Below are 56,734 nucleotides of genomic sequence, written 5' to 3'. Positions count from 1 at the left end.
CTCGTAATTTTAAAAAATATCAATTCTCTACTATGCAAAGCGAAGAAGAAGCTAAACAGATTCATGAATTATTTAAAAAGGAATTTATAAATAAAACAGTAGAACCTTTTGGAGAGTTTGAACTATTAAAAATGAATGAATTAACTCCTCTTCAAAGGAGGGTTTTGGTCGAAAAGCATTTAATTAGTCCCAACCTTGCAGGAACAGAATATGGAGCATGTCTATTGTCAGAAAGTGAACATATTAGTGTTATGCTTAATGAAGAAGATCATATTAGGATTCAGTGCCTATTTTCAGGATTGCAGTTATCAGAGGCGCTTCAAAGTGCCAATCAAATAGATAATTGGATTGAGGAAGAGGTTGAATATGCTTTTGATGAATCCCTTGGATATATTACGAGTTGTCCTACTAACGTTGGTACAGGATTAAGAGCTTCTGTAATGATCCATTTACCGGGACTGGTTTTAACGAAAAGAATTAGCCGTATTATACAAGTAATTCAAAAATTAGGGTTAGTAGTAAGAGGAATATACGGTGAAGGTAGCGAAGCGTTAGGTAATATATTTCAAGTGTCAAATCAAATGACGTTAGGGAAATCTGAAGAAGATATTATTGTAGATTTACAGAGTGTCATTCAACAAATCATACAACAGGAAAAAATGGCTAGAGAATTAATTGTACAAAATTCAAGTATTGAACTTGAAGATAAGGTTTTTCGCTCTTATGGCACACTAGCAAACAGTCGTTTAATTCAATCTGCGGAGGCGGCTACTTGCTTATCAGATTTACGACTTGGTATTGATCTAGGTTATATAAAAGGTATATCGAGAAATATTTTGACTGAGCTAATGGTTCTTACGCAGCCGGGTATTTTACAACAATATGCAGGAGGACCTTTAGGGCCAGAAGAAAGAGATTATCGAAGAGCAACCTTGATCCGTGAGCGATTACGTATTGAAAAAAACTAAGCGCAAGTAGGAGGCGATTTCTATGATGTTTGGAAGATTTACAGAAAGAGCACAGAAAGTATTAGCTTTATCTCAAGAGGAAGCAATTCGCATTGGGCATAATAATATTGGAACAGAACATATTTTACTTGGGCTTGTACGCGAAGGTGAAGGAATTGCAGCAAAAGCGTTAATTGCCCTTGGATTAAGTCCAGAGAAAGTTCAAAAAGAGGTAGAAGCGTTAATCGGGCGTGGGACAGAAGCCTCACAAACAGTACATTACACACCTCGTGCTAAAAAGGTTATTGAGTTGTCTATGGATGAAGCACGTAAACTGGGTCATTCCTACGTTGGAACAGAACATGTTTTACTTGGATTAATCCGTGAAGGTGAAGGGGTAGCGGCACGTGTTTTAAATAATTTAGGTGTAAGTCTAAATAAGGCAAGACAACAAGTGTTACAACTTCTTGGAAGTAACGAAGCTAGTTCTGGCCACCAAGGCGGTTCATCAACAAATGCAAATACACCGACGCTTGATAGTTTAGCACGTGATTTAACAGTCGTTGCACGTGAAAATCGTTTGGATCCTGTTATTGGACGTAGTAAAGAAATTCAACGTGTAATTGAAGTGTTAAGCCGTAGAACAAAAAACAATCCAGTATTAATTGGAGAACCTGGTGTAGGTAAGACGGCAATTGCGGAAGGATTAGCACAGCAAATTGTAAATAATGAAGTTCCTGAAACTTTAAGAGATAAGCGTGTTATGACATTAGATATGGGTACAGTTGTAGCTGGAACAAAATATCGCGGTGAATTTGAAGATCGTTTAAAGAAGGTGATGGATGAAATCCGTCAAGCTGGAAACATTATTCTATTTATCGATGAGCTTCATACATTAATTGGTGCAGGTGGAGCAGAAGGTGCAATCGATGCATCAAATATTTTAAAACCATCTTTAGCTCGTGGTGAATTACAATGTATTGGTGCAACAACTTTAGATGAGTATCGTAAATATATTGAAAAAGATGCGGCATTAGAAAGACGTTTCCAACCAATTCATGTTGATGAACCAAACTTAGACGAATCAATTCAAATTTTAAAAGGTTTACGTGACCGTTACGAGGCGCATCACCGTGTATCTATTACAGACGATGCAATCGATGCGGCTGTAAAACTTTCAGATCGTTACATTACAGACCGTTTCTTACCTGATAAAGCAATCGATTTAATTGATGAGGCTGCATCAAAAGTGCGCTTACGTTCTTATACAACACCGCCAAACTTAAAAGAGCTTGAAGTGAAGCTTGAGGAAATTAGAAAAGAAAAAGATGCAGCTGTACAAAGCCAAGAATTTGAAAAGGCTGCTTCCTTACGTGATATGGAACAACGTTTACGTGAAAAGTTAGAAGATACAAAGCGTCAGTGGAAAGAACAGCAAGGAAAAGAAAACTCAGAAGTAACAGTAGAAGATATTGCAAATGTCGTTTCCACATGGACACGTATTCCGGTTTCTAAACTTGCACAAACAGAGACAGATAAATTATTAAACTTAGAATCAATTTTACACGATCGTTTAATTGGGCAGGATGAAGCAGTCGTAGCTGTGGCAAAAGCTGTTCGCCGTGCGAGAGCGGGATTAAAAGATCCGAAACGTCCAATTGGCTCATTTATTTTCTTAGGACCGACTGGTGTAGGGAAAACGGAACTAGCAAGGGCGTTAGCAGAATCTATGTTCGGTGATGAGGATGCAATGATCCGCATCGATATGTCTGAGTACATGGAAAAGCACTCTACTTCTCGTTTAGTTGGATCACCTCCAGGATATGTTGGATATGAAGAAGGAGGACAATTAACAGAGAAGGTTCGTCGTAAGCCGTATTCAGTTGTCCTATTAGATGAAGTAGAGAAAGCTCATCCTGATGTGTTTAATATCTTACTACAAGTATTAGAAGATGGTCGTTTAACAGATTCTAAAGGACGTACAGTTGATTTCCGTAATACAATTGTTATTATGACATCTAACGTTGGTGCAGAGGCGTTAAAACGTAATAAACATCTTGGATTTAACGTACAAGATGAGAGCCGCGATTATTCAGATATGAAAGGTAAAGTAATGGATGAACTGAAAAAGGCATTTCGTCCAGAATTCTTAAACCGTATTGATGAAATTATCGTATTCCATATGCTTGAGAAAAAACATATTCAAGAGATTGTAACACTTATGGTTAATCAATTAGTCAATCGCTTGAAAGAACAAGAAATTGAATTACACTTAACAGAAGGGGCGATTTCAGCAATTGCTGATAAAGGATTTGATCGTGAGTACGGTGCTCGTCCGCTTCGTAGGGCAATTCAAAAACATGTGGAAGATAGACTATCAGAAGAACTGTTAAAAGGCGCTATTGAGAAAGGACAAAAAGTTATCTTTGATGTAGAAGGAGAATCATTTGTCATTCATAGTGCGGAAAAGGTAAAATAAGTATAGACAAACAAAGAGGGCTACGCGATAGCCCTCTTTCTTGTACGAGAAGGATAAACGTTTATAGATGAAAGTGAAGTGAACTATAAAAAGATATGGCTAAAAAGAAAACAAAATTTACATGTCAAGAGTGTGGTTATCAGTCACCAAAATATATGGGAAAATGCCCTGGATGTGGTCAATGGAATACACTTGTTGAAGAGATGGAACCGGTTGTATCATCAAGGCGCCTTAATTATGCAAATGCGATTCAATCAGAAGTAACAAAACCAAGACGCTTAACAGAAGTAGAAACAAAATCTGAGGCGCGTATTGAAACAAAATTTCAAGAGTTTAACCGTGTACTTGGTGGCGGGATTGTAGATGGATCCTTAGTACTTATTGGTGGAGATCCTGGGATTGGAAAATCAACATTGCTATTACAGATTTCATCGCAATTAGCAGATTCTTCATATGATGTACTATACATATCAGGAGAGGAGTCAGCAAAGCAGATTAAACTTCGTGCAGATCGTTTGCATGTAAAGGGTAGTAATCTATTTGTTGTAGCAGAGACTGACTTACAGCGAATTGCAGCACATATTGAAGAGATGAATCCAGCTTTTGTTGTTATTGACTCTATTCAAACGATACATTTACCTGAAGTGACGTCAGCTCCTGGAAGTGTGGCACAAGTACGTGAATGTACAGCAGAATTAATGAAACTCGCAAAAACGAAAGGGATCCCTATTTTTATCGTCGGGCATGTGACAAAAGAAGGGGCAATTGCAGGACCCCGTATGTTAGAACATATGGTCGATGCAGTTCTTTACTTTGAAGGAGACCGTCATCATACATATCGTATTTTGCGAGCTGTGAAGAATCGTTTTGGTTCTACGAATGAAATGGGTATTTTTGAAATGAAAGAGCTTGGTCTTGCAGAAGTCTTAAATCCTTCGGAAATTTTCCTTGAGGAAAGGCCAGTCGGGGTCGCAGGATCAACAGTGGTTGCCTCAATGGAAGGAACAAGACCGGTTTTAGTAGAAATACAAGCATTAATCTCCCCTACTAGTTTTGGAAATCCTCGAAGAATGGCGACGGGAATAGACCATAACCGTGTATCGCTTATTATGGCAGTATTAGAAAAAAGAACAGGTTTATTATTGCAAAATCAAGATGCATATTTAAAAGTAGCAGGTGGTTTGAAATTAGATGAACCAGCAATTGATTTGGCTGTGGCTTTAAGTATAGCTTCAAGTTTCAGAGATAAACCCACTGCACCAACCGATGCGGTAATAGGAGAAGTAGGACTAACTGGAGAAATAAGAAGAGTATCAAGAATTGAACAACGTGTACAAGAAGCAGCCAAATTAGGATTTCAACGCGCTATTATCCCTAGAAAAAATTTAGGAGGATGGACAATTCCGGATGGGATTGAGGTAGTAGGTGTATCTAATTTAGGGGAAGCGCTTCGTTTGACATTAGGAGGCTAGGCTATGGAAGAAAACAAGCAACGTGTTAAAAGTATGATTAATATTTTACAGCTCGTTGCTCCAGGAACACCACTGCGCGAAGGGATAGATAATGTACTTCGCGCACAAACAGGGGGATTAATTGTTCTTGGATATAATGAGCAGATTAAAAGTATTGTTGATGGAGGTTTTCATATTAATTGTGCATTCTCTCCTGCCAGTTTATATGAATTAGCAAAAATGGATGGGGCACTTATTTTAAATGAAACTGGAAGTAAAATTTTAATTGCGAACGCACAGCTAGTTCCAGAGTCATCTATTGATTCTATTGAAACGGGTATGCGTCACCGAACGGCAGAGCGTGTAGCAAAGCAAACAGGTAGCCTTGTTGTGGCTATTTCACAAAGACGTAACGTAATTACCCTATATCAAGGGAATTTGCGTTATACACTAAAAGATATAGGGGTTATTTTAACAAAGGCAAATCAAGCTATTCAAACGTTAGAAAAATATAAGGCTGTATGGAATGATGGTATTACGAATTTGGGAATTCTAGAATTTGAAGAGGTCGTTACAATGTCCGAGGTGGTTCATGTTTTACATAGCGTTGAAATGGTACTGCGTATTAAAAATGAAATATTGAGCTATATTCATGAGTTAGGAACAGAAGGTAGGTTAATTCGTCTGCAACTGACAGAATTACTAGCTGATTTAGAGGCAGAGGCAGCGTTATTAATTAAAGATTATTATCAAGAAAAAACACAAGACCATCATCAAATTTTGAAAAAGTTACAAGATCTTGCAAATACACAGCTTTTAGAGGATAGCGATTTAGTTAAATTGCTTGGCTATCCAGGGCAAATGAGTTTGGAAGAAAGTGTGACGCCTAGAGGATACCGAATCACAAGCAAAATTTCTCGTGTTCCGCCACTTATCATTGAAAATTTAATTAATCGATTTAAAACATTGCAAGGTGTTTGTCGTGCGACTATTAATGAATTGGATGATGTGGAAGGAATTGGGGAAGTTAGAGCGAAGAAAATACGAGAGGGTCTAAAAAGAATTCAAGAGCATCTCTATATGAGTAGACACAATTAAGAATATTACATTGATTCCATAATATAACGACACTAGAACATTTTTGGTATATGATATGGTATATTGGTAAATAAAACTATTTACAAAAAAAACACGTCCGCTTTTGCATTCGGCGTTTTGATTAGCAAAACAATGGTTAATAATGAGTAGGAGGTGGTTGGATGTTAAAACGGATAGTACAGCTCTTCTTTTTAGTGATTGGAGGAGCGTTAGGGATTTTCTTAATCCCAAAAGTTATTAATGTAATGGACATCGGTGCTGTTCCATGGCTAGAGGGATCGTATGTTCGCGCGATTATTGGTGCAATTATTTTATTTTTAACCACATTTTGGCTTGTGGATTATATTGTTCAACTTATTAAGCATATTGAGGAGGCACTTGTAAAGGCGCCTGTAGCGGATGTTTTATTCGGTACTCTAGGGTTAATTTCTGGTCTTATTGTTGCATATTTAATTTTGATACCAATTCGTGAATTTACAATCCCAGTCATTAGTACAGTATTACAAGTGTTCTTTACCCTTTTACTTGGGTATTTAGGATTCCAAGTAGGGTTTAAAAAGAGAAATGAATTACTGGGTTTATTTACATTACCACAACGTGGCGGTAAGAAAAAGAACAACAGTGAGAACGAAGAGGTCGAGGGAGAAGTAGAAAAATCTACAGCTCATTGGAAGATTCTCGATACGAGTGTAATTATTGACGGACGTATTGCAGATATTTGCCAAACGAAGTTTTTAGAAGGAACCATTGTGATTCCTCAATTCGTATTAGAAGAGCTACAGCATATTGCTGATTCTTCCGATGCTTTAAAACGTAATCGTGGCCGCAGAGGATTAGACATTTTAAATCGTATTCAAAAAGAGATGCCGATTCCGGTAGAAATTTATGAAGGTGATTTCGAGGATATCCAAGAAGTGGATAGCAAGCTTGTAAAGTTAGCGAAAATCACTGGTGGAACTGTTGTAACAAATGATTTCAACTTAAACAAAGTTTCTGAATTACAAGGAGTAACAGTGTTAAACATTAACGATTTAGCAAATGCAATTAAACCAGTTGTACTCCCTGGTGAAGAATTAAGTGTTTATGTTGTAAAAGATGGTAAAGAGCAAAATCAAGGTGTTGCATATTTAGATGATGGTACGATGATTGTAGTAGAAGATGGTCGAGAATTTGTCGGTTCACAACTCAATGTGCTTGTTACAAGTGTGTTGCAAACATCGGCTGGTCGTATGATTTTCGCAAAACGTAAATTATTAGAAAAAGCATTATAAGTAGAGGATTATTAATATGTATACATTAATTATTCCAGCAGCGGGTCAAGGAAAACGGATGGGTGCTGGCAAAAATAAGTTGTTCTTACTTATAAATGAAGTACCGATCATTGTGCATACATTACGTGCTTTTGAAAAAGATAAAGCATGTAAAAGTATTATTATGGCAATTAATGAAGAGGAACGTCCTTATTTTGAGGAGTTAATGCAGAAGTACCCAGTTGGAAAACCGGTACAATTTATTCAGGGCGGAGCTGAAAGACAAGATAGCGTGTATAATGCGCTACATCATGTGGTCGGAGTTGAATATGTTCTCGTGCACGATGGTGCTCGCCCGTTCGTAACGAATAAAATGATTCAAGATGTATTAACTGCAGCGGAAAAACATGGCGCTTCCATTTGTGCAGTGCCAGTGAAGGATACAGTTAAGAAAGTAGAACAGGGTGTTGTTGTTGAAACGATAGAACGTTCTCAGCTTAAAGCTGTCCAAACGCCGCAAGGATTCTCTGTTCCTCTTTTATTAGAAGCTCATAGAGGTGCAAAGCAGGGCTGTTTTCTTGGTACAGATGATGCAAGTCTCGTAGAACGTATTGGGAAGCAAGTAGGCGTAGTGGATGGGAGTTATTATAATATTAAAGTGACGACTCCAGAGGATTTACTAATTGCTGAAAGTTTCCTTCATGTTCATAAGAAATAGTAGTGATGACATTATAGTAAAGAAAAGCTCGGCAACGGCCGGGCTTTTCTTTATAGGGATAGCGATATAATATAGAATCATAAAGCTCAGTAGTTTAGCTTGAGGAGGATGTAAAGAATGTTTCGAATTGGACAAGGTTTTGATGTACATGAATTTGCGGAAGGTAGACCATTAATTATCGGCGGAATTACAATTCCTCATGAGAAAGGGTTAATTGGTCACTCGGATGCGGATGTATTGTTACATACGATTGCTGACGCATGTTTAGGAGCAATTGCAGCAGGAGATATTGGGAAGCATTTTCCTGATACAGATCCTGCCTTTAAAGATGCAGATTCAGCTATATTGTTACAAAAAGTTTGGGAATTTGTGCGTGAACAAGGTTATGAGTTAGGAAATCTAGATTGTACAATTATTGCTCAAAAGCCAAAAATGGCACCGCATATCGAAAGTATGCGTAAACGTATTAGTGAACTATTAGAAACGTCTATTGACAATATTAATGTAAAGGCAACAACAACAGAAAAATTAGGATTTACAGGTAGAGAAGAAGGGATTGCTTCTCAAGCAGTTGTATTATTACAGAAAAAATAATGGTTTTTAATTCGTAAGATGGATAATCACATTTTTTTGGTGTACAATTATAGAATGTGTTGACATTAAGAATGGAAGGTGTACCAATTATGGAAAAGCAAGTGAGAGTGCGCTATGCGCCAAGTCCAACAGGACACTTACATATCGGAAATGCGCGTACGGCATTATTTAATTATTTATTTGCTCGTCATCAAGATGGTAAGTTTATTATTCGTATTGAAGATACTGATGTAAAACGTAATGTTGCTGGTGGAGAGGAAAGCCAATTAAAATACTTGAAGTGGCTCGGTATGGACTGGGATGAAGGTGTTGATGTTGGTGGTGAATTTGGGCCGTATCGTCAAACAGAGCGTTTAGATATTTATAAAAAATTATATGTAGATTTATTAGAGCGTGGTTTAGCTTACAAATGTTATATGACAGAAGAAGAGCTAGAAGCAGAGCGTGAAGGGCAAATTGCTCGTGGTGAAACACCTCGTTACGCTGGTAACCACCGTGATTTAACTGAAGAACAAGTTAAAGAATTTGAAGCTGAGGGACGTATTCCAAGTATTCGTTTCCGTGTACCAGCTGATCGTGATTACACATTTAAAGATATCGTAAAAGATGAGGTTGCATTCCATTCAAATGATTTCGGTGATTTTGTTATCGTGAAAAAAGATGGAATTCCAACTTATAACTTTGCGGTAGCAGTAGATGATCACTTAATGGAGATTACACATGTACTTCGTGGTGATGATCATATTTCAAACACGCCAAAACAAATGATGATTTATGAAGCTTTCGGTTGGGATATCCCGCAATTTGGTCATATGACTTTGATTGTAAATGAAAGCCGTAAAAAGTTAAGTAAGCGTGATGAATCTATTATTCAATTTATTGAGCAATATAAAGAGCTTGGATATCTTCCAGAAGCAATCTTTAACTTTATTGCATTACTAGGTTGGTCACCAGTAGGGGAAGAAGAAATCTTCTCTCAAGATGAGTTTATCAAAATGTTTGATGCAGCTCGTTTATCAAAATCACCTGCATTATTTGATTCTCAAAAACTAAAATGGATGAACAACCAATATATGAAAAAACAAGATTTAGATACGGTTGTTGAACTAAGCTTACCGCACTTAGTGAAAGCAGGTCGCGTGGGTGAAAACTTAAGCGAACAAGAACAAGCTTGGGTTCGTGATGTTATTGCTTTATATCATGACCAAATGAGCTTTGGAGCTGAAATTGTAGAGCTTTCTGAAATGTTCTTTAAAGATCACGTTGATCACGAAGAAGAAGGACAAGAAGTATTAAAAGGTGAACAAGTACCTGAAGTGCTTCGTGCATTTGCTGGTCAAGTAGAAGCTCTAGAAGCAATGGATCCAGCAGCAGTTAAGGCAGCTATTAAAGCTGTTCAAAAGGAAACAGGACATAAAGGTAAAAACTTATTTATGCCAATCCGTGTTGCGACTACTGGGCAAACACACGGTCCAGAACTTCCTAATGCGATTGCTCTTCTTGGAAAAGAAAAAGTTTTAAATCGTATTCAAAAAGTAATTGGTTAACATTTTCTAGGTTTAGAAATATAATAAGTATACTTAAAACCTAATAAGGAAAAGCGACGAGAAGGAGAAGTAGAAAATCAGGCTTTTTACAGAGAGAACCACCTTTAGGCTGGAAGTGGTTTATAAGCGGATTTTTGAAATGCCCCTTCGAGTCTTCTGTTGAACAGCGAAGTATTTCGCGGAACGTCTTAGGGCGCCAAAGTAAACAGAAGCGGTGCAAACCGTTATCATGGATGAGTTTGAGGCTTTCTTTAGCCTAAACAGAGTGGAACCGCGCTTAAAAGGCGTCTCTGTCAATATGACAGAGGCGTCTTTTTTTTATACCATATAAATAGGTATGAGTATAAGTTTTATCTCCTTGTATAAAGATTTAGAGTATAAATGGGGAGTTAAGGTAGTTAGTTCACTCGAAAAAGCAGCCCATAAAGGGGAGGGGACATCGATGTTTAAGAGGCTTCGAGAAGATATTGAAGTCGTTTTTGAACAGGATCCAGCGGCACGAAGTTATTTCGAAGTCATTTTGACCTACTCTGGATTACATGCAGTTTGGTCTCATCGAATTGCACATGCTTTTTATAAAAAGAATTTCTTCTTTATTGCACGTTGGATCTCACAAGTTAGTCGTTTCTTTACTGGCATCGAGATTCATCCAGGAGCAACTATTGGTCGTCGTTTTTTCATTGACCATGGAATGGGTGTTGTAATTGGAGAAACGTGTGAAATTGGTGATAATGTAACGATTTATCAAGGTGTTACATTAGGTGGTACGGGTAAAGAGAAGGGGAAGAGGCACCCTACAATTCAAGATAATGTATTAATTGCAACAGGTGCTAAAGTACTAGGTTCTATTACAGTTGGAGAGAATTCTAAAATTGGAGCAGGATCTGTTGTATTAAAAGAAGTCCCTGCGCATTCTACAGTTGTAGGTATACCTGGTCGAGTCGTTATTCGAAATGGAGTAAAGATTGGTCAAGAATTAAATCATTCTGATCTTCCGGATCCGATTTTTGATAAATTAAAGGTTATGGAAGTAGAACTTGATAAATTGAAAAAGCAACTTGAAGTAAAGGTAGAAAGGAAGGATAAAAATGACTATTCACATTTATAATACGTTAACACGTCAAAAGGAAGAGTTTCTTCCATTAGAAGAAAATAAGGTAAAGATGTATGTGTGCGGACCTACAGTTTATAACTACATTCACATTGGGAATGCAAGACCACCTATGGTATTTGATACAGTACGCCGTTATTTAGAATATAAAGGATATGATGTGCAGTATGTATCTAACTTTACTGATGTGGATGATAAATTAATTAAGGCGGCAAATGAATTAGGCGAAGATGTGCCAACAATTGCAGATCGTTTTGTTGAAGCTTACTTTGAAGATGTAACAGCGTTAGGTTGCAAACATGCAACGGTTCATCCACGCGTAACGGAAAATATGGATATCATTATTGAGTTTATTCAAGAACTTGTGAATAAAGGGTTTGCGTATGAATCAGAAGGTGATGTGTACTTTAGAACGAAAGAATTCGAAGGTTACGGTAAATTATCGCATCAACCAATTGCAGATTTACGTCACGGTGCGCGTATTGAAGTAGGAGAAAAGAAACAAGATCCTCTTGATTTTGCTTTATGGAAAGCTGCGAAAGAAGGAGAAATCTTCTGGGAAAGCCCTTGGGGTAAAGGACGTCCAGGGTGGCATATTGAATGCTCAGCGATGGCACGTAAGTACTTAGGGGACACAATTGATATTCATGCTGGTGGTCAAGATTTAGCATTTCCTCATCATGAAAATGAAATTGCACAGTCAGAGGCGTTAACAGGAAAAACATTTGCACGTTACTGGATGCATAATGGATATATTAATATTAATAATGAGAAGATGTCTAAGTCGCTTGGAAACTTCATTTTAGTTCACGATATCATTAAGCAATATGATCCGCAGTTAATTAGATTCTTTATGCTATCAGTACATTACCGTCATCCGATTAACTTTAGTGAAGAGTTATTACAAAGCACGAATAACGGACTAGAAAGAATTAAAACGGCTTACGGTAACTTAAAGCATCGTATGGAGAGTAGCGCAAATTTAACAGATCATAATGAGAAATGGTTAGCTGAAATGGAAAAATTCCAGGGTGCATTTGAAGAAGCAATGGATGATGATTTCAATACGGCTAATGCGATTACTGAATTATATAATGTAGCAAATCACGCAAATCAATACTTGTTAGAAGAACATACTTCTAAAGTGGTAATTGAAGCGTATGTAAAACAACTTGAAACATTATTTGATATTTTAGGTTTAGAATTAGCACAAGAAGAATTGCTTGATGAAGAAATTGAGGCACTTATCCAAAAGCGTATTGAAGCTCGTAAAAATCGTGATTTCGCATTATCCGATCAAATTCGCGATGATTTAAAAGAACGTAATATTATTTTAGAAGATACCGCTCAAGGTACAAGATGGAAAAGAGGATAAGAATGATTGATGCAAAGCAATTAAACAGCTTAGCGTTAGCATATATGGGTGATGCGGTATATGAACAATATATCCGCTATCACCTCCTTCAAAAAGGAACAGTTCGCCCTAATCAATTACATCGCTTAGGGACGAGCTTTGTTTCGGCAAAAGCACAGGCGAAAGTTGTTTATCATTTATTAGAGACGGCATTTTTGACAGAGGAAGAAGAGGCGGTATTAAGAAGAGGACGCAATGCGAATTCAGGTACCGTTCCAAAAAATACGGATGTACAAACATATCGACATAGTACAGCTTTTGAAGCATTAATCGGTTATCATCACTTATTAAATAATCGTGAAAGATTAGATGAAATTGTATATAAAGCAATTGCTGTTTTAGAAGAAAAGGAAGGGGGCACATCATCATGAGTAGTGAATATATTATCGGACGTAACCCTGTAATTGAAGCGTTACGATCAGGAAGAGATATTAATAAGATTTGGATCGCAGAAGGTGCTGCCAAAGGGCAAGTGCAGATTGTACTAGCATTAGCGAAAGAGAATAAGATTATTTTACAACATGCACCAAAGAAGAAGTTAGATCAATTAGTTGAGGGTAACCATCAAGGTGTAATTGCTCAAGTGGCTGCATATCAGTATGCTGAGTTAGAAGATTTATTTAAGGTGGCAGAGAAACGTAACGAAGATCCATTCTTCTTAATTTTAGATGAAATTGAAGATCCGCATAACCTAGGTTCTATTATGCGTACTGCTGATGCAACAGGAGCTCATGGGATTATTATTCCGAAAAGAAGGGCTGTAGGACTTACCGCGTCAGTTGCGAAGGCATCGACTGGGGCAATTGAATACATTCCTGTTGCACGCGTGACAAATTTATCTCGTACAATTGATGAATTAAAAGAACGTGGACTTTGGATTGCTGGTACAGATGCCAAAGGGAAAACGGATTATCGTCATTTAGATGGAAATATGCCAATCGGCTTAGTAATTGGAAGTGAAGGAAAAGGTATGAGTCGTATTATTGGTGAAAAGTGTGATTTCCTAATCACTTTACCGATGGTTGGTAAAGTTACATCCTTAAATGCTTCAGTAGCCGCAAGTTTGTTAATGTATGAGGTATATCGTAAACGTAACGAAATTGGTAAATAAGAAATGAACGACATTTTAATCGTTGATGGCTACAACATTATCGGAGCTTGGGGAGACTTGAAGAAACTGCGGGATGTAGATTTGCAATCATCAAGAGACGCACTGATTGATAAGATGGCGGATTATCAAGGTTATACAGGAACAAAGGTAATGATAGTTTTTGATGCCTATACAGTTCATGGTATTGAAAAAAAGGTGAAACAATCGCGTGTGGAAGTAATATTCACGAGAAAGAATCAAACTGCGGATGAAAAGATAGAGCAACTTGCGATTGAGCTTAGAAATATAAATACACAAATATACGTTGCGACTTCTGATTATACAGAACAATGGATTATATTTGCGCAAGGTGCCCTTCGGAAATCTGCACGTGAATTAGAGTTGGAAGTGCAGGCGATGGAGCAACAAGTAAGAAGACGTACAACAGACACGAAAGAAAAGCAACCCGTCATGCGAAAGATATTTAGTAAAGATATTACAGAAAAATTAGAAAAATTAAGAAGAGGAGAGCGTTGAAGCATTGACGCTCTTTATCTTTTTACTGTATAATATTGCTAAATAAATAGCGGTCGGAGGGATCAAAGTGGAAGCAGGCTTCGTAAGTGTAGGCGACGTTACATTTCGTGATTTAGAGGATGAGGCAATCGTTGAGTTAGTTCGAAAAGGTAATACTGACGCTCTAGAATATTTGATTCACAAATATAAGAACTTTGTTCGCGCGAAATCAAGATCTTATTTCTTAGTGGGTGCCGATCGAGAAGATATTGTTCAAGAAGGTATGATTGGATTGTTTAAAGCAATTCGTGATTATAAAGAGGACAAGCTGTCTTCATTCAAAGCATTTGCTGAACTATGTATCACTCGACAAATTATTACCGCTATTAAAACAGCAACAAGGCAAAAACATATTCCATTAAATTCATATATATCTTTAGATAAGCCAATCTATGATGAGGAATCGGATCGAACGCTATTAGATGTTATTTCGGAAGCGAAAGTAACTGACCCTGAAGAAATGATTATAAGTCAGGAAGAATATACAGACATAGAATCGAAAATATCTGAATTATTAAGCGATTTAGAAAGAAAGGTACTGTCTTTATACTTAGATGGACGTTCCTATCAAGAGATTTCAGAACAGTTAAACAGACATGTGAAATCTATTGATAACGCATTGCAGCGTGTAAAAAGGAAATTGGAAAGATATATGGAGATGAGAGAGAGTACAACTTTAAATTCATAGCAAGTAGCGCAGGTGTAAAGTAATTCACCTGTTTTCTTTTTGTGAAGAGAGTAAGAGTCATGACATTGACATTGTCTTTTGTTGTATGATACATTTTTAGGGACATAATGTTACAAGGCTGGTGTAACTGATGAGGAAAAAAGTTGTACTCTCATGTGAAGAGTGTAAAAATCGAAACTACTCTACGATGAAAGATACGAGCTCAGTAGAGCGACTTGAGATAAAGAAGTTTTGTAAAACATGTAATAAGCATACAGTTCACAAGGAAACAAAATAAATAATTGAAATAATAAATTGGAGGTCCCGTAGATGCGTTTAACGAACTTTTTCGGCGATGTAGGTCGCGAAATGAAAAAAGTAAGTTGGCCTAAAAAAGATGAATTACTTCGCTCAACAGCGACAGTTATTGCTACAGTTGTCTTCTTTGCGATTTTCTTCGCAGTAGTTGATATGGGCATTTCTTCTTTAATTCGGTTAATTCTTGGTTAATTCTTGAATAAGAAGCACTTATCCATGATATAATGTTATTTATAAGAACTGTGTAAAAGCCCGGTGAACGGGTTTTTTCATTTGCGCAAAAAAATGCACGTCAGGGAGGGAAGGACGCTCGTCCTAAATGAATGGAAAAAAGTTGGTATGTTGTCCATACTTATTCTGGATATGAAAATAAAGTAAAAGCAAACCTAGAGAAACGTGTAGAATCAATGGGTATGCAAGATAAAATTTTCCGTGTTGTTGTCCCGGAAGAAGTAGAAGTAGAAATGAAAAACGGTAAAGAAAAATTAATGAAAAGAAAAGTGTTCCCAGGTTACGTGTTAGTAGAACTAATCATGACTGATGATTCTTGGTATGTTGTTCGTAATACACCGGGTGTAACAGGTTTTGTTGGTTCTTCAGGCTCTGGATCTAAACCATCGCCTCTATTAGAAGAGGAAGTCGTTACCATTATGAAGCATATGGGAATGGACAATGAAGTGGTTGATTTCGACTTTGAACTCCATGAGACAGTACGTGTAAATGAAGGTCCATTCGCCGATTATACAGGTGCAATTGAAGAAATTGATGTGGAGAAGAAAAAAGTTAGTGTGCTTGTAGACATGTTTGGCCGCGAGACTCCGGTTGAACTTGACTTCCATCAAATTGAAAAATTATAAAATGAAACTTGAAATGAATTGTAAAAAGTGATAATATCTTTTAAGTCAGTACGTCTTCGTTATCGGAGACGTTTTTTGAAAGATTTTATCGCTACGATAAAATATGACGTGGGAGGGCAAATCACTGTCCAATTGACCACATCACGGACTTAAGGAGGTGTGTCTCGTGGCTAAAAAGGTAATTAAAATGGTAAAGCTTCAAATTCCTGCAGGTAAAGCTAACCCAGCTCCACCAGTTGGTCCAGCATTAGGACAAGCAGGTGTTAACATCATGGGCTTCTGTAAAGAGTTTAACGCTCGTACAGCAGATCAAGCTGGTCTTATCATCCCTGTTGAAATTACGGTATTTGAGGACCGTTCATTCACTTTCATTACTAAAACTCCTCCTGCTGCTGTTCTTCTTAAGAAAGTAGCTGGTATTGAGTCTGGTTCTGGTGAACCAAACCGTAATAAAGTGGCAACTGTTAAGCGTGATAAAGTACGCGAAATCGCTGAAACTAAAATGCCTGACCTAAACGCTGCTAGCGTAGAAGCTGCAATGCGTATGGTTGAAGGTACTGCACGCAGTATGGGCATCGTTATCGAAGACTAATTCGATTTGTTTTTTTTAAAAAGGTTGCGGGTCTGGAATTCCAATTCGCAACCTTTATTATCGTAAATGATTATTGTTTTTAAATAAATGGATGGCGCGCATCCTCAGGTTATACCTGAAAATAAGCGTAAACGTGGGAGGTTATTCCGCTAAAACCACATTCGAGGAGGAAATAAAAATGGCTAAAAGAGGTAAAAAGTACGTAGAAGCTGCAAAGCTTGTTGATCGTGCAGCTGCTTACTCTGCAACAGAAGCAGTAGAATTAGTAAAGAAAACAAACACAGCTAAATTTGATGCAACTGTAGAAGCTGCATTCCGTTTAGGTGTTGACCCTAAGAAAGCTGACCAACAAATCCGTGGTGCAGTTGTTCTTCCACACGGTACTGGTAAAGTACAACGTGTATTAGTATTCGCTAAAGGCGAAAAAGCTAAAGAAGCTGAAGCTGCTGGAGCTGACTTCGTAGGCGATGCTGATTACATCGGTAAAATCCAACAAGGTTGGTTCGATTTCGATGTAGTAGTAGCAACTCCTGACATGATGGGTGAAGTTGGTAAACTTGGTCGCGTATTAGGACCTAAAGGTTTAATGCCAAACCCTAAAACTGGAACAGTTACTTTCGATGTAACTAAAGCTGTTAACGAAATCAAAGCTGGTAAAGTTGAATACCGCGTTGATAAAGCTGGTAACATCCACGTTCCAATCGGTAAAGTATCTTTCGAAGATGCTAAACTAGTAGAAAACTTCAAAACAATTGCTGACACTTTACAAAAAGTTAAGCCAGCTGCTGCAAAAGGTACTTACATGAAGAACGTAACAGTTGCTTCTACAATGGGACCTGGCGTACGTGTAGACGTTTCTACATTAGCGTAAAAATTGGAAGTTGACTTCATAAAGAAGTTTTTATATAATCATTTATGTTGTGAATTTAAATAGTGTACCGTAGACAGTAGGTGTCAATAGACTTAATTTCCTACCTAGGTGTTAATATACGAAGCGGAATTTTTTTCTGTGACTATATGCCTCCATGTCTACAAGTTGGGCATGGAGGTTTTTAGTGCACTTTCGGTACATCTTCTATATAATCTACAGGAGGTGTAATAACATGAGCAAAGTAATCGAAACTAAACAACAAGTTGTAACTGAAATCGCGGACAAACTTCGCGCTAGTAAATCTACAATCGTTGTTGACTACCGTGGTTTAACAGTTTCTGAAGCAACAGAATTACGTAAGCAATTACGTGAAGCTGGCGTTGAGTTCAAAGTTTACAAAAACTCTTTAACTCGTCGTGCTGCAGAGTCTGCTGAAATGGCTGAGTTAAATGAATTCTTAACAGGACCAAACGCAATCGCGTTCAGTAACGAGGATGTAGTTGCTCCTGCGAAAGTATTAAACGACTTCGCTACAAAACACGAAGCTTTAGAAATTAAAGCGGGCGTAATCGAAGGTAAACTTGTAACACTTGATGAGGTTAAAGCTATCGCTACTCTTCCATCACGTGAAGGCTTACTTTCTATGCTTCTTAGCGTTCTTCAAGCTCCAATCCGTAACCTTGCACTTGCTACTAAAGCAGTTGCAGAACAAAAGGAAGAGCAAGGCGCTTAATTTTTTAAAAGATAATTACTTGTTATCTATAAAACAATACAAACCTATTTAAGGGAGGATATTTACAATGACTAAAGAACAAATCATTGAAGCAGTTAAATCTATGACTGTATTAGAACTTAACGACTTAGTAAAAGCTATCGAGGAAGAATTCGGCGTAACTGCTGCTGCTCCTGTAGCTGTAGCTGGTGGCGCTGGTGAAGCTGCTGCTGAGAAAACTGAGTTTGACGTAGTACTTGCAAGTGCTGGCGCTCAAAAAATCAAAGTTATCAAAGCTGTACGTGAAATCACTGGTCTTGGCTTAAAAGAAGCTAAAGAATTAGTTGACAACACTCCAAAAGCAATCAAAGAAGGCGTTTCTAAAGAGGAAGCTGAAGAAATGAAAGCTAAACTTGAAGAAGTTGGCGCTGCTGTAGAAGTTAAGTAATTAACTTTTGATGCTTTAAAAAAGCTCGCTCTCATGCGAGCTTTTTTTTTAACTGTAAAGAAAAGAGGTGGCCATATGGCAGACCATTATTTTTCTAACGACCCTTCTAGTAAAAGTGATCGTAAACGATGGGAATTTGCACTTCGTGGATCTCAATTTACTTTTTTATCTGACCATGGGGTGTTTTCGAAAAACGAGGTGGACTTTGGTTCCCGTCTTTTAATTGAAGCGTTTCAAATGCCGGATATTAAAGGTGATATATTAGACGTAGGTTGCGGATACGGTCCTATTGGTTTGTCGTTAGCGAAAGAGTTTCAAGGTCGTGAAGTTCACATGGTGGATGTGAATGAAAGGGCGCTTGGGCTTGCGAAAGAAAATGCCGCTAATAACAGAATCGAGAATATACGTATTTTTCAAAGTAGCGTCTATGAAAATGTAGATGGCAAGTATGCTGCTATTTTATCTAATCCTCCAATTCGTGCTGGTAAAGATATCGTGCATGAGATTTTAGAAAAGGCTGAGGAGTATTTAGTTCCAGGTGGAGAACTGTGGATTGTTATTCAAAAGAAGCAGGGTGCACCATCTGCGCTGAAAAAACTAGAAGAAGTATTTTCTGAAGTTGAAGTTGTAGAAAAGAAAAAAGGATATTATATCATAAAATCAAAAAAACGTTGACGGTTATTTTTGGCTATGTTAACATTATACAATGCCAATATATGATTTTCTGCGTTGAGAAAGATGTATATTTTTGTTTCTCTTGGAAAAGATAGTAAAATCAGCAGATTATGAAACAGAATGATGGTTTTCTTATAGAAGCCATTTTTCTTTTTTGAGCAGGTAGAAAGACTCAACGTATTTATCTTTAAGAGAAAAAAACTACGCTAATAGCAGTAGTTGTATTTATTTGTGATTTTGCACAAATTTTTTTGTGCATTTATAATACTCATGATTTGAGGGGTGAAGCAGTTGACAGGTCAACTAGTTCAATACGGACGCCACCGCCAACGAAGAAGTTATGCCCGTATTAGTGAAGTATTAGAGTTACCAAATCTTATCGAAATTCAAACCTCTTCTTATCAGTGGTTTCTTGATGAGGGTTTGCGAGAAATGTTCCAAGACATTTCTCCGATTGAAGACTTTACGGGAAATCTATCGCTTGAATTTATCGACTACAGCTTAGGTGAACCTAAATACTCTGTAGAAGAATGCAAAGAGCGTGATGTGACGTATGCAGCACCACTTCGTGTAAAAGTGCGTCTAATCAACAAGGAAACTGGTGAAGTAAAAGAACAAGATGTGTTCATGGGAGATTTCCCACTCATGACAGAGACTGGAACATTCGTAATTAACGGTGCAGAACGTGTTATCGTTTCCCAGTTAGTTCGCTCTCCAAGCGTATACTATAGTGGCAAAGTGGATAAAAACGGAAAACGTGGTTTTACTGCTACTGTAATTCCAAACCGCGGAGCTTGGTTAGAGTATGAAACAGATGCTAAGGATGTTGTATATGTGCGTATTGACCGTACGCGTAAACTTCCTGTAACTGTTTTGTTACGCGCATTAGGGTTTGGCTCTGATCAAGAAATCACCGAGCTTTTAGGTGATAACGAATACTTAAGCAACACGTTAGAAAAAGACAACACAGATAGCACAGAAAAAGCATTGCTTGAAATTTATGAGCGCCTACGTCCTGGTGAACCACCAACAGTAGAAAATGCAAAGAGCTTACTTGTGTCTCGTTTCTTTGATCCAAAGCGCTACGATTTAGCAAATGTAGGTCGCTATAAGATCAACAAAAAGCTACACATTAAAAACAGATTGTTTAACCAACGTTTAGCTGAAACATTAGTGGATCCAGAAACTGGTGAAATTTTAGCGGCAGAAGGAACAATCTTAGATCGTCGTACACTGGATCGCATTTTACCTTACTTAGAGAAAAACATTGGATTCAAAACAGCGAAACCAATGGGTGGAGTGGTAGAAGGCGATGTTGAGCTGCAATCTATTAAGATTTATGCTCCTGAATCAGAGGGCGAACGTTCTATCAACGTAATTGGGAATGCAAATATTACTCGCGATGTAAAACACATCACACCAGGTGATATTCTTGCTTCTATTAGTTACTTCTTTAACTTACTATACAAAGTAGGGGACACAGATGATATTGACCACTTAGGAAATCGTCGTCTGCGTTCTGTAGGAGAACTATTACAAAACCAATTCCGTATCGGTCTTTCTCGTATGGAACGTGTTGTTCGTGAGAGAATGTCGATTCAAGATACAAATGCAATTACGCCACAGGCATTAATTAATATCCGTCCTGTTATTGCATCTATTAAAGAGTTCTTCGGAAGTTCTCAGTTATCTCAGTTCATGGACCAAACAAACCCATTAGCAGAGTTAACTCACAAACGAAGACTATCTGCATTAGGACCTGGTGGTTTAACGCGTGAGCGCGCAGGCTTTGAAGTACGTGACGTTCATTATTCTCACTACGGTCGTATGTGTCCAATTGAAACACCAGAGGGACCAAACATCGGTTTGATTAACTCATTATCTTCGTTCGCGAAAGTAAATGAGTTTGGTTTCATCGAAACACCATACCGTCGTGTCGACCCAGAAACTGGTCTTGTAACAGGGCAGGTTGATTATTTAACAGCAGATGAAGAAGATAATTATGTTGTAGCCCAAGCGAATATGAAATTATCTGAACAAGGGGAATTCCTTGATGAAGATATCGTAGCTCGTTTCCGTGGTGAAAACATTGTCACAAATAAAGAACGTATCGACTACATGGATGTATCTCCAAAACAAGTAGTGTCGGCAGCGACAGCTTGTATTCCGTTCTTAGAAAACGATGACTCTAACCGCGCACTTATGGGAGCGAACATGCAACGTCAGGCGGTTCCGTTAATGAATCCGGAATCTCCGATTGTAGGTACAGGTATGGAGTACGTATCAGCAAAAGACTCAGGAGCTGCAGTAATCTGTAAACATCCTGGTATTGTTGAACGCGTAGAAGCACGTGAAGTTTGGGTACGTCGCTATGTAGAAGTTGACGGTCAAACAGTAAAAGGCGATTTAGATCGCTATAAAATGCAGAAATTCATTCGTTCTAACCAAGGAACTTGTTACAATCAACGTCCAATCGTAAGTGTTGGAAATGAAGTTGTAAAAGGTGAAATCCTTGCGGATGGTCCTTCTATGGAATTAGGTGAACTAGCACTTGGACGTAACGTGCTTGTTGGCTTTATGACATGGGACGGTTATAACTATGAGGATGCGATCATTATGAGTGAGCGCCTTGTAAAAGATGATGTGTACACTTCTATTCATATTGAAGAATATGAATCAGAAGCTCGTGATACGAAGCTTGGACCAGAAGAAATTACACGTGATATTCCGAATGTTGGAGAAGATGCACTTCGTAATCTTGACGAGCGCGGTATTATTCGCGTCGGTGCTGAAGTAAAAGATGGAGACCTACTTGTTGGTAAAGTAACACCTAAAGGTGTAACAGAATTAACAGCAGAAGAACGTCTATTACATGCAATCTTCGGTGAAAAAGCACGTGAAGTACGTGATACATCACTACGTGTACCACACGGTGGTGGCGGTATTATCTTAGACGTAAAAGTATTCAACCGTGAAGATGGCGATGAATTGCCACCAGGCGTGAATCAACTTGTACGTGCATATATCGTTCAAAAACGTAAAATTTCTGAAGGTGACAAGATGGCCGGACGTCACGGTAACAAAGGTGTTATCTCTCGTATTTTACCAGAAGAAGATATGCCTTACTTACCAGACGGTACGCCAATCGATATCATGTTAAACCCATTAGGGGTACCATCTCGTATGAATATCGGTCAGGTATTAGAGCTTCATCTTGGTATGGCAGCAAGATACCTTGGTATTCACATTGCAACACCAGTATTCGATGGTGCTCGTGAGGAAGATGTATGGGGCACAATTGAAGAAGCTGGTATGGCAAATGACGCGAAAACAATCCTGTATGACGGACGTACTGGTGAGCCATTCGATAACCGCGTATCTGTTGGTGTCATGTATATGATCAAACTTGCGCACATGGTTGACGATAAACTTCATGCTCGTTCTACTGGACCATACTCACTTGTAACGCAGCAACCTCTTGGAGGTAAAGCTCAGTTCGGTGGACAGCGTTTCGGTGAGATGGAGGTTTGGGCACTTGAAGCTTACGGTGCTGCTTATACTCTTCAAGAAATCTTAACAGTGAAGTCGGATGACGTTGTTGGACGTGTTAAGACGTATGAAGCTATTGTTAAAGGTGAAAATGTTCCAGAACCAGGCGTTCCTGAATCATTCAAAGTATTGATTAAAGAACTGCAAAGTTTAGGTATGGACGTTAAAATGATGTCAATCGACGATACAGAAATTGAAATGCGTGATACGGAAGATGATGATGATCATCAATCAGCAGATAAATTGAATGTTGAAGTTGAGACAACTAAGGAATAATTGGGATAACCTGTAGACTAAAAGGGAGGTAGGCCCCTTGATAGATGTAAATAACTTTGAATATATGAAGATTGGACTTGCTTCACCTGACAAGATTCGTTCTTGGTCATACGGTGAAGTTAAGAAACCAGAAACAATTAACTATCGTACGTTAAAGCCTGAAAAAGATGGCTTGTTCTGTGAGCGTATTTTCGGACCACAAAAGGACTGGGAATGTCATTGCGGAAAATACAAACGTGTACGTTATAAAGGTGTAGTTTGTGATCGATGTGGCGTTGAAGTAACGCGTGCAAAAGTTCGTCGTGAACGTATGGGTCATATCGAATTAGCTGCTCCTGTATCTCATATTTGGTATTTCAAAGGTATCCCGAGCCGCATGGGACTTGTCTTAGACATGTCCCCTCGCGCGCTTGAAGAAGTAATTTACTTCGCTTCTTATGTTGTAACAGAAAGTGGAGATACACCACTTGATAAGAAGCAATTACTTTCTGAAAAAGAATACCGTGCATATCGTGATCGATATGGTAGCACATTCCAAGCTGCTATGGGTGCAGAAGCAATTAAAAAACTACTACAAGACATCGATTTAGATAAAGAAGTAGACTTCTTAAAAGAAGAATTAAAAACAGCGCAAGGACAACGTCGTACTCGTGCTATTAAACGTCTAGAAGTATTAGAAGCATTCCGTAACTCTGGAAATGAGCCATCTTGGATGATCCTAGATGTTCTACCAGTTATCCCACCAGAACTACGCCCAATGGTACAGTTAGATGGTGGACGTTTTGCTACTTCTGATTTAAACGACTTATATCGTCGTGTAATTAACCGTAACAACCGTTTAAAACGTCTATTGGACTTAGGTGCGCCAAGCATCATCGTTCAAAACGAAAAACGTATGTTACAAGAAGCTGTAGACGCATTAATCGATAATGGTCGTCGTGGCCGTCCAGTTACTGGACCAGGTAACCGTCCATTAAAATCACTATCTCACATGCTTAAAGGTAAACAAGGACGTTTCCGTCAAAACTTATTAGGTAAACGTGTTGACTACTCTGGCCGTTCTGTAATCGTTGTAGGACCGAACTTAAAGATGTACCAATGTGGATTACCGAAAGAAATGGCGCTTGAATTGTTTAAGCCTTTCGTTATGAAAGAGTTAGTTGGAAAAGGATTAGCACACAACATTAAGAGTGCTAAACGTAAAATCGAGCGTGTACAACCTGAAGTTTGGGACGTTTTAGAATCTGTGATTAAAGAGCATCCAGTACTTCTAAACCGCGCACCAACACTTCACCGTCTTGGTATCCAGGCGTTTGAACCTACATTAGTAGAAGGTCGCGCAATCCGTCTTCATCCACTTGTATGTACTGCATACAACGCTGACTTTGACGGTGACCAAATGGCGGTTCACGTACCTTTATCATCAGAAGCACAAGCAGAAGCTCGTATTCTTATGTTAGCGGCACAAAACATCTTGAATCCGAAAGACGGTAAGCCAGTTGTTACTCCATCTCAGGATATGGTATTAGGTAACTATTACTTAACACTTGAGCGTGAAGGTGCAATCGGTGAAGGTATGGTCTTCAAGGATGCAAACGAAGCAATACTTGCATATCAAAACGGATATGTACATCTGCACACACGTGTTGCAGTTGCTGCAAGTTCAGTAAATAACGTAACATTTACTGAAGAGCAAAAAGGTAAGCTTCTATTAACAACAGTTGGTAAATTAATATTTAACGAAATTTTACCAGAGTCGTTCCCTTATATTAATGAACCAACAAACTCAAACCTTGAAAAAGAAACTCCAGCGGAGTATTTCGTTGAAAAAGGTGCGAACATTAAAGAGATTATTGCGAGTCGCGAAGAAGTGGCGCCATTTAGCAAGAAAATCCTTGGTAACATTATTGCGGAAGTATTTAAACGTTTCAAAATTACAGAGACGTCTCGTATGCTTGACCGTATGAAAAACTTAGGATTTAGATACTCTACAAAAGCTGGTATTACAGTTGGGGTATCTGACATTCTTGTATTAGGTGAAAAAGATGAAATTCTCCACGAAGCACAAGCAAAAGTTGATAATGTAATCAAACAATTCCGTCGCGGTTTAATCACGGAAGAAGAACGTTACGATCGCGTTATCTCTATTTGGAGTAATGCAAAAGATGTTATCCAAGGAAAACTGATGAAATCCTTGAATAAACGCAATCCAATCTTCATGATGAGTGATTCCGGTGCCCGTGGTAACGCATCGAACTTTACTCAGCTTGCTGGTATGCGTGGTCTGATGGCCAATCCATCTGGTCGTATCATTGAACTTCCAATCAAATCAAGTTTCCGTGAAGGTTTAACAGTACTTGAGTACTTCATCTCTACGCATGGTGCACGTAAAGGTCTTGCCGATACAGCACTTAAAACTGCCGATTCTGGTTACTTAACACGTCGTCTTGTTGACGTGGCACAAGATGTAATCGTTCGTGAAGATGATTGTGGAACAGATCGCGGTTTATTAATCGGTGCGATTAAAGAGGGTAATGAAGTTATTGAGTCGTTATATGATCGTCTTGTTGGACGTTTTGCAAGAAAAACTGTAAAACATCCTGAAACAGGTGAAGTATTAGTTGCTGAAAATCAATTAATTACTGAAGATATTGCTCATATCGTTGAAAATTCGGGTGTTGAAACTGTAAACATTCGTTCAGCGTTTACGTGTAACACTCGCCACGGTGTATGTAAGAAGTGTTACGGTCGTAACTTAGCAACTGGTACAGACGTAGAAGTAGGAGAAGCGGTAGGTATTATCGCAGCCCAATCTATCGGTGAGCCAGGTACACAGTTAACGATGCGTACGTTCCATACAGGTGGGGTTGCCGGAGATGATATCACTCAAGGTTTACCTCGTATCCAAGAGATCTTCGAGGCTCGTAATCCGAAAGGTCAGGCGGTTATCAGTGAAATCGACGGTGTTATCGCAGCGATCAACGATGTTAAAGATCGCCAAGAAGTAGTTGTACAGGGTGAAGTTGAAGCTCGTACGTATGCTATTCCTTACGGTGCTCGTCTGAAAGTAACTCCAGGACAGCCAATTAGCCACGGTAAAGAGTTAACAGAAGGTTCTATTGATCCGAAAGAATTACTAAAAGTAACGGACATTACAGCAGTTCAAGAATACTTATTACGTGAAGTTCAAAAAGTATACCGTATGCAAGGGGTAGAAATTGGTGACAAACACGTAGAAGTAATGGTACGTCAAATGCTGCGTAAAGTTCGTGTAAGTGATGCAGGTGAAACAGATGTATTACCAGGAACATTACTAGATATCCATCAGTTTACTGATGCGAATGCAAAGGTGTTACTGCAAGGTAAACAACCAGCAACAGCTAGACCAGTTCTACTTGGTATTACAAAAGCTTCACTTGAAACAGATTCGTTCTTATCTGCAGCTTCGTTCCAAGAAACAACTCGTGTTCTAACGGATGCAGCAATTAAAGGTAAACGCGATGAGCTTCTAGGATTGAAAGAGAATGTTATTATCGGTAAGCTTGTTCCTGCTGGAACAGGTATGAATCGTTATCGCAAAGTGGATCTTGTAAAAACAACACAAGATAACATGAATGTAGAAAACGATGAAGTTTATGTGGAACAGTAAAATTTTCCGTCGTAAATTTTGTATAAAAACAGCTAATCCTAGTTGACATTGTATGAGTCAAAATGTTACTATAATCAAGGTTGCTCCTGAACGATGCTTTGGAGGATATTTATATGTCTTATCAAAAAGTGTCAAATGCTGAAAATGTAGTCGTTGGTCATAAACGCACATTGGAAGCAATTAAAAATGGTATAGTTAAAGAAGTTGTCATTGCGGAAGATGCTGACGTGCGGTTAACCCATGTTATCATTCGTACTGCATTACAACATAACATACCCATAACAAAAGTTGAATCAGTTCGTAAACTTGGAAAAGTTTCGGGGATTCAAGTGGGAGCTTCAGCAATAGGAATAATAAGTTAAAACTGTTTTTGTGAGGAGAGAGCATTTGCTCTCCCTTGCAAAAACTTTGTTTTCAACTAATAATGAACCACCTGGATATGTGGTCATACAAACATGCGAAGGGAGGATAATCAAATGCCTACTATTAACCAATTAGTGAGAAATGGTCGTACTGATAAAGTATGGAAATCTAAATCACCTGCGTTAAACAAAGGGTTCAACTCTTTAAAGAAAAAATCAACTGATATCTCTGCACCTCAAAAACGTGGTGTATGTACTCGTGTTGGTACAATGACTCCAAAGAAACCTAACTCAGCGTTACGTAAATACGCTCGTGTACGTTTAACAAACGGTATTGAAGTTACAGCTTACATCCCAGGTATCGGTCATAACCTACAAGAGCATAGCGTAGTATTAATTCGCGGTGGTCGTGTAAAGGATTTACCGGGGGTACGTTACCACATCGTTCGTGGTGCGCTTGATACAGCTGGTGTTGACAAACGTATGCAAGGACGTTCTAAATATGGTACTAAGCGACCAAAACCTGCTAAAAAATAATAAATTTAAAATGAAAGGAGGAACTCAATATGCCTCGTAAAGGACCTGTTGCAAAACGTGACGTGTTACCAGATCCAATGTACAATTCGAAACTTGTAACACGCCTAATCAACAAAATGATGGTTGACGGTAAAAAAGGTAAATCTCAAACAATTCTTTATAACGCTTTCGATATCGTTCGTGAACGTTCAGATAAAGAACCAATGGAAGTATTCGAGCAAGCTCTTAAGAACATCATGCCTGTTCTTGAAGTACGCGCTCGTCGTGTTGGTGGTGCTAACTACCAAGTTCCAGTTGAGGTTCGTCCAGAACGCCGTACAACTTTAGGTCTTCGCTGGTTAGTAAACTATGCTCGTCTTCGTGGTGAAAAAACTATGGAAGAGCGTCTAGCTTACGAAATCTTAGATGCAGCTAACAACGCTGGTGCATCTGTTAAGAAACGTGAAGATACTCATAAAATGGCAGAAGCTAACAAAGCATTTGCTCATTACCGTTGGTAGGATTCAACGTAAAATAAATGTAAGCATAAACCGCTTTATTTGTCGCTTATGAAAGTGTGGAGAGGGAGAATGCCTCTCCCTTTCGTTGGGCGCTCGTTTTACATAATGAGGGTACTGGACATACTGACATATGTAACAATATAAAGTGGCTTTTTTGCTACTTAAAATAAAAAATCCAATCCATATATGGAAGGAGCAAGACACCAAATGGCAAGAGAGTTCTCTTTAGAAAACACTCGTAATATTGGTATCATGGCTCACATCGATGCTGGTAAAACAACAGCTACTGAGCGTATTCTGTATTATACAGGACGTATTCACAAAATCGGTGAAACTCACGAAGGTGCATCTCAGATGGACTGGATGGAGCAAGAGCAAGAGCGTGGTATCACAATTACTTCTGCTGCAACTACAGCACAATGGAAAGGTCATCGTGTAAACATCATTGATACTCCTGGACACGTAGATTTCACAGTAGAAGTAGAACGTTCTTTACGCGTACTTGATGGCGCGGTAGCAGTACTTGATGCACAATCTGGTGTAGAACCACAAACAGAAACTGTTTGGCGTCAGGCTACTACTTACGGCGTACCTCGTATCGTATTCGTTAACAAAATGGATAAGATTGGTGCAGACTTCTTATACTCTGTAGGAACAATCCACGATCGTTTACAAGCAAACGCACATCCAATTCAGTTACCAATCGGTGCTGAAGATGAGTTCAATGGTATCATTGACCTTGTTGAAGAGTGTGCTTACATGTACGGTAACGATTTAGGAACAGACATCGAGCGTGTCGAAATTCCTGAAGAGCATAAAGAATTAGCTGCAGAATACCGTGGAAAACTTATTGAAGCGGTAGCTGAGCTTGATGAAGAAATGATGATGAAGTACCTAGAAGGTGAAGAAATCACTATAGAAGAGCTTAAAGCTGGTATCCGTAAGGCTACAACTTCTGTAGAATTCTTCCCAGTAATCTGTGGTTCTGCATTCAAAAACAAAGGTGTTCAAATTCTGTTAGACGCAGTTATCGACTACCTACCATCTCCATTAGATGTACCTGCTATTAAAGGTACTCTTCCGGATACAGATGAAGAAGTAGAACGTAAGTCTAGCGATGAAGAACCATTCGCAGCTCTAGCATTCAAAATCATGACTGACCCTTACGTTGGTAAGTTAACGTTCTTCCGTGTGTACTCTGGTGTGTTAAACTCTGGATCATACGTGAAAAACTCAACTAAAGGTAAGCGTGAGCGTGTAGGTCGTATCCTACAAATGCACGCTAACAGCCGTGAAGAGATCTCAACAGTTTACGCTGGTGACATCGCTGCTGCTGTTGGTTTAAAAGATACTACTACTGGTGATACTCTTTGTGACGAGAAGAGCCTTGTTATCCTTGAGTCTATGGAATTCCCAGAGCCAGTTATCTCTGTAGCTATCGAACCAAAATCTAAAGCTGACCAAGATAAAATGGGTACAGCATTATCTAAGCTTTCTGAAGAAGATCCAACATTCCGTGCTCACACTGACCAAGAAACTGGCCAAACTATCATCGCTGGTATGGGTGAACTTCACCTTGATATCATCGTTGACCGTATGCGTCGTGAATTCAAAGTTGAAGCAAACGTTGGTGCTCCTCAGGTAGCATACCGTGAGACTTTCCGCGCTGCTGCGAAAGTTGAAGGTAAGTTCGCTCGTCAATCTGGTGGTCGTGGACAATTCGGTCACGTTTGGATTGAGTTTGAACCTAACGAAGAAGGTAAAGGATTCGAATTCGAAAACAAGATCGTCGGTGGTGTAGTTCCACGTGAATACATCCCAGCTGTTGGAGCAGGTCTTGAAGATGCACTTAAAAATGGTGTACTAGCTGGTTATCCACTAGTTGACATTAAAGCTGCATTAGTTGACGGATCTTACCATGATGTCGATTCATCTGAGATGGCGTTCAAAATCGCTGCATCTATGGCACTTAAAGCTGCGGTTTCTAAATGTAGCCCAGTAATTCTTGAGCCAATGATGAAAGTTGAAGTTGTAATTCCTGAAGAGTACATGGGAGATATCATGGGTGACGTAACATCTCGTCGTGGACGTGTAGAAGGTATGGAAGCTCGCGGTAACGCACAAGTTGTTCGCGCTATGGTTCCACTTTCTGAAATGTTCGGTTATGCGACAGCATTACGTTCTAACACTCAAGGACGCGGAACATTCTCAATGACATTTGATCATTATGAAGAAGTACCAAAGTCTGTTTCTGAAGAAATTATTAAAAAAAATAAAGGTGAATAATTGATTTTTATCGATTGTTCAAGTATAACTACTTATGTAAGCTTAGAAAGTGAGACTTAAGTTTCACTTTCTAGTCTAAATATAAAATAACCTATATAAACTAAGGAGGAATTTAGAATGGCTAAAGCTAAATTCGAACGTTCTAAACCCCATGTTAACATCGGTACAATCGGCCACGTTGACCATGGTAAAACTACATTAACTGCTGCGATCACTACAGTTCTTGCAAAAGCTGGTGGTGCTGAAGCACGCGGATACGATCAAATCGACGCTGCTCCAGAAGAAAGAGAGCGCGGAATCACAATCTCAACTGCACACGTTGAGTACGAAACTGAAACTCGTCACTATGCACACGTTGACTGCCCAGGTCACGCTGACTATGTTAAAAACATGATCACTGGTGCTGCTCAAATGGACGGCGGTATCTTAGTAGTATCTGCTGCTGATGGCCCAATGCCTCAAACACGTGAGCACATCCTTCTTTCTCGTCAAGTAGGTGTTCCTTACATCGTTGTATTCTTAAACAAATGCGACATGGTAGACGACGAAGAATTATTAGAATTAGTAGAAATGGAAGTTCGCGACCTATTATCTGAATACGGATTCCCAGGCGACGACATTCCTGTAATTAAAGGTTCTGCTCTTAAAGCTCTTCAAGGAGAAGCTGATTGGGAAGCAAAAATCATCGAATTAATGACTGAAGTTGATGCTTACATCCCAACTCCAGAACGTGAAACTGACAAACCATTCTTAATGCCTATCGAGGACGTATTCTCTATCACAGGTCGTGGTACAGTTGCTACTGGTCGTGTTGAGCGCGGTATCGTTAAAGTTGGTGACGTAGTAGAAATCATCGGTCTTGCTGAAGAGAATGCTTCTACAACTGTAACTGGTGTAGAAATGTTCCGTAAACTTCTTGACCAAGCTCAAGCTGGAGACAACATCGGTGCTCTACTTCGTGGGGTTGCTCGTGAAGACATCCAACGTGGACAAGTTCTTGCTAAAACTGGCTCTGTAAAAGCTCACGCTAAATTCAAAGCTGAAGTTTTCGTATTATCTAAAGAAGAAGGTGGACGTCACACTCCATTCTTCGCTAACTACCGTCCTCAGTTCTACTTCCGTACAACTGACGTAACTGGTATCATCCAATTACCAGAAGGTACTGAAATGGTAATGCCTGGTGACAACATCGAAATGACTATCGAACTTATCGCTCCAATCGCTATCGAAGAGGGAACTAAATTCTCTATTCGTGAAGGTGGACGTACAGTAGGTTACGGTGTAGTTGCTACAATCGTTGAGTAATCTTAACTGATATAAAAACCCAAGGGATTTTCCCTTGGGTTTTTTGTTTGTGTTTATATAATGAATGAGATCATTTTTATGTTTTGACGAGTTTCTTCTATAGTAATATAAAATCAATAAAACAAAACCCAAAAACTGTAAAATGAATTCTGTTAGATGAAAACTTGAAATTCTTTAAAGTGCCATGTATAATAGCAAAAGTAGAGAAAAGCAGATGCAAACAAAAAGATGCTTGCATCTAGACGAATAACATTGTATAATAGACAATGTTGGTCTTTGACTGCGATGAAGTGGAAGGTTGCTGACACACCCGGCCGCTTTGCCATGGCATGGTGTGGGGAAATTTCCATGGAGAAGGTCTATTTTAGAAATAGGCGAACGAAGGAGGGAAAATAATGGCAAAAGAAAAAATTCGTATCCGTTTAAAAGCTTATGATCACCGTATTCTTGATCAATCAGCTGAGAAAATTGTAGAAACAGCTAAGCGTTCTGGGGCAACAGTTTCTGGTCCGATCCCATTACCAACTGAGAAGACTATTTACACAATTCTTCGTGCTGTTCATAAGTACAAAGATTCTCGTGAGCAATTCGAAATGCGCACACACAAACGTTTAATCGATATCGTGAGTCCTACTCCACAAACAGTAGATTCATTAATGCGTTTAGACTTACCGTCTGGTGTAGATATCGAAATCAAACTATAATTTATATAACTTAAAAAATGTAGGAGGTGTAACTCATGACCAAAGGAATCTTAGGAAGAAAGATCGGTATGACTCAAGTATTTGCTGAGAACGGTGAGTTAATCCCAGTAACGGTAATCGCTGCTAATCCAAACGTTGTTCTTCAAAAGAAAACAACTGAAACTGATGGCTACAACGCAATCCAGTTAGGATTCGAAGATAAACGTGAAAAGTTAACTAACAAACCTGAACAAGGCCACACTGCTAAAGCATCTACAACTCCTAAGCGCTTCATTCGCGAAATCCGCGATGCAGACGTGGACGGATTAGAGGTTGGTCAAGAGGTAAAAGTTGAAGTTTTCGCTGCAGGTGAAATCGTTGACGTAACAGGAATTTCTAAAGGTAAAGGTTTCCAAGGTGTTATCAAACGCCACGGACAATCTCGCGGACCTATGTCTCATGGTTCTCGCTATCACCGTCGTCCAGGTTCAATGGGGCCAGTTGCTCCGAACCGTGTATTCAAAGGTAAAAAACTTGCTGGACGTATGGGTGGAGACCAAGTTACTATCCAAAACTTAGAAATCGTTCAAGTTGACACTGAGCGCAACTTATTACTAGTAAAAGGTAACGTTCCAGGTGCTAAGAAATCTCTTGTAGTTGTTCAAGGCGCTGTGAAGGTTAGCAAATAATTCACAATAGGAAGGAGGAATTCCAATGCCAAAAGTTACTGTATATAACCAAACTGGTTCACAGGTTGGTGAAATCGAATTAGCTGAAGCTATTTTCGGTATCGAACCAAATGAAGCTGTACTTTTCGAAGCTGTAATGATGCAACGTGCATCTTTACGTCAAGGTACACACAAAGTAAAAACTCGCTCTGAAGTTCGCGGTGGTGGTCGTAAACCATGGCGTCAAAAAGGAACTGGACGTGCTCGTCAAGGTTCTATCCGCTCTCCTCAATGGCGTGGTGGTGGTACGGTATTCGGACCTACACCAAGAAGCTATGCGTACAAACTTCCTAAGAAAGTTCGTCGTTTAGCAATCAAATCTGCATTAGCTACTAAAGTAGTTGAGAACAACATTGTAGTTCTTGAAGACCTAGTGTTAAATGCACCAAAAACAAAAGACATGGTAACAGTACTTAAAGGATTAACTGTTGAGAAGAAAGCTCTTATCGTAACTGCTGATGCAAACGAATCTGTAGAGTTATCTGCTCGCAATATCCCTGGAGTAACAGTAATCACTGCTGATGGCGTAAACGTGCTAGATGTGCTTCATCATGATAAGTTAATCATGACAAAAGCGGCAGTGGCAAAAGTAGAGGAGGTGCTTGCATAATGAGAGATCCTCGTGATATCATTAAGCGCCCAGTTATCACTGAACGTTCTATGGAAATGATGGCTGAAAAAAAATATACGTTCGACGTGGACGTTAAATCTAATAAAACAGAAGTTAAAGACGCTATTGAAGCGATCTTTGGTGTTAATGTAGACAAAGTAAACATCATGAACTACAAGCCGAAAGCAAAACGTGTTGGTCGTCACGCTGGTTTTACTAGCCGTCGTCGTAAAGCAATCGTTAAGCTAACTGCTGACAGCAAAGAAATCGAAATCTTCCAAGGCGTTTAATTCTTACTAAAGAAGGAGGGAAATTGAGATGGGAATTAAAAAGTATAATCCAACTACTAACGGTCGTCGTAACATGACTACGAATGATTTCGCTGAAATCACGACTGACAGACCAGAAAAGTCTTTACTTGCTCCTTTAAGCAAAAAGGCTGGTCGTAATAACCAAGGTAAAATTACTGTACGTCATCAAGGTGGCGGACATAAACGTCAATACCGTATCATCGACTTTAAGCGTAACAAAGATGGAATTCCAGGACGCGTTGCTACGATCGAATACGATCCAAACCGCTCTGCGAATATCGCATTAATTAACTACGTTGACGGTGAAAAACGTTACATTCTTGCTCCTAAATCTTTAGAAGTAGGTATGGAAGTTATGTCTGGCCCAGAAGCTGACATCAAAATCGGTAACGCATTACCATTAATCAACATTCCAGTAGGTACTGTTGTTCATAACATCGAGCTTAAGCCTGGTCGTGGCGGACAATTAGTTCGTTCTGCTGGTACATCTGCTCAAGTACTTGGTAAAGAAGGTAAATACGTACTTGTACGTTTAACTTCTGGTGAAGTACGTCTTGTATTATCTGCTTGTCGCGCTTCAATCGGTCAAGTTGGTAACGAACAACACGAACTTATCAAAATCGGTAAAGCAGGTCGCTCTCGCTGGTTAGGTAAGCGCCCAACAGTTCGTGGTTCTGTAATGAACCCGGTTGATCACCCACACGGTGGTGGTGAAGGACGCTCTCCAATCGGACGTAAGTCTCCAATGTCTCCATGGGGTAAACCAACTCTTGGATTCAAGACTCGTAAGAAAAACAAAGCGTCTGATAAATTTATCGTTCGTCGTCGTAAAAAATAATGGGATTGTAGTACGGTTCATTTCAAGAACCGTACGCCAATCACGAAGGGAGGCACCAAAATGGCTCGTAGCTTAAAAAAAGGACCATTTGTCGATGATCACTTAATGAGCAAAATGGAAAAATTAGTTGCATCTGAGCAAAAACAAGTTGTTAAAACTTGGTCTCGCCGTTCAACTATCTTCCCTCAGTTCATCGGACACACAATCGCTGTATATGATGGTCGTAAACACGTACCTGTGTACATCACTGAGGATATGGTTGGCCATAAGTTAGGTGAATTCGCACCAACTCGTACGTATAAAGGTCACCTTGCTGACGATAAGAAAACTAGAAGATAATGAGAGGAGGCACTTCAATGCAAGCTAAAGCAGTAGCGAGAACAGTTCGTATTGCTCCTCGTAAAGTTCGTTTAGTAGTAGACTTAATCCGAGGTAAGCAAGTGGGTGAAGCGATTGCTATCCTTAACCACACACCAAAAACTGCTTCTCCAGTTGTAGAAAAAGTTTTAAAATCTGCAATCGCAAATGCAGAGCACAATTATGAGATGGATATTAACAACCTAGTTGTTGAAAAAGTCTTCGTTGACGAAGGTCCAACGTTGAAACGTTTCCGTCCACGTGCAATGGGTCGTGCAAGCCAAATTAACAAACGCACAAGCCACATCACAGTTGTGGTATCAGAAAAGAAGGAGGGATAATCGATGGGTCAAAAGGTTAATCCAATTGGTCTTCGTGTCGGTGTTATCCGTGACTGGGAATCTCGTTGGTTCGCTGAGAAAGATTACGCTACATTATTACATGAAGACATCAAAATCCGTGAGTACATTACTGTACGCTTAAAAGATTCTGCTGTTGCTAAAGTAGAAATCGAACGTGCAGCAAATCGTGTAAATGTTACAATTCACACTGCAAAACCTGGTATGGTAATTGGTAAAGGTGGTACTGAAGTTGAAGCACTTCGTAAAGCTCTTAACCAATTAACAGGCAAGCGTGTACACATCAATATTTTAGAAGTTAAGAGAGCTGATCTTAACGCTAAATTAGTAGGCGAAAACATCGCTCGTCAATTAGAAAACCGTGTATCATTCCGTCGTGCACAAAAGCAAGTTATTCAACGTGCTATGCGTGCAGGTGCTAAAGGTATTAAAACACAGGTTTCTGGTCGTCTTGGCGGAGCTGATATCGCTCGTGCAGAATCTTACAGTGAAGGAACTGTTCCACTTCATACACTTCGCGCTGATATTGACTATGCAGCAGTTGAAGCTGATACAACATACGGTAAATTAGGCGTAAAAGTATGGATCTACCGTGGAGAAGTCCTTCCTACAAAAAAGAAAGCTTCTGAGGAAGGAGGAAAATAATATGTTAATGCCAAAACGCGTAAAATATCGTAGAGAGCATCGTGGTAAAATGCGTGGTCGTGCAAAAGGTGGAACTGAAATTGCTTTCGGTGAATTCGGTTTACAAGCACAAGCTGCTTCATGGATTACAAACCGTCAAATCGAAGCTGCTCGTCGTGCAATGACTCGTTACATGAAACGTGGCGGTAAAGTATGGATTAAAATTTTCCCTTCTAAGCCTTACACTGCAAAACCTCTAGAAGTACGTATGGGTTCCGGTAAAGGGGCACCAGAAGGCTGGGTAGCAGTAGTAAAACCTGGGAAAATTATGTTCGAAATCGCGGGTGTATCTGAAGAGGTAGCACGCGAAGCATTACGTCTTGCAGCTCACAAGTTACCTGTGAAATGTAAATTCGTAAAACGTGAAGAAAATGGTGGTGAATCTAATGAAAACTAATGATATTCGTGAATTAACCACTGCCGAAATCGAAACAAAAGTTAAAGCTTTAAAGGAAGAGTTGTTTAATCTTCGCTTCCAACTTGCTACAGGACAATTAGAGAATCCAACTCGCATTCGTGAAGTGCGTAAAGCGATTGCTCGTATGAAAACTGTAGTTCGTGAAAGAGAGATCGGAATTAATCGATAAATTGAGGGGAGGTTTGCATAGTGAGCGAACGTAACCAACGCAAAGTTTATACTGGTCGTGTAGTGTCTGACAAAATGGACAAAACGATTACAGTTTTAGTTGAAACTTACAAAACTCATTCCTTGTACGGAAAACGTGTTAAGTATTCTAAGAAGTACAAAGCCCATGATGAGCAAAACCAAGCGAAACTTGGCGATATCGTTAAAATCATGGAAACTCGCCCGCTTTCTGCTACTAAGCGTTTCCGTTTAGTTGAAATCGTTGAAGAAGCGGTTATTATCTAAATAGACGAATCGGAATTTTTAGTCCGAAGGGAGGTTTCATAACATGATCCAACAAGAATCTCGTTTGAAAGTTGCTGACAACTCTGGTGCACGTGAACTTTTAACAATTAAAGTATTAGGCGGCTCTGGTCGTAAATATGCTAACATTGGTGATATTATCGTTGCTACGGTAAAACAAGCAACACCAGGTGGCGTTGTTAAAAAAGGTGACGTTGTTAAAGCAGTAGTAGTACGTACGAAGAGCGGAGCTCGTCGTCCGGACGGTTCTTATATCAAATTTGATGAAAACGCAGCGGTTATCATCAAAGACGATAAGAGCCCACGTGGTACTCGTATCTTCGGACCAGTAGCTCGTGAATTACGTGATAGCAACTTCATGAAGATCGTTTCTTTAGCTCCAGAAGTTCTATAATTTAAGGTATTGCCTTGCTAAGGAGGTGCAGAATTAAGATGCATGTAAAAAAAGGTGATAAAGTACAGGTAATCACTGGTAAAGACAAAGGAAAACAAGGCGTTATCCTTGTGGCTTTCCCAAAGCAAAACCGTGTTATCGTTGAGGGTGTTAACATCGTTAAAAAACACTCTAAGCCATCTCAATTAAATCCACAAGGTGGAATTATTACTAAAGAAGCACCTATTCACGTTTCTAACGTTATGATTTTAGATCCGAAAACAGGTGAACCTACTCGTGTAGGCTTCAAAGTAGAAGATGGTAAAAAAGTTCGTATTGCAAAAAAATCTGGTGAATTATTAGATAAATAATTTTCTTAAGAAAGGAGGTCACTTCATTGAATCGCCTTAAAGAGAAGTTCCAAAAGGAAATTACTCCTGCTCTAGTGAGCAAGTTTAACTATAAATCTGTGATGGAAGTACCGAAAATCGAAAAGATCGTAATCAACACTGGTGTTGGTGACGCGGTATCTAACTCAAAAGCTTTAGACAATGCAGTAGAAGAATTAACACAAATCGCAGGTCAAAAACCTGTTGTAACTCGTGCTAAGAAATCAATCGCTGGTTTCCGTCTTCGTGAAGGTATGCCAATCGGTGCGAAAGTAACTTTACGTGGCGAGCAAATGTATGAGTTCTTCGACAAATTAGTATCGGTTTCTTTACCACGTGTACGTGATTTCCGTGGTGTTTCTAAGAAATCATTCGATGGTCGTGGGAACTACACATTAGGTGTTAAAGAGCAACTTATTTTCCCTGAGATTGATTATGATAAAGTAAGCAAAGTCCGCGGTATGGACATCGTAATCGTTACTACAGCGAAAACTGATGAAGAAGCTCGTGAACTTTTAACACAATTCGGTATGCCATTCCAAAAATAATGGAAACCAACGCTAAGTAGAGGAGGCGAAAACGTGGCTAAAAAATCTATGATAGCGAAACAAAAGCGTACTCCTAAGTTTAAAGTACAAGAGTATACACGTTGCGAACGCTGCGGTCGTCCGCATTCTGTATACCGTAAATTTAAGCTTTGCCGTATTTGTTTCCGTGAACTTGCATATAAAGGTCAAATTCCTGGTGTTAAAAAAGCTAGTTGGTAAAACCCACAAATGGGAAGGAGGTAAAACACATGGTGATGACAGATCCAATTGCAGACATGCTTACTCGCATCCGTAATGCGAACATGGTACGTCATGAGAAATTAGAGGTTCCTGCTTCTAAAATCAAAAAAGAGATCGCTGAACTTTTAAAACGTGAAGGTTTCATTCGTGATGTAGAATACATCGAGGATAACAAACAAGGTATCCTTCGTATTTTCCTGAAATATGGTGCAAACAATGAACGTGTAATCACTGGATTAAAACGTATCAGTAAACCTGGCTTACGCGTTTACGCTAAAGCTGATGAAGTACCACGTGTACTTAACGGATTAGGTATCGCTCTTGTTTCTACATCTAAGGGAGTAATGACAGACAAAGATGCTCGTCAATTACAAACTGGTGGAGAAGTAGTAGCATACGTTTGGTAATATATATTTAAAACGAACGGAGGTGTGACCACATGTCTCGTATTGGTAAAAAGATTCTTGAAATCCCTGCAGGTGTTACTATTACAATTGCAGAAGACAATACTGTAACAGTAAAAGGCCCTAAAGGTGAATTAACTCGTACATTCAATGCTGATATGTCTATCAAAATTGAAGAAAATACACTAACAGTTGAGCGTCCATCTGAACAGAAGGAACACCGTGCATTACACGGTACAACTCGTGCTTTAATCGGAAACATGGTTGAAGGTGTAACTACAGGTTTCGCACGCGGACTTGAATTAGTCGGTGTTGGTTACCGTGCTCAAAAACAAGGAGATAAACTTGTATTAAGCGTAGGTTATTCTCATCCAGTAGAAATGACTCCGGAAGCAGGTCTTGAAGTTGAAGTACCTGCACCAACTAAAATCGTAATTAAAGGTATCGACAAGCAACGTGTTGGCGAATTTGCTGCTAACATCCGTGCTGTACGTGCTCCTGAGCCATATAAAGGTAAAGGTATTCGTTACGAAGGCGAAGTTGTTCGTCGTAAAGAAGGTAAAACTGCTAAGTAAACCCGTTAGGTGAGAGAAAGGAGTGACAAGAATGATCACTAAAGCTGATAAAAATGCGACTCGTAAGAAAAGACATGCACGTGTACGTGCTAAACTTACTGGTACTGCAGAACGTCCACGTTTAAACGTGTTCCGTTCTAACCAACATATTTACGCTCAAGTTATTGATGATGTGAATGGTGTAACGTTAGTAAGTGCATCTACTCTTGATAAAGACCTTGCTCTTAACGGTACTAGCAATACTGAAGCTGCTACGAAAGTTGGAGAATCAGTTGCTAAGCGTGCTGTAGAGAAAGGCGTTAAAGAAGTAGTATTCGATCGCGGTGGTTACTTATACCATGGCCGTGTTAAAGCTCTAGCTGAAGCTGCTCGTGAGGCTGGATTACAATTTTAATGGTCAAAGGAGGGAAAATTGATGCATCGCATTGACCCAAGTAAATTAGAACTTGAAGAACGTGTAGTTACGATAAATCGTGTCGCGAAAGTTGTTAAGGGTGGTCGTCGTTTCCGCTTTGCTGCACTAGTTGTAGTTGGCGATAAAAACGGTCATGTTGGATTCGGTACTGGTAAAGCACAAGAGGTACCAGACGCAATTCGCAAAGCTATCGAAGACGCTAAGAAAAACTTAATCACTGTACCATTAGTTGGTACAACAATTCCACACACAATCAACGGTCATTTTGGAGCTGGTGAAGTATTCTTAAAACCTGCTGCTGAGGGTACTGGTGTTATTGCTGGTGGACCTGTTCGTGCGGTTCTTGAATTAGCTGGTGTACAAGATATTCTTTCGAAATCTCTTGGTTCTAACACACCAATCAACATGATTCGCGCTACTGTGAACGGATTAAGCGAACTTAAGCGCGCTGAAGATGTTGCAAAATTACGCGGTAAATCTGTAGAAGAGCTACTAGGTTAAGGAGGGAAAACAAATGGCGAAAAAGTTAGAAATTACCCTCACTCGTAGTGTAATTGGTCGTCCACAAGATCAACGTGCGACGGTAGAAGCTTTAGGTCTTAAAAAGTTGAATTCAACTGTAGTTAAGGAAGAAACTCCTGCTATTCTTGGTATGATCAACAAAGTTTCTCACCTTGTAACTGTAAAAGAAGCTTAAGGATAACTCATTAATATAAGGAGGTGCCTGGGAATGAAACTTCATGAATTAAAACCTGCAGAAGGTTCTCGTAAAGTACGTAACCGTGTCGGTCGTGGTATCGGTTCTGGTAACGGTAAAACTGCTGGTAAAGGTCATAAAGGACAAAACGCACGTTCTGGCGGCGGTGTTCGTCTTGGCTTCGAAGGTGGTCAAACTCCATTATTCCGTCGTTTACCAAAACGCGGCTTCACAAACATTAACCGTAAAGAGTTTACTATTGTAAACTTATCAACGTTAAATCGTTTTGAAGATGGTACAGAAGTAACACCTGAATTATTGCTGGAAACTGGCGTTATCAGCAAGTTAAACGACGGTGTTAAAATTCTTGCAAGCGGAGCAGTAGAGAAAAAATTAACTGTTAAAGCGCACAAGTTCTCTTCAAGTGCTAAAGAAGCAATTGAAGCAGCTGGCGGATCAGTTGAGGTGATCTAATGTTTCGTACAATCTCCAACTTTATGCGCGTTGCTGAGATAAGACGTAAAATATTATTCACTTTAGCGATGTTAATCGTATTCAGGATTGGCACGTTTATCCCAGTGCCATTTACAAATGGAGACGTACTGAAAGCACAAGATCAATTAAATGCCTTAGGTATTCTAAATACATTTGGCGGTGGCGCCTTGAAAAACTTCTCCATCTTTGCGATGGGAATCATGCCGTATATTACAGCATCCATCATCGTGCAATTATTGCAGATGGATGTTGTTCCTAAATTTTCGGAATGGTCGAAGCAAGGTGAAATGGGCCGCCGTAAATTAACGCAATTCACGCGTTACTTTACAATTGTTCTTGCGTTTATTCAGGGGTTTGGTATGTCGATCGGTTTTAACGGTATGGTAGGTGGACAATTAATTTTGAATCCTGGTTGGAGCACTTATTTATACATTGCTACGGTACTGACTGCTGGTACTGCATTTTTAATGTGGTTAGGCGAACAGATTACTACTAAAGGTGTAGGTAATGGTATTTCCATTCTTATCTTTGCTGGTATTGCCGCAGCGATCCCAAGTGTTATATCTCAAGTGTATCAGCAACAGTTTCAAAATATCGGAGATCAATTGTTCATGAGTATCGTTAAAGTTGTATTGATTTTACTAGCTGTGCTAGCAGTTGTTGTGGGTGTTATTTTCATTCAACAGGCTGTTAGAAAGATCCCAATTCAATATGCGAAGCGTGTAACAGGAGCGAATGGGAATCATGCTGGAGCACAAAACACACATTTACCACTTAAGGTAAATAGTGCGGGTGTTATTCCAGTCATTTTTGCTGTTTCATTCTTAATTACACCTCCAACTATTGCACAGTTCTTCCCGGATCATGATATATCGCAGTGGATTATTGCAAACTTTAACTATTCTCACCCTGTGGGAATGATCATATATGTTGCGCTCATTGTAGCCTTCACATATTTCTATGCATTTGTTCAGGTTAATCCAGAGCAAATGTCAGAGAATCTAAATAAGCAAGGTGGATATGTTCCAGGTATTCGTCCGGGTAAGAATACAGAACAATATCTAACAAAAATTTTGTATCGTTTGACCTTTGTAGGATCAATTTTCCTAGCAGCGATTGCAATCTTACCAGTTATCTTTACGAAATTGGGAAATCTTCCTCCATCTGCACAGATTGGCGGAACGAGTATGTTAATCGTTGTCGGCGTTGCTTTAGAAACAATGAAGCAGCTAGAAAGCCAATTAGTAAAACGCCATTACAAAGGGTTTATCAAGCAGTGAGTAAGTGGGAAGAATTGTCTTCCCTACATGCTCATGTACTGAGGGGGAACAAGGATGAACTTAATTTTAATGGGGCTTCCTGGTGCTGGTAAAGGTACACAAGCCGAACAGATTGTTGCCAAGTATAACATCCCTCACATTTCAACAGGAGATATGTTCCGTGCAGCTATGAAGGCTGAAACTGAAATGGGCTTACAAGCAAAATCTTTTATTGATAAAGGTGCTCTTGTACCAGATGAAGTGACAATCGGAATCGTTCGTGAACGTTTAAGTCAAGAAGACTGCGTAAGAGGCTTCTTACTAGACGGTTTCCCACGAACTGTTGCACAAGCATCAGCTCTTGAAGAGATTATGAAAGATCTTGGCAAAAAAATCGACTATGTTTTAAACATTAATGTGGATTCAGGGTTGTTATTAAAACGCCTTACAGGCCGTCGCATTTGTAAAGAGTGCGGTGCGACTTACCACTTAGAATTCAATCCGCCAGCAAAAGCTGACGTGTGCGATAAATGTGGTGGCGAATTATATCAACGCTCTGATGACAATGAAGAAACTGTAGCAAATCGTTTAGATGTAAATATTAAGCAAACAAAACCTTTGCTTGATTTCTATGAGGAGCTTGGTTACTTACAAAGCATTAATGGTGAGCAAGATATCAATAAAGTATTTGCTGATATCGATGTTCTCATCGGAGGCTTAGCGTAATGATCATCTGCAAAACTCCTCGCGAGATAGAAATCATGCGAGAAGCGGGCAGGATCGTTGCTTTAACTCATCAAGAGTTGAAACAGCATATTACTCCAGGAATTACAACGAAAGAGCTCGATCAAATAGCGGAAAAGACGATTCGAAAATATGGTGCTACGCCATCTTTTAAAGGATACAACGGATTTCCGGGGAGCATATGTGCTTCTGTAAATGAAGAGCTTGTACACGGAATTCCAGGGAAGCGAAAGCTCCAAGAGGGCGATATCATCAGTATCGATATTGGTGCGAAATACAATGGGTACCATGGAGATTCTGCATGGACGTATCCAGTTGGAAACATTTCTGAATCTGTTCAAAAGCTACTTGATGTCACAGAAAAATCGTTGTATCTTGGTCTAGAACAAGTAAAACCAGGCGAAAGATTATCAAATATCTCACATGCGGTTCAAACCCATGCTGAAGAGAATGGATTCTCGATCGTTAGGGAGTATGTTGGTCACGGAATCGGGCAAGACTTACATGAGGACCCTCAAATCCCGCACTATGGTCCACCAAATAGAGGCCCTAGATTAAAGCCGGGAATGGTCATCTGTGTTGAGCCGATGGTGAATCAAGGAAGACGATATGTAAAAACACTATCTGATGACTGGACAGTGGTAACGGTAGATGGTAAATGGTGTGCCCATTTTGAGCACACGATTGCTCTTACAGAAGCAGGATACGAAATCCTTACCACTTTATAAGTAGCTGGCTCTCCGGGATTTCAGAGCAGTGTAAAATGTTACTGATTTGAAGAAGGGAGAACTATTGAATGGCTAAAGATGATGTAATTGAAGTCGAAGGTACCGTTCTTGAAACGTTGCCAAATGCTATGTTCAAAGTAGAATTAGAGAATGGGCATGTCGTATTGGCTCACGTTTCTGGTAAAATCCGTATGAACTTCATTCGTATTTTACCAGGAGACAAAGTTACGGTAGAATTATCTCCGTACGATTTAAATCGTGGTCGTATTACGTACCGTTTTAAATAATATAGCACTCCGTAATCTTTAAGGAGGTTCGAGACATGAAAGTAAGACCGTCAGTTAAACCAATCTGCGAAAAATGTAAAGTTATTCGTAGACGTGGAAAAGTAATGGTTATTTGTGAAAACCCTAAACATAAACAAAAACAAGGTTAATCAGAAGGAGGTGCATTCAGAATGGCACGTATCGCAGGTGTAGATATTCCTCGAGACAAACGCGTTGTTATTTCTTTAACTTACGTATTCGGCATTGGTCGCACAACTGCTGAAAAAATTCTTACTGAAGCTGGTATTTCTTCAGAAACACGAGTTCGTGATTTAACGGAAGACGAACTAGGACGTATCCGTGATGTTATCGATCGTATTAAAGTTGAGGGAGACCTTCGTCGTGAAGTATCTCTTAACATTAAACGTCTAATGGAGATCGGTTCTTACCGTGGTCTTCGTCACCGTCGTGGTTTACCAGTTCGTGGTCAAAACTCTAAAAACAATGCTCGTACACGTAAAGGTCCACGTCGTACAGTAGCAAATAAAAAGAAATAATAAGTAAAGGAGGTTGAACTAACAATGGCACGTAAAACAAACACTCGTAAAAAACGTGTGAAAAAGAATATTGAAGCTGGTATAGCTCATATTCGTTCTACTTTCAACAACACAATCGTAACACTTACAGATACTCACGGTAACGCACTTTCTTGGTCTAGTGCTGGTGCACTTGGTTTCCGTGGATCTCGTAAATCTACTCCATTCGCTGCACAAATGGCTGCAGAAGCTGCTGCTAAAGTTGCAATGGAACACGGTTTAAAAACTTTAGAGGTTACTGTTAAAGGTCCTGGTGCTGGTCGTGAAGCTGCAATTCGTGCTCTTCAAGCTGCAGGTCTAGAAGTAACAGCAATTAGAGATGTTACTCCAGTTCCTCATAATGGATGTCGTCCACCAAAACGTCGTCGTGTGTAATTTTTCTGTATAGAATTTTCCCTTTTGTCTATAATGGATATGATGCATTATCGAGAAATTTCGTACAGAAACATCGCTTGTTGTGCACAATCGGGAACTGCCTAAGGGGGACTTTCGGTTAGACAGGGGTTATACCTTTGTTTAACCGGGGTTTCGACGTTTTGAAGGAGGGTTTAGTTAATGATTGAAATCGAAAAGCCGAAAATCGAAACGGTTGAACTTAACGAAGATGCTAAATATGGCAAATTCGTAATTGAACCGCTTGAGCGTGGATATGGTACTACTTTGGGTAACTCCTTACGTCGTATTCTTTTATCCTCACTCCCTGGTGCCGCTGTTACTGCTATCCAAATCGATGGCGTATTACATGAATTTTCAACAGTTGAGGGCGTAGTAGAAGACGTTACGACGATCATCTTAAACTTGAAAAAGTTAGCTCTTAAAATCTACTCTGAAGAAGAGAAGACGTTGGAAATTGATGTACAGGGCGAAGGTATTGTCACAGCTGCTGATATTACTCACGATAGTGATGTTGAAATCTTAAATCCAGATTTACACATTGCAACGTTAGCAAAGGATGCGCATTTCCGCGTGCGTTTAACTGCAAAGCGTGGCCGTGGGTATACGCCAGCTGATGCAAATAAAAGCGAAGATCAACCAATAGGAGTAATTCCTATTGATTCTATTTATACTCCAGTATCACGTGTGACTTACCAAGTGGAAAAGACACGTGTCGGACAAGTGGCTAATTATGATAAGCTTACGCTTGATGTATGGACGGATGGAAGCATCGGGCCAAAAGAAGCTATCTCTTTAGGTGCCAAAATCTTAACTGAGCATTTAAATATCTTTGTTGGTTTAACTGATGAAGCACAAAATGCTGAGATTATGGTCGAGAAGGAAGAAGATCAAAAAGAGAAAGTTCTTGAGATGACTATCGAAGAACTAGATCTTTCTGTTCGTTCTTATAATTGCTTAAAACGTGCAGGAATTAATACTGTACAAGAGCTTGCGAACAAAACAGAAGAAGATATGATGAAAGTTCGTAACTTAGGACGTAAATCCTTAGAAGAAGTTAAACATAAACTTGAGGAATTAGGTTTAGGTTTACGTAAAGACGACTGAGGATTTAAACCCATCAACAAAGGAGGGAACTACGAATGGCATACAGAAAATTAGGCCGTACAAGTGCGCAACGTAAAGCTATGTTACGTGATTTAGCTACTGATTTAATTATCAACGAGCGCATCCAAACGACAGAAACTCGTGCAAAAGAACTTCGTTCTGTAGTGGAAAAAATGATCACTTTAGGTAAACGCGGAGATCTTCATGCTCGTCGTCAAGCAGCAGCTTTCATTCGCAATGAAGTTGCAAACGCTGAGACTGGTCAAGATGCACTTCAAAAATTATTCGCTGATGTAGCTCCACGCTATGCTGAGCGCCAAGGCGGATACACTCGTATTGCAAAAATTGGTCCACGTCGCGGAGACGCAGCACCAATGGTAATTATCGAGTTAGTATAATGATAATTAAAGGGGCAGGACAGTTCTTTTCAAGTAACTGGTCATGGCCCTTTTTTTTTAAATATAAAAATTAGGCTAACTTGGCGAAGGAAAGGGTGCCTTGTATTGAAAAAAGAGAAACTTCGGACAGAAAATATATCATTTCAATATCCTGGGGCAGCCTCTTATGCATTAAAAGATGTTTCATTTTCCTTATATGAAGGAGAATGGGTATCTGTTATCGGACAAAACGGTTCAGGAAAGTCTACACTTGCAAAATTATTGAATGGTTTGTTTTTACCAGAATCAGGAACTATTACAGTGAATGACACGATGGTTTTATCAGAGGAAACGGTATGGGATGTTCGAAAACAAATTGGAATGGTATTTCAAAATCCGGATAATCAATTTGTTGGAATAACAGTGCAAGATGACGTTGTATTTGGCTTAGAGAATGTTGGAATGCCAAGAGAACAGATGATAGAAAGATTGGAACAGGCTCTGCGACTTGTCCGTATGGAAGAGTTTCTTAACGATGAACCTCATTCACTATCTGGTGGGCAAAAGCAGCGAGTCGCAATAGCAGGCGTTTTAGCGCTTCAGCCATCTATTTTAATACTAGATGAAGCAACGTCAATGCTAGACCCTCAAGGGAGACGTGAAGTAGTAGAAACGGTTAGACAACTTGTTAATCAAAAAGGTATTACCGTGTTATCAATTACGCACGATTTAGAAGAAGCGGCACAATCAGACCGTGTTATTATTTTAAACAAGGGAGAAATATTAGAGGAAGGGACCCCAGAACAAATGTTTAAGTCCTCTCATATGCTCCAAGAAATTGGGTTAGATGTACCATTTTCAGTGAAAATAGCAGAATTATTAAAAAGAAATGAAATTCTCTTGCAAAATACGCATCTTACAATGGAAAGCTTGGTGAACGAACTTTGGAGATTACATTCCAAAAAGTAGAACATCGTTATCAATATAAAACTCCATTTGAAAGGCGTGCACTTTATGATATAGACGTGTCGTTTCCAAGTGGGGGCTATTATGCCATTATCGGTCATACTGGTTCAGGTAAGTCGACGATGATTCAACATTTAAATGGTTTATTGCAGCCGACAAATGGTACAGTTCAAATTGGTGAACATTTCATTTCGGCAGGAAAGAAAGAAAAGAAGCTAAAACCACTACGTAAAAAAGTAGGGGTTGTCTTTCAGTTCCCAGAGCATCAGTTGTTTGAAGAGACTGTGGAGAAAGATATTTGTTTCGGTCCTACGAATTTTGGAGTATCTGTAGAGGAAGCGAAGCAAAAGGCAAGAGAGGCAATTGAACTTGTAGGGTTAGAGCCAGAACTATTAACACGTTCTCCGTTCGAGTTAAGTGGTGGGCAAATGAGGCGTGTTGCGATAGCGGGCGTACTGGCGATGGAACCTGAAGTGCTTGTATTAGATGAACCTACAGCAGGACTAGATCCCAAAGGACAGAATGAACTTATGGAGATGTTTTATAAGCTACATAAGGAGAAAGGTCTTACAGTTATCCTTGTAACGCATAATATGGAGGATGCTGCTAAGTATGCAGAGCAGATTGTAGTCATGCATAAAGGAACGGTCTTTTTGCAAGGAAGTGCAGAGGAAGTATTTTCACATGCTGATGAATTAGAAAAAATTGGTGTGGATCTTCCTATGTCTTTAAAGTATAAACGTGCAATTGAAGAGAAGTTTGGTATTTCAATTCCAAAGGCTACCTTATCTTTAGAGGATCTTACTCATGAAGTTGTGCAGGTGTTACGAAAAGGTGGTCATGAATCATGCAGCAGTTGATTATTGGGAGATATATCCCAGGGAATTCACTTATTCATCAACTTGATCCACGTACAAAGCTGCTGATTGTCTTTTTATATGTATTTGTTGTTTTCTTGGCAAATAATGCGATTTCATATGGATTTTTATTTTTATATGCACTCATTGCTTTATTTTTTGCAAAAGTGCCGATTCGTTATGTACTTTCGGGCTTAAAACCAATTTTATGGATTTTTCTTTTTACATTTTTCCTGCATATTTTTACAAATAAAGAAGGGGATGTACTATTCCAACTTGGTTGGTTTTCTATACATGAAAAAGGATTAGAGCAAGGAATATATATTTCTATACGCTTCTTCGTTATTATTCTAATGACGACATTATTAACGTTAACGACGACACCTATTGAAATTACAGATGGTTTGGAGACGTTATTAAAGCCGTTGAAGCGCATAAAAGTTCCCGTTCATGAAATCGCATTAATGATGTCAATTTCACTTCGTTTTATCCCGACACTAATGGATGAAACGAGTAAAATTATGAAGGCGCAAGCGTCACGTGGTATTGATTTTGCTGGGGGACCGATAAAAGATAGGATGAAAGCTATTATCTCATTACTCGTTCCGCTATTTATTAGTGCTTTTAAGCGTGCAGAGGACTTAGCAATTGCGATGGAAGCCCGTGGATATCAAAGTGGCGAAGGACGTACTAAATTTAGGCAACTACGCTGGAAAACAGGCGATACAGTAACAATTATAAGCTTACTTTGTTTAGCTTGTATTTTGGCATGGGTGCGATCGTAATGGAGAATAGAGAAATGGATAGAATAAAATGTACGGTTGCATATGATGGCATGCATTTTTGCGGTTATCAAATTCAGCCGCAGCATCGTACTGTTCAACAAGAGATAGAGAAAGCATTGCAGAAATTGCATAAAGGAGAACTTGTTCGTGTTCAGGCATCGGGCAGAACGGATTCTACCGTTCATGCCAAAGGACAAGTAATACACTTTGATACCCCTTTGTCTCTTGAAGAGTGGCAATGGAGTAACGCTTTAAACACAATGTTGCCGGATGATATTGTTATCAGACAGGTAGAGAAAAAAACAGAAGAATTTCATGCCCGTTACGGTGTTGAGAGAAAAGAATATCGTTATCGTGTATTATTATCAAAGACTGCGGATGTATTCCGTAGAAATTACGTATATCAATATCCATATCCGCTCGAAATAGATTCTATAAGAAAAGCGATTCCTTATTTTATTGGAACGCATGACTTTACTTCTTTTTGTTCGGCAAAAACTGACAAAAAAGATAAAGTGCGAACAATTTATGAAATCGAATTAATTGAGCAAGACGATGAATTAATTTTTCGTTTTGTAGGTAATGGATTTTTATATAATATGGTCAGAATTATTGTTGGTACGTTACTTAGCATAGGGCAAGGAAAGCTTGATCCTGATAGCATTCCAGAGATTTTAGCGAAACAAAATCGCCAGTGTGCTGGAAAGATGGCTCCAGGTCATGGACTTTACTTATGGCAGGTAAACTATAACAACTAATCCTGGTGTAACATTTGCTTGACATTAGAAACTCAAAAGTATATCATAACATATGGTATTGTTTCTAAAACCACGATTAGCCCCGGAAGGAAATCGTGTTTAAGATAAACAATAGATTTTTTCTATGGAAAAGATAACGAGGAGGGAAACACATGCGTACGACTTTTATGGCAAAAGCTAACGAAGTTGAGCGTAAATGGTATGTGGTTGACGCTGAAGGTCAAACTTTAGGTCGCCTATCTACTGAAGTAGCATCCATTTTACGTGGTAAAAACAAACCTACATTTACACCACACGTTGACACGGGTGATCATGTAATTATTATTAACGCTGAGAAAATTCATTTAACAGGTAATAAATTAAACGATAAAATTTACTACCGTCACACTAACCACCCAGGTGGACTTAAGCAAAGAACAGCTCTAGAAATGCGTACAAACTACCCTGTACAAATGTTAGAGCTTGCAATTAAAGGGATGCTTCCAAAAGGACGTTTAGGACGTCAAGTATCTAAGAAATTAAACGTGTATGCTGGAGCAGAGCATCCACACCAAGCACAAAAACCAGAAGTTTACGAACTTCGCGGATAATCAATTAAAGGAGGGCTTACTTTGGCACAGGTTCAATACTATGGCACTGGACGTCGTAAGAGTTCAGTAGCGCGCGTACGCCTAGTTCCAGGCGAAGGACGCGTTATCATTAACGGTCGTGATTTTGAAAACTATATCCCATTTGCTGCATTACGTGAAGTAGTGAAACAACCTCTAGTTGCAACAGAAACTTTAGGTAACTACGATGTACTTGTAAACGTAAATGGTGGTGGATACACTGGTCAAGCTGGTGCTATTCGTCACGGTATTTCTCGCGCTTTATTAAAAGCTGATCCAGAATACCGTCTAACACTAAAACGTGCAGGTCTATTAACTCGTGACGCACGTATGAAAGAGCGTAAAAAATACGGTCTTAAAGGCGCACGTCGTGCACCTCAGTTCTCAAAACGTTAATTTTTGCGAACTACAAACCCCAACCATTTTGGTTGGGGTTTTTTTATGTTTCATTCCTCTTTTTTAATTTTTGTAGTTTGGAATATTTTAGTGCTATCGCCTCGCGTATGCTTCTTCTTTAGAAGTTTAGACTAATACGTATTAGGGAGGTTTATAAGTACTATGAATGTCATTGTCAGCTTACAAGAAAAACAAAAAGAAAAGCAGTTGAAATATGAGCGGAAGATGCTGCGAGAATTATCATTAAAAACATTGCGTTCAAATATTCGTGATGCTTTTCAGATGCAAGAGCTTCATCGTCAGTATGAAGATTACTGTATTGAACTAGGAATAGAATCTTATTTATTAGGAGCGAGATACAGTAAATTTGGTTATTATGGTGAATCATTTTTTGATGTAAAATATAGAGCTTTAGAAGAAGAGCAACAATTAACTGAAACGCTATTTCAATTTTTAACGAGTATGACTATACGAGAAATTAAATTAAAAGATGAGGAATTACTTTTTGAATCTTGCCAGCAGTTTATCGGCTTATGGTGGCAGGAAGGATATGAAAAAGGTGAAAGAAGATATCGATTAAAGCTTCATTAAGACAAGCATAAACTTTCCTCTTGTCCCATATAAGTAATTAGAGGGACTAGCTGGAGGAGGAAAGGTATGAAGAGAATTCGAATTATCTCTTTTGCGCTCGCTGCGGTTGTTTTGTTTTTTTTAGTTAAACAAGAATTTCAAATTACAAAATCGTGGCGTGCTTGGAATTTACCCTTATCAGGGAAAGTGATTGTACTCGATGCTGGACATGGGGGGCCAGACGGAGGGGCTGTTGGTGGAAAGGATATTATCGAAAAAGATATTACGCTTGAGATTACAAAAAAAGTACAAGATTATTTACAAGAACAAGGTGCGCTAGTTATTTTAACACGTGAGGGAGATTATGATTTAGCTAACAAAGATACAAAGTCGTATAGTAGACGTAAAGCGGAGGATTTAAGGAGGCGTGTGGAGATTATTAATAAACCAGATGTCGACTTCTTTGCGAGTATTCATTTAAACGCTTTAACTAGTAGTGGATCTAAAGGAGCACAAACGTTCTACTACCGTTCTTTAATTGAAAATGAACGCGCTGCGAAATTTATACAAGCTGAATTGAGAACGAGTTTAGAGAATACGGATCGTTCTGCTAAAACGATTTCTCATGTATATTTATTAAAGTATGCGAAAACACCAGGTGCTTTAATTGAAGCTGGCTTTTTATCGAATGTGAACGAAAGATATATGTTAAATTCGGAGAAATATCAGCAAAAGGTAGCGGCAGCTATATATCGTGGGATATTACGTTATTTCACGGAAAAAGGAAATCCTCCAGAATAAGGAGGATTTTTTTCGGGTTTCTCTCGTTAACGAAGTTTTCGGAAAATATGTTATACTGGAAATGTAAACGCATTTATTTCAGAGGTAAAGAGAGATAAATTCAATTAACATTACGTTATTTTTCATACAGGGGGCTGGGCTAATTATGGTAACGAAAGAGCAAGTAGTGGAAGCGTTAGAAGGGATTGTAGATCCGTTTTTACATAAAACGTTAAAAGAAACAAATGCAATTAAAGAGGTAACAGTCAAGCCGGATAAGGAACATGTGAGTGTTAAAATTGCAATTGTAAAAATGGGTACAGCGGAGCAAATGCAATTGCAAGCTGGAATCGTAAAGTTAGTAAAAGAACTTGGGGCGGCAACGGTTGGACTTCGTTTTGCAGAATTTACGGAAGAGGAATTAGCTCAGTTTGCGCCACCGCAAGAAGAGAAGAGCGAATCTTTATTATCACCAAACTCAAAAACGACATTTTTAGCAGTGGCGAGTGGAAAAGGCGGGGTAGGAAAATCAACAGTTTCTGTTAACCTTGCCATTGCTTTAGCTCGTCTAGGAAAAAAGGTTGGTATTATTGATGCGGATATTTACGGTTTTAGCGTACCAGATATGATGGGGATAGAAAAACGTCCTATCGTAAGAGGCGATAAGATAATCCCAGTGGAGCGATTAGGTGTAAAGGTAATCTCAATGGGATTCTTTGTAGAAGATAATGCACCAGTTATTTGGAGAGGGCCAATGCTTGGGAAGATGTTAAATCACTTCTTCACAGAAGTAGAATGGGGCGATTTAGATTATTTAGTATTAGATTTACCTCCAGGTACAGGTGATGTTGCGCTAGACTTACATTCGATGTTACCGGCTTGTAAGGAGATTATTGTAACGACGCCCCATCCAACAGCGGCGTTCGTAGCAGCGCGTGCTGGAGCGATGGCTTTACGTACTGAACATAGTATCCTTGGTGTGGTTGAAAATATGGCGTATTTTGAAAGTAAAGTAACTGGAGAGAAAGAGTATGTATTTGGAAGAGGTGGAGGAGATAAATTAGCTACAGAACTTCAAACGGAGGTACTTGGCCGAATCCCGCTTCAACAACCCGATTGGAATAAAGAGGACTTTGCACCGTCAGTATATGAAGATACTCATACAACGGGTCTTATTTATCGTACGATAGCTGAGACAGTGATTGATAAAACAGCTGTCGCGCAAAAGTAAAGTAATAATGAGTGGACGATACATATATTGTCCACTCATTATTATAGTTAGTATTTTTACTGTTGTTCTTTGTTCCCGTCTTGGGAACCACCTTCACCGCCTGCTTCTTTCTTATCAGACCCGCCTTTTTCAGCTTTTTGTACACCTTTACTAATAATGTCAATCATCTTAGCTTGGAAGAGTGGGCTTTCAGCGGTTTCTGTTAGTACTTGTTGTAAATATTGACGGTATTCTTTGCTTTTCATTGTTTGTAGCATCATTTTTTCTACTTCAGGATTCTTCATGATTTCTATAACGCCTGATTGGTATTCAGGATCTTTTAGGAGAGTTTTCATTAAGTTTGTCTGTTCTTTCCCCATACTTTTAGCAAATTTAGATGAGAACTCAGGGTCTTTAAAGAGCTTTTCCCAGAATTGTTGCCCTTTGTCGGATACCATTGCATCTTCAATTGTTTTCTTTACTACCGTTTCATCTAGTATGAGTGCTTGTTTCATTTTTTCGTCTGTTAATACATCTTGAATGGCTTTCTTTCCTTGGTCGGTTTTTAAAATATCAATAATCATTTTCTTTGTTTGATCGTAATCTAGTTCGGATTTAGCTTCTTTTTCTTGTGCACATGCTACAAGTGCGATAAATAGAAAAGAAGAAATCAAAACGAGTAGCATCCGTTTCATAAATTGGAACTCCTTTCAACACAGTTCTCTTTTTTAATATAAATATCTTTAAGGAATTTATACATGAACATGGCTAGCTTTTTGAAATTGTCATTGATACAATTTAATTAGAAATATACGAATAATGGGGGATGTGTTTTGAATAGCCGCAAATGGGTACGACTATTTTTAACGACGTTGTTTCTTGGTGGGATTAGCACGGTCTTTATTGGATTTGTTTTAGAGTGGGACAAGTACGCTAAGTTTTTTCAAAATTTTGACGTCGGGGAGATTTTAGCGGTCTCTTTCTGGTTGATGGGTGTAGGATTTATTTTTAGTGTTATAAGTCAGATGGGATTCTTTGCATATTTAACAATCCATCGTTTTGGATTAGGGATGTTTCGGTCACCTTCTTTATGGAATGCAGTACAGCTTTTCTTTATTGCATTTGTATTATTTGATTTTGTGTATTTAAGATCCGTACTTATTGCAAATGGAGAAGTTTCATTAGGGAATAACATATTTGTGGCTGGGATGTTATTTGTATTTGGAGCAATTGTTGCTTATATAAAAAGTAAAGAAACGAATAAAAAAGCCTTTGTGCCCGCCCTGTTTTTTATGGTTGTTGTAACAATTCTTGAATGGGTACCAGCGCTTCGAATTAATGATACAGATTGGTTATATTTAATGGTTATACCACTTTTATTATGTAATGCATATCAGTTACTTGTATTACATCGTTTAATTGGAAAAACGAGTAAATCAGCTTAGTTTAAGAGGATTCTCTTGGATTTTTACATAGCGGTAGTTGTACTACTGCAAACATCGAGATAAAAAAGCTCTATTACCTTAGTGAAAGGTAGTAGAGCTTTTTATGTGTGAGGGATAGTAGGGAACTTACTTTACATCTTCACTCTTTGTACTGGTGTTGGAAATGAGCTGTGATACGGATATTTGTTCATATCCGTCACTCTTTAATTTTTGCAGGAGCAGTGGTAAAGCTTTATTTGTTTGAAGGGCAGAGTCGGATGCATGTAATAAGACGATATCTCCACCTTTCAAATTATTAGAGACGGTGGAAACGATGTTACTTACACCGGGGTTTTTCCAATCGTTCGAATTGTTACTCCAATGAACAACTGTGTATCCGAGTGATTCTGCTATTTTAAGTGTTGCTTTGTTAAAGTCTCCACTAGGTGGACGTAATAGCTTGACTTGTTTCACACCGAGTTTTGTAAAAACATCTTGTGCACGTAAAAGATCTCTTCGTATTTCATTTGTTTCTAGAGAAGTGTAGGACGTGTAATTATAGCCCATACTACCGATTTCATGTCCATCTTTCAGGATGCGTTCAACAATATCTGGGTGTCTTTCTGCCCATGCAGCAGAAATAAAGAAGGTTGCATTTTTAATGTCTCTTTCTTTAAGTGTATCAAGGATTGGAATAGCTTTTTTGTCTCCCCAACTAATATCAAACGTGAATGCAACTTGTTTTTTAGCTGTGTCTCCTTTGTAAATCACCTTAGGTCCTGTAGCGGTTGAAAAAGCAGACTCATGTGAATATGTTTTTAAAAAGAGAAGCCATGCCGTAAATAAGGAAAGTATCACTATTAAGCTAATGTGTTTAAAAGTTCTTTTACTCGTAATAAAAAAGAAAAACATAATATTACGCCCCTTTGTCCAATCCTTTTCAGTTACATATATGCTTAAAATATAAAAAAGAGAACAAGGGATTAACATCGTCAGTAGTGGATATAATGAATGATAGGATTTTGATAAGTGAAAATGAGCGGAACGTTTATTGCTCTGTAAGGGATTATTGAGGTGATGATTTGCTGGGGCTTATGCTGACGAAAGAAGAGAGAAAAGAAATGGAATACATATTGAAGAGAGAGCTAGAAGAACTTTTATTTGATTTTGAAGATGAGCGTATTCATGCCGTTGTAAAAAAAGCGATGGAAGAAAGATATAAAATCATTTTTTGTTTGTTTCGAAGAATTGCTAACGCAGAAGAATGTATTCGTTATGTAAGAAAAAGAAATTTTTATTAAAAAGTATTGACGTTAATAGTTAGTATATGATAAATTAATAACCGTCGCTGATGCGGAAACGCAGAAAACGACAAAAAAGAAATTGAAAAACTTAGTTGACATCGAAAAACGAAGATGTTAACATAAGGGAGTCGC

Annotated in this window: 72 protein-coding genes and 2 other annotated features (1 of these 74 cut by a window edge); of the genes, 70 read left to right on the top strand and 2 right to left on the bottom strand. The window is 39.0% G+C overall.

The window, feature by feature from the left end; all coding sequences use genetic code 11:
* From COC96_RS15695 to COC96_RS15355, 68 genes are all read left to right on the top strand, one after another.
* On the top strand, positions 1-968 hold the 3' portion of the coding sequence (locus tag COC96_RS15695) for a protein arginine kinase (protein ID WP_098268751.1). Its footprint begins 97 nt before the window's first position; the window shows 968 of its 1,065 coding nt (coding positions 98-1,065); its start codon lies beyond the left edge, outside the window; it ends in the stop codon at positions 966-968.
* A 22-nt stretch (positions 969-990) separates the two neighbouring features.
* Positions 991-3,426, top strand: coding sequence for an ATP-dependent protease ATP-binding subunit ClpC (gene clpC / locus COC96_RS15690; RefSeq protein WP_098268752.1), 2,436 nt, complete (start codon positions 991-993; stop codon positions 3,424-3,426).
* Between the two features lie 95 nt (positions 3,427-3,521).
* Positions 3,522-4,898, top strand: coding sequence for a DNA repair protein RadA (radA, locus tag COC96_RS15685; protein ID WP_097904627.1), 1,377 nt, complete (start codon positions 3,522-3,524; stop codon positions 4,896-4,898).
* A gap of 3 nt (positions 4,899-4,901) precedes the next feature.
* Complete coding sequence (gene disA / locus COC96_RS15680; RefSeq protein WP_097904628.1) at positions 4,902-5,975, top strand: DNA integrity scanning diadenylate cyclase DisA; 1,074 nt, start codon at positions 4,902-4,904, stop codon at positions 5,973-5,975.
* A 161-nt stretch (positions 5,976-6,136) separates the two neighbouring features.
* A complete protein-coding gene (locus COC96_RS15675; protein WP_098268753.1) occupies positions 6,137-7,246 on the top strand; it encodes a PIN/TRAM domain-containing protein in 1,110 nt (369 codons plus the stop codon).
* Between the two features lie 16 nt (positions 7,247-7,262).
* Positions 7,263-7,943 (top strand): 2-C-methyl-D-erythritol 4-phosphate cytidylyltransferase, encoded by a 681-nt coding sequence (ispD, locus tag COC96_RS15670; protein ID WP_098268754.1) that lies wholly within the window; start codon positions 7,263-7,265, stop codon positions 7,941-7,943.
* A 117-nt stretch (positions 7,944-8,060) separates the two neighbouring features.
* The gene (gene ispF, locus COC96_RS15665; RefSeq protein ID WP_000488380.1) at positions 8,061-8,537 is read left to right on the top strand and encodes a 2-C-methyl-D-erythritol 2,4-cyclodiphosphate synthase; all 477 of its coding nucleotides are present in this window, start codon (positions 8,061-8,063) and stop codon (positions 8,535-8,537) included.
* Between the two features lie 89 nt (positions 8,538-8,626).
* The gene (gene gltX, locus COC96_RS15660; RefSeq protein WP_098769032.1) at positions 8,627-10,084 is read left to right on the top strand and encodes a glutamate--tRNA ligase; all 1,458 of its coding nucleotides are present in this window, start codon (positions 8,627-8,629) and stop codon (positions 10,082-10,084) included.
* Between the two features lie 47 nt (positions 10,085-10,131).
* Positions 10,132-10,379: a binding site (T-box leader), on the top strand.
* Positions 10,380-10,526: 147 nt separating this feature from the next.
* Complete coding sequence (gene cysE / locus COC96_RS15655) at positions 10,527-11,192, top strand: serine O-acetyltransferase (RefSeq protein WP_150985228.1); 666 nt, start codon at positions 10,527-10,529, stop codon at positions 11,190-11,192.
* Complete coding sequence (gene cysS / locus COC96_RS15650) at positions 11,173-12,570, top strand: cysteine--tRNA ligase (protein ID WP_098769031.1); 1,398 nt, start codon at positions 11,173-11,175, stop codon at positions 12,568-12,570. The genes cysE and cysS overlap by 20 nt, the downstream gene beginning before the upstream one ends.
* Positions 12,571-12,572: 2 nt before the next feature.
* Positions 12,573-12,980: a Mini-ribonuclease 3 gene (locus COC96_RS15645; RefSeq protein WP_098769030.1), complete on the top strand. Its 408-nt coding sequence runs from the start codon at positions 12,573-12,575 to the stop codon at positions 12,978-12,980.
* Positions 12,977-13,720 (top strand): 23S rRNA (guanosine(2251)-2'-O)-methyltransferase RlmB, encoded by a 744-nt coding sequence (gene rlmB / locus COC96_RS15640; RefSeq protein ID WP_098268757.1) that lies wholly within the window; start codon positions 12,977-12,979, stop codon positions 13,718-13,720. The genes COC96_RS15645 and rlmB overlap by 4 nt, the downstream gene beginning before the upstream one ends.
* A gap of 3 nt (positions 13,721-13,723) precedes the next feature.
* A complete protein-coding gene (locus COC96_RS15635) occupies positions 13,724-14,236 on the top strand; it encodes an NYN domain-containing protein (RefSeq protein ID WP_098769029.1) in 513 nt (170 codons plus the stop codon).
* A gap of 67 nt (positions 14,237-14,303) precedes the next feature.
* The gene (locus COC96_RS15630; RefSeq protein WP_097904636.1) at positions 14,304-14,963 is read left to right on the top strand and encodes an RNA polymerase factor sigma-70; all 660 of its coding nucleotides are present in this window, start codon (positions 14,304-14,306) and stop codon (positions 14,961-14,963) included.
* A gap of 130 nt (positions 14,964-15,093) precedes the next feature.
* Positions 15,094-15,240, top strand: coding sequence for a 50S ribosomal protein L33 (rpmG, locus tag COC96_RS15625; RefSeq protein WP_012260172.1), 147 nt, complete (start codon positions 15,094-15,096; stop codon positions 15,238-15,240).
* 32 nt (positions 15,241-15,272) lie between these two features.
* A complete protein-coding gene (secE, locus tag COC96_RS15620; protein ID WP_001241321.1) occupies positions 15,273-15,452 on the top strand; it encodes a preprotein translocase subunit SecE in 180 nt (59 codons plus the stop codon).
* Between the two features lie 131 nt (positions 15,453-15,583).
* Positions 15,584-16,117, top strand: a complete 534-nt coding sequence (gene nusG / locus COC96_RS15615; RefSeq protein WP_000415794.1) for a transcription termination/antitermination protein NusG — start codon at positions 15,584-15,586, stop codon at positions 16,115-16,117.
* Between the two features lie 166 nt (positions 16,118-16,283).
* The gene (gene rplK, locus COC96_RS15610; protein WP_001085872.1) at positions 16,284-16,709 is read left to right on the top strand and encodes a 50S ribosomal protein L11; all 426 of its coding nucleotides are present in this window, start codon (positions 16,284-16,286) and stop codon (positions 16,707-16,709) included.
* 178 nt (positions 16,710-16,887) lie between these two features.
* On the top strand, positions 16,888-17,580 hold the full coding sequence (gene rplA, locus COC96_RS15605; protein WP_057526845.1) for a 50S ribosomal protein L1: 693 nt from the start codon (positions 16,888-16,890) through the stop codon (positions 17,578-17,580).
* Between the two features lie 49 nt (positions 17,581-17,629).
* Positions 17,630-17,773: a sequence feature (ribosomal protein L10 leader region), on the top strand.
* Positions 17,774-17,812: 39 nt separating this feature from the next.
* The gene (gene rplJ / locus COC96_RS15600; protein WP_000048718.1) at positions 17,813-18,313 is read left to right on the top strand and encodes a 50S ribosomal protein L10; all 501 of its coding nucleotides are present in this window, start codon (positions 17,813-17,815) and stop codon (positions 18,311-18,313) included.
* 67 nt (positions 18,314-18,380) lie between these two features.
* Complete coding sequence (gene rplL, locus COC96_RS15595) at positions 18,381-18,740, top strand: 50S ribosomal protein L7/L12 (RefSeq protein ID WP_000159737.1); 360 nt, start codon at positions 18,381-18,383, stop codon at positions 18,738-18,740.
* Between the two features lie 75 nt (positions 18,741-18,815).
* On the top strand, positions 18,816-19,415 hold the full coding sequence (locus tag COC96_RS15590; protein WP_098268758.1) for a class I SAM-dependent methyltransferase: 600 nt from the start codon (positions 18,816-18,818) through the stop codon (positions 19,413-19,415).
* A gap of 291 nt (positions 19,416-19,706) precedes the next feature.
* Positions 19,707-23,240 carry a DNA-directed RNA polymerase subunit beta gene (rpoB, locus tag COC96_RS15585; protein WP_098268759.1) on the top strand — a complete coding sequence of 1,178 codons (3,534 nt, stop codon included), beginning with the start codon at positions 19,707-19,709 and terminating at the stop codon, positions 23,238-23,240.
* A gap of 37 nt (positions 23,241-23,277) precedes the next feature.
* Entirely contained in the window at positions 23,278-26,889 is a 3,612-nt protein-coding gene (gene rpoC / locus COC96_RS15580) for a DNA-directed RNA polymerase subunit beta' (RefSeq protein WP_098268760.1), read from the top strand.
* A gap of 113 nt (positions 26,890-27,002) precedes the next feature.
* A complete protein-coding gene (locus tag COC96_RS15575; RefSeq protein WP_000121833.1) occupies positions 27,003-27,251 on the top strand; it encodes a 50S ribosomal protein L7ae-like protein in 249 nt (82 codons plus the stop codon).
* A gap of 114 nt (positions 27,252-27,365) precedes the next feature.
* Positions 27,366-27,788 (top strand): 30S ribosomal protein S12, encoded by a 423-nt coding sequence (rpsL, locus tag COC96_RS15570; RefSeq protein WP_001142341.1) that lies wholly within the window; start codon positions 27,366-27,368, stop codon positions 27,786-27,788.
* 29 nt (positions 27,789-27,817) lie between these two features.
* Entirely contained in the window at positions 27,818-28,288 is a 471-nt protein-coding gene (gene rpsG / locus COC96_RS15565; RefSeq protein WP_001137492.1) for a 30S ribosomal protein S7, read from the top strand.
* A gap of 207 nt (positions 28,289-28,495) precedes the next feature.
* Entirely contained in the window at positions 28,496-30,574 is a 2,079-nt protein-coding gene (gene fusA / locus COC96_RS15560) for an elongation factor G (protein ID WP_098268761.1), read from the top strand.
* 117 nt (positions 30,575-30,691) lie between these two features.
* On the top strand, positions 30,692-31,879 hold the full coding sequence (gene tuf, locus COC96_RS15555; RefSeq protein ID WP_001029617.1) for an elongation factor Tu: 1,188 nt from the start codon (positions 30,692-30,694) through the stop codon (positions 31,877-31,879).
* Between the two features lie 395 nt (positions 31,880-32,274).
* Positions 32,275-32,583, top strand: coding sequence for a 30S ribosomal protein S10 (gene rpsJ / locus COC96_RS15545; protein ID WP_001040595.1), 309 nt, complete (start codon positions 32,275-32,277; stop codon positions 32,581-32,583).
* Positions 32,584-32,618: 35 nt separating this feature from the next.
* Entirely contained in the window at positions 32,619-33,251 is a 633-nt protein-coding gene (gene rplC / locus COC96_RS15540) for a 50S ribosomal protein L3 (protein ID WP_000160209.1), read from the top strand.
* Positions 33,252-33,276: 25 nt separating this feature from the next.
* Positions 33,277-33,900 carry a 50S ribosomal protein L4 gene (gene rplD / locus COC96_RS15535; protein WP_002115319.1) on the top strand — a complete coding sequence of 208 codons (624 nt, stop codon included), beginning with the start codon at positions 33,277-33,279 and terminating at the stop codon, positions 33,898-33,900.
* Complete coding sequence (gene rplW / locus COC96_RS15530; RefSeq protein ID WP_001205557.1) at positions 33,900-34,190, top strand: 50S ribosomal protein L23; 291 nt, start codon at positions 33,900-33,902, stop codon at positions 34,188-34,190. The genes rplD and rplW overlap by 1 nt, the downstream gene beginning before the upstream one ends.
* A 28-nt stretch (positions 34,191-34,218) precedes the next feature.
* The gene (gene rplB, locus COC96_RS15525; RefSeq protein ID WP_000511583.1) at positions 34,219-35,049 is read left to right on the top strand and encodes a 50S ribosomal protein L2; all 831 of its coding nucleotides are present in this window, start codon (positions 34,219-34,221) and stop codon (positions 35,047-35,049) included.
* Between the two features lie 60 nt (positions 35,050-35,109).
* Complete coding sequence (gene rpsS / locus COC96_RS15520) at positions 35,110-35,388, top strand: 30S ribosomal protein S19 (protein WP_000124454.1); 279 nt, start codon at positions 35,110-35,112, stop codon at positions 35,386-35,388.
* 17 nt (positions 35,389-35,405) lie between these two features.
* Positions 35,406-35,747 carry a 50S ribosomal protein L22 gene (gene rplV, locus COC96_RS15515; RefSeq protein ID WP_001148024.1) on the top strand — a complete coding sequence of 114 codons (342 nt, stop codon included), beginning with the start codon at positions 35,406-35,408 and terminating at the stop codon, positions 35,745-35,747.
* A 3-nt stretch (positions 35,748-35,750) separates the two neighbouring features.
* The gene (gene rpsC, locus COC96_RS15510) at positions 35,751-36,410 is read left to right on the top strand and encodes a 30S ribosomal protein S3 (RefSeq protein ID WP_000529958.1); all 660 of its coding nucleotides are present in this window, start codon (positions 35,751-35,753) and stop codon (positions 36,408-36,410) included.
* A gap of 1 nt (position 36,411) precedes the next feature.
* Complete coding sequence (rplP, locus tag COC96_RS15505) at positions 36,412-36,846, top strand: 50S ribosomal protein L16 (protein WP_000928969.1); 435 nt, start codon at positions 36,412-36,414, stop codon at positions 36,844-36,846.
* A complete protein-coding gene (rpmC, locus tag COC96_RS15500; protein WP_000855718.1) occupies positions 36,836-37,036 on the top strand; it encodes a 50S ribosomal protein L29 in 201 nt (66 codons plus the stop codon). The genes rplP and rpmC overlap by 11 nt, the downstream gene beginning before the upstream one ends.
* 20 nt (positions 37,037-37,056) lie before the next feature.
* Positions 37,057-37,320, top strand: a complete 264-nt coding sequence (gene rpsQ / locus COC96_RS15495; protein ID WP_000004106.1) for a 30S ribosomal protein S17 — start codon at positions 37,057-37,059, stop codon at positions 37,318-37,320.
* A 43-nt stretch (positions 37,321-37,363) separates the two neighbouring features.
* Positions 37,364-37,732, top strand: a complete 369-nt coding sequence (gene rplN, locus COC96_RS15490) for a 50S ribosomal protein L14 (protein WP_000615912.1) — start codon at positions 37,364-37,366, stop codon at positions 37,730-37,732.
* Positions 37,733-37,770: 38 nt separating this feature from the next.
* Complete coding sequence (gene rplX / locus COC96_RS15485; protein WP_000558200.1) at positions 37,771-38,082, top strand: 50S ribosomal protein L24; 312 nt, start codon at positions 37,771-37,773, stop codon at positions 38,080-38,082.
* Positions 38,083-38,108: 26 nt separating this feature from the next.
* Positions 38,109-38,648: a 50S ribosomal protein L5 gene (rplE, locus tag COC96_RS15480; protein ID WP_001080829.1), complete on the top strand. Its 540-nt coding sequence runs from the start codon at positions 38,109-38,111 to the stop codon at positions 38,646-38,648.
* A gap of 33 nt (positions 38,649-38,681) precedes the next feature.
* Positions 38,682-38,867, top strand: a complete 186-nt coding sequence (gene rpsN / locus COC96_RS15475) for a 30S ribosomal protein S14 (protein WP_001085700.1) — start codon at positions 38,682-38,684, stop codon at positions 38,865-38,867.
* A gap of 29 nt (positions 38,868-38,896) precedes the next feature.
* A complete protein-coding gene (gene rpsH / locus COC96_RS15470; RefSeq protein ID WP_000245511.1) occupies positions 38,897-39,295 on the top strand; it encodes a 30S ribosomal protein S8 in 399 nt (132 codons plus the stop codon).
* Positions 39,296-39,327: 32 nt separating this feature from the next.
* Positions 39,328-39,867, top strand: coding sequence for a 50S ribosomal protein L6 (gene rplF / locus COC96_RS15465; protein ID WP_000086554.1), 540 nt, complete (start codon positions 39,328-39,330; stop codon positions 39,865-39,867).
* A 31-nt stretch (positions 39,868-39,898) separates the two neighbouring features.
* Positions 39,899-40,261, top strand: coding sequence for a 50S ribosomal protein L18 (rplR, locus tag COC96_RS15460; protein ID WP_000628818.1), 363 nt, complete (start codon positions 39,899-39,901; stop codon positions 40,259-40,261).
* A gap of 21 nt (positions 40,262-40,282) precedes the next feature.
* Positions 40,283-40,783: a 30S ribosomal protein S5 gene (gene rpsE, locus COC96_RS15455; RefSeq protein WP_003194373.1), complete on the top strand. Its 501-nt coding sequence runs from the start codon at positions 40,283-40,285 to the stop codon at positions 40,781-40,783.
* A 13-nt stretch (positions 40,784-40,796) separates the two neighbouring features.
* Entirely contained in the window at positions 40,797-40,979 is a 183-nt protein-coding gene (rpmD, locus tag COC96_RS15450; protein ID WP_001085234.1) for a 50S ribosomal protein L30, read from the top strand.
* Positions 40,980-41,012: 33 nt separating this feature from the next.
* The gene (gene rplO / locus COC96_RS15445) at positions 41,013-41,453 is read left to right on the top strand and encodes a 50S ribosomal protein L15 (RefSeq protein ID WP_000766083.1); all 441 of its coding nucleotides are present in this window, start codon (positions 41,013-41,015) and stop codon (positions 41,451-41,453) included.
* Positions 41,453-42,754, top strand: coding sequence for a preprotein translocase subunit SecY (gene secY, locus COC96_RS15440; RefSeq protein WP_097904640.1), 1,302 nt, complete (start codon positions 41,453-41,455; stop codon positions 42,752-42,754). The genes rplO and secY overlap by 1 nt, the downstream gene beginning before the upstream one ends.
* Before the next feature lie 54 nt (positions 42,755-42,808).
* The gene (locus tag COC96_RS15435; RefSeq protein WP_001048996.1) at positions 42,809-43,459 is read left to right on the top strand and encodes an adenylate kinase; all 651 of its coding nucleotides are present in this window, start codon (positions 42,809-42,811) and stop codon (positions 43,457-43,459) included.
* Positions 43,459-44,205 carry a type I methionyl aminopeptidase gene (gene map / locus COC96_RS15430; protein ID WP_048374299.1) on the top strand — a complete coding sequence of 249 codons (747 nt, stop codon included), beginning with the start codon at positions 43,459-43,461 and terminating at the stop codon, positions 44,203-44,205. The genes COC96_RS15435 and map overlap by 1 nt, the downstream gene beginning before the upstream one ends.
* A 68-nt stretch (positions 44,206-44,273) precedes the next feature.
* On the top strand, positions 44,274-44,492 hold the full coding sequence (gene infA, locus COC96_RS15425; RefSeq protein ID WP_001029884.1) for a translation initiation factor IF-1: 219 nt from the start codon (positions 44,274-44,276) through the stop codon (positions 44,490-44,492).
* A 35-nt stretch (positions 44,493-44,527) separates the two neighbouring features.
* Positions 44,528-44,641, top strand: coding sequence for a 50S ribosomal protein L36 (gene rpmJ / locus COC96_RS15420; protein ID WP_000868344.1), 114 nt, complete (start codon positions 44,528-44,530; stop codon positions 44,639-44,641).
* A gap of 21 nt (positions 44,642-44,662) precedes the next feature.
* The gene (rpsM, locus tag COC96_RS15415; RefSeq protein WP_000090792.1) at positions 44,663-45,028 is read left to right on the top strand and encodes a 30S ribosomal protein S13; all 366 of its coding nucleotides are present in this window, start codon (positions 44,663-44,665) and stop codon (positions 45,026-45,028) included.
* Positions 45,029-45,052: 24 nt separating this feature from the next.
* Positions 45,053-45,442 carry a 30S ribosomal protein S11 gene (gene rpsK, locus COC96_RS15410; protein ID WP_000101797.1) on the top strand — a complete coding sequence of 130 codons (390 nt, stop codon included), beginning with the start codon at positions 45,053-45,055 and terminating at the stop codon, positions 45,440-45,442.
* Between the two features lie 180 nt (positions 45,443-45,622).
* A complete protein-coding gene (locus tag COC96_RS15405) occupies positions 45,623-46,567 on the top strand; it encodes a DNA-directed RNA polymerase subunit alpha (protein WP_000569643.1) in 945 nt (314 codons plus the stop codon).
* A 35-nt stretch (positions 46,568-46,602) separates the two neighbouring features.
* Complete coding sequence (gene rplQ, locus COC96_RS15400) at positions 46,603-46,965, top strand: 50S ribosomal protein L17 (RefSeq protein WP_000331490.1); 363 nt, start codon at positions 46,603-46,605, stop codon at positions 46,963-46,965.
* Positions 46,966-47,070: 105 nt separating this feature from the next.
* Complete coding sequence (locus COC96_RS15395; RefSeq protein ID WP_098769028.1) at positions 47,071-47,913, top strand: energy-coupling factor ABC transporter ATP-binding protein; 843 nt, start codon at positions 47,071-47,073, stop codon at positions 47,911-47,913.
* Positions 47,889-48,770 (top strand): energy-coupling factor ABC transporter ATP-binding protein, encoded by an 882-nt coding sequence (locus COC96_RS15390; RefSeq protein WP_098268763.1) that lies wholly within the window; start codon positions 47,889-47,891, stop codon positions 48,768-48,770. Before COC96_RS15395 ends, COC96_RS15390 begins: the two co-directional genes overlap by 25 nt.
* Positions 48,758-49,552 carry an energy-coupling factor transporter transmembrane component T family protein gene (locus tag COC96_RS15385; RefSeq protein ID WP_097904643.1) on the top strand — a complete coding sequence of 265 codons (795 nt, stop codon included), beginning with the start codon at positions 48,758-48,760 and terminating at the stop codon, positions 49,550-49,552. Before COC96_RS15390 ends, COC96_RS15385 begins: the two co-directional genes overlap by 13 nt.
* A 14-nt stretch (positions 49,553-49,566) precedes the next feature.
* Complete coding sequence (gene truA, locus COC96_RS15380; RefSeq protein WP_098268769.1) at positions 49,567-50,310, top strand: tRNA pseudouridine(38-40) synthase TruA; 744 nt, start codon at positions 49,567-49,569, stop codon at positions 50,308-50,310.
* A 152-nt stretch (positions 50,311-50,462) separates the two neighbouring features.
* Positions 50,463-50,900, top strand: coding sequence for a 50S ribosomal protein L13 (gene rplM / locus COC96_RS15375; protein ID WP_001260795.1), 438 nt, complete (start codon positions 50,463-50,465; stop codon positions 50,898-50,900).
* Between the two features lie 21 nt (positions 50,901-50,921).
* Complete coding sequence (gene rpsI / locus COC96_RS15370) at positions 50,922-51,314, top strand: 30S ribosomal protein S9 (protein WP_000079986.1); 393 nt, start codon at positions 50,922-50,924, stop codon at positions 51,312-51,314.
* 162 nt (positions 51,315-51,476) lie between these two features.
* Positions 51,477-51,905: a DUF2521 family protein gene (locus tag COC96_RS15365; RefSeq protein WP_097904644.1), complete on the top strand. Its 429-nt coding sequence runs from the start codon at positions 51,477-51,479 to the stop codon at positions 51,903-51,905.
* Positions 51,906-51,971: 66 nt separating this feature from the next.
* On the top strand, positions 51,972-52,685 hold the full coding sequence (gene cwlD / locus COC96_RS15360; protein ID WP_098268764.1) for an N-acetylmuramoyl-L-alanine amidase CwlD: 714 nt from the start codon (positions 51,972-51,974) through the stop codon (positions 52,683-52,685).
* A 145-nt stretch (positions 52,686-52,830) separates the two neighbouring features.
* Positions 52,831-53,895 (top strand): Mrp/NBP35 family ATP-binding protein, encoded by a 1,065-nt coding sequence (locus COC96_RS15355; RefSeq protein WP_098268765.1) that lies wholly within the window; start codon positions 52,831-52,833, stop codon positions 53,893-53,895.
* Between the two features lie 56 nt (positions 53,896-53,951).
* On the opposite strand, the gene gerD is transcribed toward COC96_RS15355, so the two are convergent.
* Positions 53,952-54,569: a spore germination protein GerD gene (gerD, locus tag COC96_RS15350; protein WP_071711509.1), complete on the bottom strand. Its 618-nt coding sequence runs from the start codon at positions 54,567-54,569 to the stop codon at positions 53,952-53,954.
* Between the two features lie 138 nt (positions 54,570-54,707).
* Between gerD and kbaA the strand changes: the two genes are divergently transcribed.
* Complete coding sequence (kbaA, locus tag COC96_RS15345) at positions 54,708-55,319, top strand: KinB signaling pathway activation protein KbaA (RefSeq protein WP_097904647.1); 612 nt, start codon at positions 54,708-54,710, stop codon at positions 55,317-55,319.
* Between the two features lie 126 nt (positions 55,320-55,445).
* On the opposite strand, the gene pdaB is transcribed toward kbaA, so the two are convergent.
* The gene (gene pdaB, locus COC96_RS15340; RefSeq protein ID WP_098268766.1) at positions 55,446-56,210 is read right to left on the bottom strand and encodes a polysaccharide deacetylase family sporulation protein PdaB; all 765 of its coding nucleotides are present in this window, start codon (positions 56,208-56,210) and stop codon (positions 55,446-55,448) included.
* A gap of 170 nt (positions 56,211-56,380) precedes the next feature.
* Between pdaB and COC96_RS15335 the strand changes: the two genes are divergently transcribed.
* Complete coding sequence (locus tag COC96_RS15335; protein ID WP_098268767.1) at positions 56,381-56,599, top strand: hypothetical protein; 219 nt, start codon at positions 56,381-56,383, stop codon at positions 56,597-56,599.
* Positions 56,600-56,734 lie beyond the last annotated feature (135 nt).

It is taken from the genome of Bacillus cereus, assembly GCF_002577405.1.
Classification (GTDB): Bacteria; Bacillota; Bacilli; order Bacillales; family Bacillaceae_G; genus Bacillus_A; species Bacillus_A cereus_AU.
The sequence above is the reverse complement of the archived record's forward strand: the minus strand, read 5'-3'. Positions and strand labels throughout refer to the sequence as shown.

Coding starts and splice junctions, on each gene's coding strand:
- secE (WP_001241321.1), top strand. CDS start 15,273: ATGCGTTTAACGAACTTTTTCGGCGATGTAGGTCGCGAAATGAAAAAA.
- rplW (WP_001205557.1), top strand. CDS start 33,900: ATGAGAGATCCTCGTGATATCATTAAGCGCCCAGTTATCACTGAACGT.
- COC96_RS15575 (WP_000121833.1), top strand. CDS start 27,003: ATGTCTTATCAAAAAGTGTCAAATGCTGAAAATGTAGTCGTTGGTCAT.
- rpsK (WP_000101797.1), top strand. CDS start 45,053: ATGGCACGTAAAACAAACACTCGTAAAAAACGTGTGAAAAAGAATATT.
- map (WP_048374299.1), top strand. CDS start 43,459: ATGATCATCTGCAAAACTCCTCGCGAGATAGAAATCATGCGAGAAGCG.
- COC96_RS15590 (WP_098268758.1), top strand. CDS start 18,816: ATGGCAGACCATTATTTTTCTAACGACCCTTCTAGTAAAAGTGATCGT.
- rplJ (WP_000048718.1), top strand. CDS start 17,813: ATGAGCAAAGTAATCGAAACTAAACAACAAGTTGTAACTGAAATCGCG.
- rpsE (WP_003194373.1), top strand. CDS start 40,283: ATGCATCGCATTGACCCAAGTAAATTAGAACTTGAAGAACGTGTAGTT.
- nusG (WP_000415794.1), top strand. CDS start 15,584: ATGGAAAAAAGTTGGTATGTTGTCCATACTTATTCTGGATATGAAAAT.
- rplQ (WP_000331490.1), top strand. CDS start 46,603: ATGGCATACAGAAAATTAGGCCGTACAAGTGCGCAACGTAAAGCTATG.
- ispD (WP_098268754.1), top strand. CDS start 7,263: ATGTATACATTAATTATTCCAGCAGCGGGTCAAGGAAAACGGATGGGT.
- rpsS (WP_000124454.1), top strand. CDS start 35,110: ATGGCTCGTAGCTTAAAAAAAGGACCATTTGTCGATGATCACTTAATG.
- rpsC (WP_000529958.1), top strand. CDS start 35,751: ATGGGTCAAAAGGTTAATCCAATTGGTCTTCGTGTCGGTGTTATCCGT.
- radA (WP_097904627.1), top strand. CDS start 3,522: ATGGCTAAAAAGAAAACAAAATTTACATGTCAAGAGTGTGGTTATCAG.
- cwlD (WP_098268764.1), top strand. CDS start 51,972: ATGAAGAGAATTCGAATTATCTCTTTTGCGCTCGCTGCGGTTGTTTTG.
- rplL (WP_000159737.1), top strand. CDS start 18,381: ATGACTAAAGAACAAATCATTGAAGCAGTTAAATCTATGACTGTATTA.
- infA (WP_001029884.1), top strand. CDS start 44,274: ATGGCTAAAGATGATGTAATTGAAGTCGAAGGTACCGTTCTTGAAACG.
- COC96_RS15645 (WP_098769030.1), top strand. CDS start 12,573: ATGATTGATGCAAAGCAATTAAACAGCTTAGCGTTAGCATATATGGGT.
- pdaB (WP_098268766.1), bottom strand. CDS start 56,210: ATGTTTTTCTTTTTTATTACGAGTAAAAGAACTTTTAAACACATTAGC.
- COC96_RS15405 (WP_000569643.1), top strand. CDS start 45,623: ATGATTGAAATCGAAAAGCCGAAAATCGAAACGGTTGAACTTAACGAA.
- rplA (WP_057526845.1), top strand. CDS start 16,888: ATGGCTAAAAGAGGTAAAAAGTACGTAGAAGCTGCAAAGCTTGTTGAT.
- rplN (WP_000615912.1), top strand. CDS start 37,364: ATGATCCAACAAGAATCTCGTTTGAAAGTTGCTGACAACTCTGGTGCA.
- COC96_RS15435 (WP_001048996.1), top strand. CDS start 42,809: ATGAACTTAATTTTAATGGGGCTTCCTGGTGCTGGTAAAGGTACACAA.
- rplX (WP_000558200.1), top strand. CDS start 37,771: ATGCATGTAAAAAAAGGTGATAAAGTACAGGTAATCACTGGTAAAGAC.
- rpsL (WP_001142341.1), top strand. CDS start 27,366: ATGCCTACTATTAACCAATTAGTGAGAAATGGTCGTACTGATAAAGTA.
- rplP (WP_000928969.1), top strand. CDS start 36,412: ATGTTAATGCCAAAACGCGTAAAATATCGTAGAGAGCATCGTGGTAAA.
- rplM (WP_001260795.1), top strand. CDS start 50,463: ATGCGTACGACTTTTATGGCAAAAGCTAACGAAGTTGAGCGTAAATGG.
- disA (WP_097904628.1), top strand. CDS start 4,902: ATGGAAGAAAACAAGCAACGTGTTAAAAGTATGATTAATATTTTACAG.
- rpmG (WP_012260172.1), top strand. CDS start 15,094: ATGAGGAAAAAAGTTGTACTCTCATGTGAAGAGTGTAAAAATCGAAAC.
- cysE (WP_150985228.1), top strand. CDS start 10,527: ATGTTTAAGAGGCTTCGAGAAGATATTGAAGTCGTTTTTGAACAGGAT.
- COC96_RS15365 (WP_097904644.1), top strand. CDS start 51,477: ATGAATGTCATTGTCAGCTTACAAGAAAAACAAAAAGAAAAGCAGTTG.
- rplB (WP_000511583.1), top strand. CDS start 34,219: ATGGGAATTAAAAAGTATAATCCAACTACTAACGGTCGTCGTAACATG.
- COC96_RS15675 (WP_098268753.1), top strand. CDS start 6,137: ATGTTAAAACGGATAGTACAGCTCTTCTTTTTAGTGATTGGAGGAGCG.
- cysS (WP_098769031.1), top strand. CDS start 11,173: ATGACTATTCACATTTATAATACGTTAACACGTCAAAAGGAAGAGTTT.
- rpmJ (WP_000868344.1), top strand. CDS start 44,528: ATGAAAGTAAGACCGTCAGTTAAACCAATCTGCGAAAAATGTAAAGTT.
- gltX (WP_098769032.1), top strand. CDS start 8,627: ATGGAAAAGCAAGTGAGAGTGCGCTATGCGCCAAGTCCAACAGGACAC.
- rplC (WP_000160209.1), top strand. CDS start 32,619: ATGACCAAAGGAATCTTAGGAAGAAAGATCGGTATGACTCAAGTATTT.
- gerD (WP_071711509.1), bottom strand. CDS start 54,569: ATGAAACGGATGCTACTCGTTTTGATTTCTTCTTTTCTATTTATCGCA.
- rplF (WP_000086554.1), top strand. CDS start 39,328: ATGTCTCGTATTGGTAAAAAGATTCTTGAAATCCCTGCAGGTGTTACT.
- secY (WP_097904640.1), top strand. CDS start 41,453: ATGTTTCGTACAATCTCCAACTTTATGCGCGTTGCTGAGATAAGACGT.
- rpsJ (WP_001040595.1), top strand. CDS start 32,275: ATGGCAAAAGAAAAAATTCGTATCCGTTTAAAAGCTTATGATCACCGT.
- rplD (WP_002115319.1), top strand. CDS start 33,277: ATGCCAAAAGTTACTGTATATAACCAAACTGGTTCACAGGTTGGTGAA.
- COC96_RS15355 (WP_098268765.1), top strand. CDS start 52,831: ATGGTAACGAAAGAGCAAGTAGTGGAAGCGTTAGAAGGGATTGTAGAT.
- COC96_RS15635 (WP_098769029.1), top strand. CDS start 13,724: ATGAACGACATTTTAATCGTTGATGGCTACAACATTATCGGAGCTTGG.
- ispF (WP_000488380.1), top strand. CDS start 8,061: ATGTTTCGAATTGGACAAGGTTTTGATGTACATGAATTTGCGGAAGGT.
- truA (WP_098268769.1), top strand. CDS start 49,567: ATGGATAGAATAAAATGTACGGTTGCATATGATGGCATGCATTTTTGC.
- rpmC (WP_000855718.1), top strand. CDS start 36,836: ATGAAAACTAATGATATTCGTGAATTAACCACTGCCGAAATCGAAACA.
- rplR (WP_000628818.1), top strand. CDS start 39,899: ATGATCACTAAAGCTGATAAAAATGCGACTCGTAAGAAAAGACATGCA.
- COC96_RS15385 (WP_097904643.1), top strand. CDS start 48,758: ATGCAGCAGTTGATTATTGGGAGATATATCCCAGGGAATTCACTTATT.
- rlmB (WP_098268757.1), top strand. CDS start 12,977: ATGAGTAGTGAATATATTATCGGACGTAACCCTGTAATTGAAGCGTTA.
- fusA (WP_098268761.1), top strand. CDS start 28,496: ATGGCAAGAGAGTTCTCTTTAGAAAACACTCGTAATATTGGTATCATG.
- clpC (WP_098268752.1), top strand. CDS start 991: ATGATGTTTGGAAGATTTACAGAAAGAGCACAGAAAGTATTAGCTTTA.
- rpmD (WP_001085234.1), top strand. CDS start 40,797: ATGGCGAAAAAGTTAGAAATTACCCTCACTCGTAGTGTAATTGGTCGT.
- rplV (WP_001148024.1), top strand. CDS start 35,406: ATGCAAGCTAAAGCAGTAGCGAGAACAGTTCGTATTGCTCCTCGTAAA.
- rpsG (WP_001137492.1), top strand. CDS start 27,818: ATGCCTCGTAAAGGACCTGTTGCAAAACGTGACGTGTTACCAGATCCA.
- rpsH (WP_000245511.1), top strand. CDS start 38,897: ATGGTGATGACAGATCCAATTGCAGACATGCTTACTCGCATCCGTAAT.
- rplO (WP_000766083.1), top strand. CDS start 41,013: ATGAAACTTCATGAATTAAAACCTGCAGAAGGTTCTCGTAAAGTACGT.
- rpsM (WP_000090792.1), top strand. CDS start 44,663: ATGGCACGTATCGCAGGTGTAGATATTCCTCGAGACAAACGCGTTGTT.
- tuf (WP_001029617.1), top strand. CDS start 30,692: ATGGCTAAAGCTAAATTCGAACGTTCTAAACCCCATGTTAACATCGGT.